Below are 56,002 nucleotides of genomic sequence, written 5' to 3'. Positions count from 1 at the left end.
CTCCCTGTCGACGCCGGCGATCACGGCCTTCAGCCCCTTGCCGCCGCCGCAGTGGCCGGTGATCGTTACCTCCTGGCCCCGCTTGGTGGTGGGGTTGGGGCTGACCTGAACCACCGCCCTGGCGCCCTTCGGCGGCTTCGGCGCGGCCGCCGTGGCGGTGGTCTCGCCCGCGCCGGCCTGGGCTCCAGCCGGTACGCCGGCGAATCCCAGCACACCGGCCGTCAAGCTCAGCCCGGCGATCGCAGTGACGACTTTCTTGCTCATGGCCATTTCTCCCGTTCTCATCGGCTGTCTCGACGAGAAACGTTAGGCCGGGCCGTAGCGGGAGCGCGTCGTCCGTTGATCGTCACTTGACCTTGCACCGTTCGCCGTACGGACTACACCGAATGAAGTACCAGCTCGCGCCGCGCGGCATACTTTCGACATACCGCCGATCTCTAGGGTCTGGCGCATGAGAACCTCGCGAACCGCGGCCATCGTCGGCACCCTGGGCCTGGCCCTCTCGCTCACGGCCACTCCCGCCTCGGCTTCCTCCGTCCTCAGCGCACGCTGCAGCAAGGGCAACTTCAAGCTCGCGGCGGCGATCACGTACGGCAACCCCGGAAACCAGCACATCTTCACGAAGCTCACCTGGAACATCGTCGGTGACGTGGGCAGTAACAACGACGTCTACTTCGAGTTCTGGAAGAAGGGCGGCGGCCGGGACAGCCTGCTCAAGGTCTTCAAGATGAACGACGTCTCGAAGTCCGGCTCCAAGAACATCTTCCTTCGCCGGCCGAAGGGGGACGCGATCTACGTACACGGCGGAACCGTCTTCGACACGAAGTACGCCACCGACCCGGTCTGCAAATACTTCACGCGCACGATCTAACCCCTTTGATCAGGGCTGAAGCCGACCTGAAGCCGCCACGACGCTGTCGCCTGCTTGGCTCGTGAAGCGCATGACAACGCAATCTGAGCGGCGCGGATCGAAGCGCGCTCCTCAACGACTGCCGGCCCGGGTACCTGTGCGTCGCCGCCGGTGAGGGCGATGGCCAGCACCGAACAACCAGGCCGATCTGGTACGTCGACCCCTGCCATTACCGCTGGAGGGAGGTGAGGAACGCTTCCGCCAGGCGGTCGGTGAACTCGCCGTCGGCGGGTTGATCGGTGACCAGCGTCCGATAGTAAAGGGGGCCGACGAGTCGATCTGTCGCCTCGTCGAGGTCGAGGGTCACGGGTAGTTCGCCCCGCCGTACGGCACGCTCCAGGGGAAGGCGGTCGCGGCGGCGTTGCTCGGCCAGGTAGCGCTCGCGGAAGCCGGCGGCGAAGACGGGATCGAACTGGGCCTGCGCGATCAGGGCGCGGAAGACGGTGCCGGAGTCGGTCTCGCTGAGGAATCGGGCGAGCAGGCGGAGGTAGGCGCGCAGGTCGAGGGAGAGGTCTCCGTGGTCGGGCGGGGTCAGTTCCTCGGCCAGGTCCTGCAGGAACGCCTCCACGAGGACTTCGGTCTTGCTCTTCCACCAGCGGTAGACGGTCTGCTTGGCGACGCCCGCCCGCGCGGCGAGTCCCTCGATCGTGACCCCGGCGAATCCCTTCTCGGCCAGCAGGTCGTCGGCCGCCTCCAGAACGGCCTGGCGCGCTGCCTCACTTCGCCCATGGCGGTTGCCGTGATGGGGACGGGACATGACCACTCCTAGACTAGACGCAACGGTTAGTCTACTCTAGCCGCCATGAGAAACACACTGGCGGAACCTCGCGTGGCGGACGCGCTCGACCGGATGTTCGCGGCGGCGGCCGGGGATGACACGATCGCCGCGCGAGTGGACAGTTTCGGGAACACGCCGCAAGAGCACGCGGACGCCGCGGAAGAGATCTACATGCCGATCTCGCCCGAGGCCGGGCGGTTGCTCTACAGCCTGGTGCGGGCCATCCGGCCGGCGACGGTCGTGGAGTTCGGGATGTCGTTCGGCATCTCCACGCTGCATCTGGCGGCGGCCGTGCGCGACAACGGCACCGGCCGCGTGATCACCACGGAGCTGAGTGCGCACAAGATCGCCGCGGCCCGCCGTACCTTCGCGGAAACAGGGTTGGCGGAGGTGATCACCGTGCTGGAGGGAGACGCCCTGCGGACGCTCGCCGACCTGCCGGACAAGCCGGGCTTCGTCCTGCTGGACGGGTGGAAGGACCTCTACCTTCCGGTGCTGCGAATGCTGGAGCCCCGTCTCGACCCGGGCACGCTGGTGGTCGCCGACGACGTGGAGCTGGAGAGTGTGCAGCCTTACCTCGCGTACGTGCGGGAACCGGGCAATGGGTACGCGTGCGTGACGTTCCCGGTCGAGGACGGGCTGGAGATCAGCTGCCGCCTGTAACGCCGCTCACGGCTTCAGCTCGAGCCGCTTCCTCGACGCACCCGGGAACACGATGACCAGGTGCTCCTCTCCTTCATCGCCGATCCGCACGTACACACGGAGCCGGTAGCGGCCTTTGCCGGCGATCGCCAGGTTCGGCATCGGGGCGCCCGCGCCCACGTCTCCGTGCTCGCCCATGTACGGCACGGTGAGCCGGCCGCTACGGCTGACGATCGGCACCTCGTTGACCTGTTCCCACCCGATCGTCCGTTGTGGCGGCGCGGTGCGGAAGGCCTTCACCGTCAGGCACAGATCGCTGACGTCTTCGATGTGCCCGATCAGCGCCGCGCTGCCGGCCACCCCGATGAGGTTCCCGTCGGCGTAGGCCTGGTCCGCCGCCTCTTCGGCCGCTTCGTCGTCGGGGTCGTGGACCAGATAGCCGGGATCGCCGTCGACGTACAGGAAGTACTTGGCCGTGGCCTGGGTGACACCCTTCGTCCGGGGCCACGGGTCGCGGCATTTCGCGTTCGCCTCGGCGATGGAGGCGTCGTACGCCGCCTTCCGCTCCGCGGCCGACCGCAGCAGCTCGGGCCGGGTCGCGCCGATGATCTCCGGGCAGACGTAGACGAGGTCCCCCGGGTCCGCGCCCCCGGCCGGCCGCGCGCTCCCCGCCCGCGTCAGAATCGCCTTCTGCTCCTCATGGTCCTCCGTACGGCACAGCGCCCGCGCGTACCCGAGTACCGCCTGATCGGAAAGGCTGTCCGGGAACATGGGCGGAATTCCGCCCTCTGCGCGCCGCGCCCGGCACAGGAACGCGGCGTCCCGTTCGGCGGGTTTCAGGTCGCCGAAGCTGGGCCGGTCATGGCAGACCATCGACCAGCCGGTGTAGGTGAGGCGGGGAGTCTGCTCCGGGTGGATCAGCGCGATGATCGGCAGTACGGCCACGGCCGACACCGCGACGCGGATCGCGCGCGGGCGCGCGGACGGAGGGCCGGCAGGGCGGCTCTCAACGGGCAGTTCACGGGCGGTCGCCGCCATCCACGCGATGCTGAGCAGTCCCGCCACGTCCATCGCGACCGTGATCATCATATGGCTGCCGAAGAGAACCTTGAGCAGAATCACCAGCGCGTACACACCCACCGACAACCACCCGGCGACCTGCGTGCCGCGGCTCCACCGGCCGTCGCGCCGCTGCCCCACGACCGTGACGGCGGTCGCCGCCACCCCGCTCAGTATCACGCCCATGGTGACGAAGCCGCCTGATGGAAGCTCGGGGAGGTCGAGTTCGTCGAGCAGTTCGTTGGCCGCCTCGACCAGCTCGAGCGCGAAGATCGCTCCTGCCGCCGCGCACAGCGTGCGGGACCGCCAGCGGATGACGAGCAGGTAGAGGACGTCGATCGCGGTCCACAGCGCGAGCTGGAAGGCCGCGGTGACCACGTCGGGAAGCAGCACGATCGGATACCACAGCACGAGGGCGTACGCCACCGCCAGATACAGCAGCCGGCGCAGCGCCTTCTCCCGGAGGTTCAGCGGTCCCGGCACGGGGGCCCGCAGGATCAGCCACAGGAGCGCCGCCTTCACCACGGCGGCCACGAGCAGCGTCACGACCATCGAGGTGTCAAAGCCACCGTAGTACGACGGCAGCGGAGACCATTCGACGGCCAGCCAGAGCCAGGTGTCGCCGAACACCAGGCCCGCGGCCGCGGCCGCGAGAACCAGACTGACTACCCCAACCCTCGCGATCCGCACGAACGTGATCTTCTCACGCGGGCCGGTACCGTACGTTGACCGTCGCGGTGGGGTCGCTCTGGCCGACATGGTGAAGGTAGATCGGCTCGCTGCCGGGATTGTCGTAGAGACGGATGCCCTGCCCGAGCATGACCGGCATGATGTGGATGTCGATCTCGTCGATCAGCCCCAGGTCGAGAAGCTGACGCCCGATGGTGGGCGAGAACACTTCGAGGTTCTTGCCCCCGGCCGCCTCCAGCCCGATCCGCACGGCCTCGGCGACGTCGCAGTTCAGGAACGTGATCCCGGCGGCCGGCGGGGCGTCTTCCGGATGGTGGGTGAGCACGAAGATCGGTCCGTCCCAGGCGCTGGAGTAGGGGCGGGCGTCGGGCATGGCGTCAAACCCGTCCCGTCCGCCCAGGACGGCTCCCGTGGTCCGCTCGTACTCGTCCTCCATGCCCGGCCTGTCCGTCCCGGTCATCCAGCCCATCTCGTGGTTGACCCCGGCCACGAAACCGTCCAGCGACATCGCGAAGTGAAAGAGCACTTTCCCACCGGCGGTCTGCGGCTCGGTGTCGTTCATCTGTCGCCTCCTGTGAACTGTCTGCGGGTCACTCAGCCTGGCAGCAATCGGTACACGCCGATAAGGTCCGTTCCTGTGGCGCGATCGAGGACCAATTCCGGGCCGGCCGAGGACCTGCTCATCGAGCTGGACCGCGACGCCGGGGTGCCGCTGCACCGGCAGATCGGGGCGTCCATCCGGGCGAGCATCCGGGCCGGTCGGCTGCGGACGGGTGCGTCGCTGCCACCCACCCGCACCCTCGCGGCCGGCCTCGGGGTCTCCCGCGGGGTGGTCGTCGAGGCGTACCAGCAGCTCGTGGCCGAGGGCTACCTCGCCAGCCGATCGGGCGGTTACACCCATGTCGCCGCGTCGATACCCCCGGCCGCGGGCTCGGCGCCGCCGACGCCGGCGCGCGGCGCCGGCTTCAGAGTCGACTTCGGGTACGGTCGCACCGACGTGTCCCAGTTCCCGCGCTCGACCTGGCTCCGTTCGGTACGCACCGTGCTCACCACCACGCCCAACGACCGGTTCGCCTACCTCGACGGTCGCGGCGTTCCGGAACTGCACGAGGCCCTGTGCGACTACCTCAACCGGGTGCGCGGCACCTCGGCCGTCCCCGGAAACGTGGTGATCTGCAATGGTTTCGGGCAGGGCATCTCGCTGCTGATCCAAGTACTGGTCCAGCGCGGCGCCAAGCGGATCGCCCTGGAGGACCCGTCGTCCGACGACGACGCCCGGGTGCTGGCCGGCGCCGCCGGTCTGGACGTGGTCGGCATCCCGGTGGGTCCGGGCGGCGTTCAGGTCGACGCGCTTCACCGGGCCGACGCCGACGCGGTCGTGCTCACGCCGTCGCACCAGTGGCCCACCGGGGGAGTGCTGTCGGCTTCGGCAAGGGCCGAGGTGATCGGCTGGGCACAACGCCGCGGCGCGATCGTGATCGAGGACGACTACGACGCCGAGTACCGCTACGACCGCTCGCCCGTGGGCGCCATGCAAGGCCTTGCGCCCGATCACGTCGTCTACTGCGGTACGGCCAGCAAGACGCTCGCCCCGGGACTCCGGCTCGGCTGGATGGTTCTGCCCCCGCACCTGGTCACCGACGTCGCCGCGGCGAAGGTCCTCGCCGACCGCGGTTCGCCGGTCATCGACCAGCTGACGTTCGCCGACTTCCTGGCACGCGGCGAGTTCGACCGCCATCTGCGCCGGATGCGTCCGGTGTACCGCCGACGCCGCGACGCACTGCTGAACGCCCTGCGCACTCACCTGCCCGAACTGGAACCGGCCGGGATCGCCGCCGGGCAGCACGTGGTGGCCTGGCTCCCGCCCGGCCTCGACGAGGCGGAGGTGGTGACGGCCGCCGCCCGGCACGGGCTGGGCATCCACGGCGTCGGCCCGTACCGGATCGCCGGGAACGGACCGGGCGGGCTCATCTTCGGCTACGCCATCCTCGGCGAGAGCGCCATCGCCGAGGGGGTCGCGCTGCTGGCGACGGCCATCCAGGAGATACGTGTCAGGGAGCCGGGCGGATGTTCTGATTCAGGTGGAACACGTTGGCCGGGTCGTAGGCGGTCTTGACCGCGGTCAGCCGGGCCAGCTTCGCGGCGGAGTAGGCCCGCCGTACCCCATGCTGCCCGTCGGCCAGTTCGTCGGCGGTCAACGAGTTGACATACACCCCGCTCGCGTACGGTTCGAGCGAGGCGCCGGCGGCACGCGCGGCACTCATCCTGGCATCGTCCTCGGCCGGTTCGGTCCAGCGGGACCCGGCGCCGAACTCGAACATCGTGCCGCGATGGCTGAACGCCGCGTCCGCCTCCGGGACATCGGCGATCGCGCCGCCGTGCGCCTGCAGGCCGACGCCCGGCAGGTGCGGGCTCGCGCTCAGGTCGGTGCCGCCGCGCAGCAGGAACGCCTCGATCGCCGCGGTGGGAAACCCCCGCAGATAGAGCCCCTTGGAATAACGACGGTAGGCGTGGCCGCCGGTGGAGTCGTCCCGTCGCTGCAGTTCGAGGTACGACGGGGTCGTGACGCGCGACGCGACGGGACGCCCGAGCGCCCGCATCGCGGGCAGCAACCGGCGGCCCTCGTCCGGGTCACCGACCCACACGAACCCCAGCGTGGCGATCGGGCCCGCGGGCCCGCTACCGACATCGGCGGTGAACGTCGCCTGCCGGGGAGCCACGGCGTTCAGATCCCGCCAGCCCTCGATGACCGGGACGGCGTCCTCGGCGCGGAAGTCGAACTCGGCGACCAGCGTCCGGGTGCCGGTCTGATGCAACTCGAACTCGAACTCGGTGACGATGCCGAAATTGCCGCCACCGCCGCGCAGGCCCCAGAACAGATCGGGGTTCTCGGTACGGCTCGCGGTCACCACGTCCCCCTCGGCGGTGACCATGGTGTAGGAGACGACGTTGTCGCAGGCCAGGCCGTACTGGCGGGCCAGCCAGCCCATGCCGCCGCCGAGCGTGAGCCCGCCGACGCCGGTGTGCGAGACGTTGCCGGCGGTGGTGGCCAGGCCGTACGCCTGGGACGCCCGATCCAGCGCGCCGAGCAGCGCGCCGCCCTGAACCCGGGCCCGGCGACGGATCGGGTCGACCCGCACGCCGCCCATGGGCGTCAGGTCGATCATGAGACCACCCTCAGGCACGGCGAAGCCGGCGACGTTGTGGCCGCCACAGCGCACGCCGATCTCCAGGTCCAGGTCCCGGGCCATCCGCACGGCGGCGACCACATCGGCGACGCTCGCCGTACGGACGATCATGCGTGGATGCCGGTCGATCATGGCATTCCAGACGGTACGAGCGGAGTCGTACCCGGCGTCGCCGGAGGTGAGGAGCCGGCCGTCGAAGCGCGTCGCTGTCGTTGTCATGCCACTCAGCCTGACAACAATTGGTACCCGAGTTGAAGTCCGATTCAGCAGGCGGTTAGGGGACCAATTCACTGTCGGGAAGTGGTTCGCAGTGGTCGGCGCGCAGGCCGTCGAGGGAGATGCGCAACAGCCTGTTCCACATCTGTGGCCGGCACTCGTCGGTGATCTGGACGGCGTGCCCCAGTGAGACCAGAAGAAGCAGCAGGTCATCAGTGGTCACACCGGGGCGCAGCACGCCCGTGGCGACGGCGCGGGAGCACAGTTGCTCGATGACGAGGCGAAGCTGGTGGATGCCCTCCAGATCGGGGACCGACCAGGTCAGCGCGAAGTTCTCCATGATCGCGCGGTGGCGGGCGTAGCCGGTCAGGGCCTGCTGGTAGAAGTCGGCCAGTGCCGCCCAGGGATCCTCGGCATCGATCGCCGCCTGGCGTGCCGATTCCGCCCAGTTCAAGAAGTCCCTGCGCAGGACCGTATGAACGAGGTCTTCCTTCTTCGGGAAATGCCGGTAAAGGGTGCCCATGCCCACCCCGCTACGGCGGGCGATCTCGCGTACGTCTACCGCGGCACCCTGCTCGGCCAGCACATCGGCGGCGGCCTCGACGATCGCCTCCCGGTTACGGATCGCGTCCACACGAGGCGCGCGGCGCCGGGTGGTGCCTTCCGATTCAGCCACAACCATACGGCCGAGCATACCCGCTTATACGGAGCGCATGCTCCGCTCTGTGCTACTTTGAGGAGCAAGTGCTCCGGATAGCGAAGGGGATGCCATGTCCGACCCGTCCACGACCACCCCTGCCATCGGCAACTGGAACGATCGGATCATCGCCGAGTTCCGGGCGAACGCCGGGTATGTGCCTTGGAGCAGCGAAGAGGAATTCGCCGCAGGCCGCCCCATCCCGCCCCGGTTCCCCGGATTCGACGAGCAGGGAATGCCGCTCATCCTGGTACACCACACCGGGGCCAAGACCGGGCGCGAACGGATCAGCCCGTTGTTCTACCAGCCGGTCGGTGACGGCTGGGCCATCTTCGGCACCCACGGCGGCAGTCCGCATCATCCGGTCTGGTACCACAACCTCATGGCGAACCCGCGGGCCACCGTCGAAGTGGGCACGCAGATCGTGCCGGTCGTGGCCCGGCTCGCGGAGGGCACGGAACGCGAACGGCTCTGGGCGAAAGAGGTGGCACTCGTCCCGAAGTTCGCCGAATTCGAGGCAACCGCCGGCAGACAGATCCCCGTCGTCGTGCTGGAGCCCGTCCCCGAGCAATGACCATGCGCCTGCCGACACCCGTCCCTGCGGTCCGAGTTCAGCGGCGCGCCACTGTGCGTCAGGACCCGTACTTCGGTTTGACGCGGACGTACAGGAAGAGGTGCCGGTGATCCGAGAAGACGATCTCCAGGGTGCCGACGTAACGTAACGCGTGATCGTCGCGGCGACCGAGCCGGTCGGGATCGTGGTGGATGAACACCAGCTTCCGCACCTCATGGAGGTCCAGCACCAGAGCACGGTGGAACGACAGCAACTTGTGGTGCACCCAGACCTGCAGATCATGCGGGGTGGTGACCAGGTAGGCGTCCCGCCCCCTGATCAGGCCGAGCGCGTGCAGGCGCAGCCCGCCGATGACGCCGTCAGGCTCCCGGTCGATGAGCGAGAGGTCGAAGCGGTCCCGGGGGGTGCCGACACCGGCCAGCCGGATCGGCACCACGCGCCGGTATCCCCAGGCGGACGTCCTGGCCACGAGATACCTGCCCAGCAGAACGGAGCCGCCCTTCCAGCGCCAGAGCGTGAGCGCCGTACCCAGGACCAAAAGGGCAACGGTGACAAAGGGTGCGACCGCAGGGGGCAGGAACGCCGACAGCGCCAGCCAGATCGCCATGTAGAGGCCGACGTAGAGCAGGCCGATCAACATGCAGGCGAAGCCGATCCCCATCAAGAGATTCAGCATGAAGGCGCCTCCCGTCCAGGACCCGGAATCCCTCGCATCCATACTTCACCAGGCTGGCCGGGACCCCTCCCAGCTCCACGACGCCGATGAATCGCCGGCGCATCGCGGATGTATCAACCTCGCCGGAGATCCTCGGGATTGTCAGCGAAGCGGCACTCCGAAGGAGCACAGCGATGACCGCCACCAACACCCTCTCCCATTCCCCAAGCAGGATCCTGACCCTGAACGGCGCCCTGTGGTTCCTGCAGGCGCTGTGGGGCTTCTTCTTCGCCGGCAGCGGCTTCGGCAAGGTCCTGCTGTACGACGCCGCCCTCTACGAGGCCGCTCCTCGGGCCGTGGCCTGGTACGCGGCCGTACCGCAGACCCTGATCGTCTTCATCGGAGTCGTCGAGGTGCTCGGCGGCATCGGCCTCATCCTGCCTGCGATGACCGGCGTCAAGCCGAAGCTCACACCGCTCGCCGCGGCCGGCCTGGCCCTGACGATGGTCCTCGCGACGGCCTTCCACATCATGCGCGGCGAGTACGCCCTGATCCCCGCGAACCTCGTCCTCGGCGGCGTCTCGGCGTTCATCGCGCTCGGACGATGGAACCTCAGGCCCACCACAGCCGCGACCCTGACCACCCCACGCCTGCTCAAGTCGCTCGCGGTCCTCGCCGTGATGGCCCTGCTGGTGTTCGCTCCGACGTGGTACACGATGACCCACGCCCAATTCTGATCGAAATAGTCAACACCACGTAGACTATTCACATCATGGCAAGTACACCCGGTGGGCACGTGGACATCGAGCGGCTGGCGTCCCGGCTGCGCATGCTGGCGCTGCAGCGGCCGGAGGCGTGGCTGGACCTCGATCTCACCATGCCGCAACTGCGCATGTTGTTCACCGTCCGGCGGCGAAGCGGCTGCACGGTGTCGGAACTGGCCGAGACACTCGGACGGCGGCTCGCGGCCACGTCCGCGCTGGTGAACCGGCTGGTCCGCGCCGGGCTGCTGCACCGGACGAGCGATCAGGACGACCGCCGGCGGATCCGGCTGCGGCTCACCGACGAGGCCGAGCAGTTGCTGAGCACGGTGGATCAGCGGTCGGCGGACAGGTTCGCGGCCATCCTGGGCCGCATGAGCGAACCGGGCCGCGCGGCGCTGGCCGAGGCGTTGACGGAGCTCATCGAGCTCGTGTCGTCCGACCTGGCCGAAGGGCCGGTCCGCAGTGCTCCCCACCGTGCGCAGGAAGGACGCCCATGAACCGCAACCCGTACGAGGGCCTGTCCGGAACGATCGACATCAGAGCCGTGCGAGCCGCCGGATTCCGGGAGGTCCAGCTCGATACCGGAACCCTGCGGATCAACTACGTGGTGGGCCCGCACAACGGACCTCCGCTGGTCCTGCTGCCGGCGCAGACCGCCACCTGGGAGAGCTACCAGCGGGTCCTGGTGCCGCTGTCGAAGCGGTTTCTGGTCTACGCACTCGACGTACGCGGACACGGCAAGTCGAGCTGGACCCCGGGCGAATACTCCTGGCGGCACCTGGGCGCGGACATGACCGTTTTCCTCTCCGAGGTCGTCCGATCGCCCGCCGTGGTCTCCGGCAACTCCTCCGGCGGGCTCCTCGCGCTGTGGTGTGCGGCCAACCTGCCTCTGCGGGTCGCCGCGGTGATCCTCGAGGACGCCCCGGTGTTCTCCGCGCAGATGCCCCGCTTCCGCGATCACGATCGTTTTGTGTACGGCGGGCTGAAACACCTGGCCGAAGCCCTCGGCGACCTTCAGCACCGCGACCTCGCCGACTACTTCCGCGGTCTGACCCTCCCGGTCTCCGAAACCCGCGAAAAGCGCGTCCCGGACTGGTTCATCACCTTTCTGTCCCGCCGCATCCAGGCGTTCCAGACACGCCATCCCGGCCGCCCCCTGGACATCGGCTACTTCCCCCTCAAACTCCGCCTGCTGCTCAAGTCGCTGTCCATGTACGACCCGGACTTCGCGCGCGCCTTCGTCGACGGCCGGTTCTACGACGGTCTCGATCACGCCGACGCGCTCACCCGCGTGTCGTGCCCGCTGCTCGTACTGCACGGCGACTGGCGGCGGCTGCCCGGCCACGGCCTGATCGGCGCCATGGATGACCAGGACGCGGCCCGGATCAGGCAGCTCGTACCGCACAGCCGGTACAGGAAGGTTCATGCCAATCACGTGATCCACATGTTCAAACCCCGCTCCTTCGTGCAAGCGGTCGACACCTTCTTCACCCAGGACGTCGCGGCCTGACGTCGCCGGGCGGCCGAGTGGCGTACATCACAACTATGGGTGGTCCCGTGGTCACCGGGGTTGTTCGTCGTGGAGGTGTAGTTGTCCCTACGGCAAGGAGAAAGCACCATGTCTGACAACCTCAAGTCGCGACTGCCCGACCCCAGCCAGTTCATCCCCGAACTGTGGGAGATCGGCGGCGGTATGACCAAGGCCCAGGAGAACGGGTCGATTTCGCCGACCCTCATCGCCCTGGCGCAGCTCCGGCTCGGGCAGCTCTTCGACAGTACGTACCACACCATTGGGCAGACCGGCATCCTCCGCAAGCTCGGCGAACCGGAGGACCGCATCACCGCCGTGGCGACCTGGAAGGACACCCCTCACTACTTCACCGAGGCCGAACAGGTCGTCCTTGAACTCGTGGATGCCACGTTCACCCCGAATCCGAACGGGGAGCGCGTGCCCGGCGAGTTGTTCGCCAGGGCATCCGCCCACTACGACGAACGGGCCCTCGTGACGCTCTGCATGGCGATCGGCCGGAGTTGCTTCTTCATCCCCCTCACCATCATCGGCAAGCCGGTCGCCGGCCGGCCCGCCGGTGAGAACTGGACGAAGACCACGTAGAGATCAGGCCGCGGCGATCTGGTCGGCGAGTGCCGCCGGGTCGTCGAGCTGGACGAAGGTCCGCGCGCCGGGGACCTCGACGAACGTGGCGTCGCGGAACGCCCGCTGCAGCCGCCGGCCGAGCGCGGGCTTGAAGGCACGGTCGGCGGTACCCCAGACGATCCGCACCGGCCCGGGGAAGTCCTTCAGACGGGTGGAGACGTCGAGCAGGTCGGCCGGGTCGACGGCCCGGAGGAACCGCACCGCGTCCCGGCGGATCTCCCTGCTCCCAAGGCTGGGCTCCATCCACGCCTTGGTTTGGGCCGGATCCAGCTTGTTCGCGAGCAGGCCGAGCCCGAGCGGGGAATGGCGGAACGCTCGCAGGCGCATGGGCTGCATGTTGATCCGCATCCGGAGGTCGCCGGAGAGGAGACGGAAGATGACGCTGTAAGGGAAGGGCGGGAAGGTGTCGAACGCGTCGCAGTTCGTGAGCACGAGGCGGCCGACCCGGCCGGGGTCGATGTCGAGGAGGAACTGACACAGCGCGCCCCCGGTGTCGTTGCCGACCAGGGTGACATCGCGCAGGTCAAGCGCGTCGAGGAAGGCCAGGATCTGCCGGGCCACGCCGCGCGGCGACTGGTCGGCGTCGGGCCGTAGAGGTGTGTGATGGGCGCCCAGGGGCCAGTCGGGTGCGTAGGAGCGGATGCCGTGCGCGGCGAGGTGGCCGGACACGCCGGACCAGATCGAGCCGTCGACTAAGAACGCGTGGACGAAGACGACCGGAGGCGCTGTCGCCTCGGCCGGCCCCGCGACCCGGTACCCGACAGTGCCTTGTGGCAGGTCGATGGTGATCATGCGACAATCCCTAAGATTGATACAACCCGCATGTAACTTACGGACAGACTGTATGCAAATTGCCCGCCGTACGCAAGCCGACCGCACCGCCGCCACGCGCGCGGCCCTGATCGCAGCGGGGAGGAAGCTGTTCGCCGAGCACGGGTTCGCCGGTGTCGGCACGGAGACGATCGTGCGCGCCGCGGCCGTGAGCCGAGGTGCGCTCTACCACCAGTTCGGCGACAAGACCGAACTGTTCGCCGCGGTGCTCGCGCATGTCGAAGGTGAGATCTCCGGGCAACTCGCCGCCGCCATGCCCGCCGACACCGACTTCGTCGAGGTGATGATGCTCAGCCTGCGGGCGTGGCTCGACGCCTGCCAGCGGCCGGAGGTACGGCAGATCGTGCTGATCGACGGCCCGTCGGTGCTGGGGTGGGTACGCTGGCGCGACATCTGCCAGGCGCACATTCTCGGGTTGATCGAGGGGGTGCTCGCCCGGGGAATGGACGACGGCATTCTCCTGCGGCTCCCGTCCAAACCTCTCGCGCACGTACTGCTGGCCGTCGCCGACGAGGCGGCACTGTACGTCGGCTCCGCCAAGGACCCGGACGCCGCCCGGAGCGACCTGACGGCGGTCATCCGCCCGCTGATCGAGGCACTGGTGAGATGACCGAGACCCCGGGAAAACTGTGGCGCGCGGCCGGTTCCTCGGGCAGCATCAGGATGTCTGCCATATTGACCCCCTGATCCGGAGCCGCGATGTCCGAGGGGCACGATTTCTCACTGCGGATCACCCCGGCGGGGGCCGGTGTGGATCAGGCGGAGGTCGAAGAGCTGGCCATCCAGCTCCGCGGGGACCTGCTGGCGTCGGGAATCCCCGGGGTCACGCGCGTGGTGGAGGGGCCGGCTCCTGACGGGACCCGGTCGGTCGAGCTGATCGCCGGCGGGATCGGCTTCCTGGTGACCGGACTGTCCGCGGCGGCGTCCGTGGCACAGATCGCGGACTACATCCAGCGATGGCGGGAGGCGCATCCGCGCCGCCGCAGGGTCGTGGTCTCCGTCGAGGCCGGTGCCGCGTCTCGTGCCGCGGGTGTTTCCGGTACGGCCGGCCGGCGCAGCGCCCTCCTCGTGGCCAACGCGGCCTACCAGGATCCCGGGCTGAGCCGGCTGCGCTCGCCCGTCTCCGACATCAGGGCGCTCGCCGAGGTCCTCGGCGAGCCGGGCATCGGCGCCTTCGACGTCGAAACGCTCACCGATGCCGGCGAATCCGTGCTGCGCCGCCGGGTCGCGGCGCTCTTCGCCGACCGGGAGCCTGACGACGTCCTGCTCCTGCACTTCTCCTGCCACGGGCTCAAGGACCAGCGCGGCCGCCTCTACCTGGCGGCGGCCGACACCGAACTCGGCTCGCTCGCGGCGACCGGGCTGCCGGCGTCGTTCGTCTCCGAGCAGATGAGCGAGTCCGCGTCGCGATCGGTGCTGCTCGTCCTGGACTGTTGCTACAGCGGGGCGTTCGCGCGGGACACTCCGGTGCGCGCCGACCGTACCGTCTACCTCGGCGAGGAGTTCCGCGGGGGTGGGTCGGGGCGTACGGTGCTGACCGCGTCGAGCGCCACCGAGTACGCGTTCGAGGGAGGCCGGCTCACCTCCTACGAGGCTCAGCCGTCCGTTTTCACGGAAGCGCTGGTGCACGGGCTGCGTACCGGGGGAGCCGACCTGGATCACGACGGCGAGATAACCGTCGACGAGCTGTTCGACTACGTCGCCCGGCGTGTCCGCGAGGCCGGGGTCGGGCAGGTGCCGCGCAAGTGGAGCTTCGAGACGACTGGCGCGCTGGTGGTCGCGCGCAGCGTCCGCCCGGCCACGCTGCCGGAGGAGATCCGCGCCGATCTCGGCAGCGATCGGCCCGTTCTGCGGCTGGAGGCGGTCCGAGCGCTGGCCGACCTGCTCGCTGGGGGTCGCGAGGGTTATCGGCGGGCCGCTCGCGAGGCGCTTGTCCGGTTACGCGACCATGACGACAGCAGGCAGGTGCGGACTGCCGCCGCGGCCGCCCTGGGTGACGTCGCGGCGCCCTCGCCTGCCGTACCTCCGCCTGCGATTGATCCGCCCGTGGTCGAGACGCGCGTGGTCGATACGCCCGCGATTGAGACGCCCGCGGCGGTCGAGGCGCCTGCGATTGAGGCGCCACCGCCGCCCCGTGGGGCGTGGGTGCCTGTCATGACGCGCCGGCGCGGGCTGGTCGTCGGCGCGGTCGGCCTCGTCGTCGCGATCGCCGTGACGATCGGCATAGTGTCCGGCCAGAGCCGGACCACAGACTCCGGCAGCAGCGGCGGGCCGGCCTTCGGGGAACTGCTGACGTCGGTCACGCTGAGTCACGGCGGCTCGATCGAGTCCGCCGTGCTGAGCCCCGACGGCCGCCGGGCGGTCACGCTCGACGCGCCGAAAGACCAGGCCGCCGCACGGGTCGCGAGGTTGTGGGACGCGTCGACCGGACTGAAGGTGGCGACGTTCGATACGGACCGCGGCGTCATCTTCAGTCCGGACGGCAGCGCCGTCGCCGTCGCCCACTACGAGGGCAGGCGCGAAGTCACCACGGTGGACGGCGAGCCGATGGGCGTCCTCATGGGCGGCACGACGACCGTCACGCTGCGTAACACGAGCAGGGGCGAGGTCATGGCCTCGTTCACCGGCCACAAGGGTTCCGCGGTCATGGCGTTCAGCCCGGACGGCAAGATCGTCGCTACGGCCGGCACGCTCGCCGCCGAAAAGTCCTTCGACTCGCCGATCCGCCTGTGGAACGCCTCGACGGGCACACCGCTGGCCACCTTGGCCGGCCACGAGAACGGCATCCAGAGCATGCGGTTCAGCCAGGACGGGAACGTGCTGGTCACGGGCGCCGCCGGCGGTGTGACGAAGGTGTGGGACGTGGCCGCCGGCAAGGCCACGGCAACACTGGACAACGCCTGGTTCCCGGTGTGGATCAGCCCCGACGGCAAGACCATCGCCGACACGCGGCCGGGTGACAAGGACGGCTTCGAGCTGAGGCGCGTGCCCGACGGGAAACGGCTGGCTCTGGTCACCAAGGACGGAAGCTTCGCCGGCTTCACACCCGACTCCAAGGCGTACGCGACCGAGAACAAGGGCAACGTCCGCCTTTTCGACCTCGCGACCAGGAAAGCCCGCGCGATTCTGACCGCGACGACAGAGGGCGATCCGGTGTTCAGCCCGGACGGCACGCTCATCGCCGCCGTGACCAAAGAGGTCGGACCGGCCTTGTTCGATGGCGCGACCGGTCAGGGCCTCACGCCACTGACCGGCCACGGCAGTACCGTCACCGACCTCACGTTCGCGGCGGACGGACAGACGCTCTTCGCCATCGGAACCGACAAAACAGTACGAAAGTGGAGCGTTAAGCGCTGACCCTGCCCCTGCTTCGCGAGGCGTAAGCGCCCCGTAAGACCCTGGCCCGGGCCGGTGCGGTTACCTGGAGACATGAGCATCTTCAGGAGGCCGGTGGCCTGGCTGGCCGCCGGTCTGGCCGTCGGGGTCGCGTCGGTCGGCCTGTACCTCTTCCAGCCCTGGCGGCTGTTCACCACCGTCACGGTCGACGAGGCACCGCCGTCCGCTGCCGCTCCCAGGTCAGCTCCGGCCGTCATGGAACTGGCCAGTGGTGACTTCCGCAGCCACGAGCACCGGACCAAGGGCACGGTGAAGGTCCTGCGCCTTGCCGACGGCAGCCGGGTTCTGCGGATCGAGAGGCTTGACACCTCCGACGGACCCGACCTGCGCGTGTGGCTCACCGACCGGCCGGTGACCGATGACTGGTACAGCGTCGGCAAGGGGCGGAACGTGGAACTCGGCAATCTCAAGGGCAACAAAGGCAACGCGAACTACGCCATTCCCGCGGACACCGATCTCGACGTCTTCACGAGCGTCACGATCTGGTGCAAGCGGTTCAGCGTCTCGTTCGGCGCCGCCGCGCTGACCTGACCGCGCCCAAGGCCTTGGATGGCAAGATGCCGCTGTCCACGCGCGGTGACGTGGCCGCCGACTCAACCAGACCAGGGGCCGCTGCGCGCTAGGACGACGTACTTCTGCCTGTCGTAGTCCCAGGAGACGTAAGCGGCGTAGAACTCCGTCCTGTGGGAGGTCCGCCAGTTCGTCTCGTAGGCCGAGCCGTTCTTGGCCCACTGGTAGGTCAGGTAGTTGTTCTGGGCGTCGGCGCCGTCCTGTGGGTTGTGGTCGTAGAGAGCGACGTAGTCGTGGTAGCCGACGGCCGTGGGCTTGCTCCACCTGAGGCGGATCCAGTTGTCGTTGAGCCCCCACTTGTACTTCTCCATGGAGACGCCCACCGCAGCGACGTTGATGTCCCGGGCGCTGGACTGTGCGGTGTTCCTGAGCTGTTCCGCCGCCGCTTGGGGGTTGGGGCTGTCGGCGTGCGCCGGCGTACCGACGGTCAGCAGGGCGCTGGTCGCGAGCGCGCCCACCACGGAGATCAAGGTCATCTTCTTCATGCCGTGCATACAAGTCCGCACCGGTTGACATGCCATTGACAAGACATTGACCACTCGGGCGTCCCTGGGAGTTTTTCTGCTCGGCGGAACCATGCAAGCCACCGGATCGCGACGCTGGGCTCATGGTGCACCGCCCGGCACCCGCTGCTGACGACGACCCTCAGATGTGCGAGGTACCCCGCTCGCGTCGATCCCCGCAGTATTTCGCCTAGTCGAAAGGGGAACCATCATGCTTCTGAAACTCGCGGCCGGGGTCACGGCCACGGCGCTCCTGGTCGCTACGCCTCCGCCTACTCGGTCTGCCACGACTGAGGCTGAGGCCCGCGGGAAGCGGAACGTCGGAACCGCCGAATCCGCACCTCCGCGCCCGATCCGCGTCCTGCAGATGAACCTCTGCAACAGCGGGCTCGCCGATCATTGCTGGAACAAGAAGCCTGGCGAGCCCGAGGAACGGGCAGCAAAGATCATGCAGGTGGCCGCCACGGAGATCGCTCGCATCAAGCCCACCGTGGTGACGATCAACGAGATCTGCTCGGGCGATCTGGAGGGGTTCAAGCAGAAGATCGGATTCAAGGGTGATTCGTTCTTCGCCGTGCTCAAAGGCGCGGCCGGATTCAGGACGCCGTTGAAATGTGGCCAGCCGGGAAACCCCAGCAAGGGCGGTGATTACGGGTCGGCGATTCTCACCAGGGAACCGCTGAGCGAGCCCCATAGCGAATTCCGTCTGGAGAAGGCTTTGGATGCCCAGCGAAACGACTCAGAAGTACGCGTCATGGGCTGCCGGAAGATGCCGTGGGCCACGGTGTGCACCGCTCAACTCCACGCCGTCCCCTCAGGAGAGGACCACGTGGACTATCTCCGCTCCGTGCGGGTGACCGCTGAGCAATGCCTCCAGTTTTCGAGGGAGGCCATGCAGTTCGCCGGCGACGGCCCGTTGATCATCGCCGGCGATCTGAACCTGCGGTGGGACAAGCCCCGCGAGCAGGACGCGCTCAACCTCTGCGGCCTGGGCTTCACCCGCAAGGGCGACGGAGGCCGCCAGCACGTGATCAGCGGTAAAGCCTTCGGTGAACCACAGACCGACCCATGGCCCGACACCTCAGAGCCTGACACCGTGTGGACCGATCATCCGCTGTTCTACGTCGACCTCACCTAGCGTCGCGACGTACCAGTGTGATGATCTCGGGGCCGGAGGAGGTCAGCGGACAGCCGTGCCAATCGCCGCACTGCTCCTCGATCTCCAGCCCGGCCCCGGCCAGGAATTCAGCGCTCCATACAGTGCCAGAACAGCGCGTACGGCGCCGCGAGTTTCTACGCACAGCACATCACGACCGTCAGCCGGCTCCCCGTCGACGACATCCACATCAGCCGGAAGGCTGCCCAGACCCCCTTTCGGAACCTCGCCGATCATCGACCGAGATCGGCCACCTCCGTGAACTCGGCGCCAGCCAAAGCCGGCCGCTTTTGCCCTCCAACGCGCGGGCCGGTGCCCCAACTACCAGACCAGCATGGACCCCGTGCAATCACTGATCCCGCCCTGCAGGTCCTGGACCTGCAGGGCGTCTGGGCGCTGGGCGCCCGCGCACGCGTCTCGACCCGGCGGCCGGTTGTCTCCTCGCCGGTCGGCTCACAGTCGGCGATCCACCTGCTGATCCTCCGGATCATCGGTGTCACTTACGCGATCTCCTTCCGCTGTCGCAGCTCCGATGCGGCCTCGGGGATCGGCTGGGCGCCTCCAGCGGCTTCGTGCGGTGTGGTCCAGGGCATCGTGGTGTCCTAGAAAGACGGGGCGGGGGGAGCGATCCGCTCCAGCCGAGTCGCCCCCCAAATGCTCCTCTAGACCTCAATCCAGGCGCGGCCGCTCAGATCGACCGCGCTCGGGGCATCGGGGCGATCTCTCCCGCGAGAAGCTTCAGGCCCACATTTGCGCCCCCGCGTACGGCTGACCAGGCAGATCGCCGCCTGGACGCGGCTTCGCCGGGCGGCCGGAGTGCCGACATAACGTAAATTTTTGGCTGGCCGGTAATCCGAAGGCCCTCTCAAGACAGTTCTAGATGTGGACGATCCAGAAGAACGATTCACCAACCTCTATGACCGGCACTACCGGAACGTGCTGGGCTACGCCCTGCTGCGTGCCGAGCCGGCCATGGCGGAGGACCTGACCAGCGAGACGTTCCTGATCGCATGGCGGCGTCTGGACGATCTGCCCGATCCACCGCTGCCGTGGCTGCTCGGCGTGATGCGCAACCTACTGCGTAACCAGCGTGTCCGCCGGCTGCGCAGCGACGAGCTGATCGCGCGGCTGGCCGGGCTGAGTTCCTTCGTCGAAGGCGACGTGGCCGAGCGGGTCACCGGCCGGCAGGAGGCCTTGGCCGTACTGGCGAGCCTGAGTGAACAGGACGTCGAGGCGGTAGTGCTGGCCAACTGGTACGGCCTCACGCCCGCGCAGGCGGCCCAGGCGGCGGGCTGCTCGCCGCGCACCTACAACGTCCGGCTGCATCGCGCACGCCGTCGCCTGGCAGACGCGCTCAAGCTCCCGCCTCACTTCGTCTTTCAGGGACAGCCATGAACGACAACGACCCCATCAATGAACTGATCACCACACTACGCCCGGACACGCTCACCGAGGACGCCTACCGGCGGCGCCGTTCGGCCGATCTCGCCCGCGCGTTCCAGACCCCCCGGGCCCCTCACCACCTTCGGAGGTTTTCCATGGCCAAGCGCCGCCCCTTGACGCTGTTCGCCGTTGCCGCGGCGGGACTCGCCGCCGCGGCGATCGTCGTTCCGCAGTTCGTCTCCGCGGACCCCGCGACCGCTCCGATCGGCGCGCAGCCCTCCGGCGGGCGAGAGGCTCCGGCGCAGGTCAAGCCGGGCGCCGCCGCGAACACTCGCACGATCCTGCTCGCCGCCGCCAAGGTGGCCGCCGAGGAGCCGATCACCTCGGGCAAGTTCTGGTACTCGCGGGTGCGCACCGTGCAGATGGTTCACGTCGCCCCGCTGGAGTACAAGGCCAAGCTCAAGGAGCTGGACGCCGAACTGAAGGCCAAGGAGGCGCAGTTCAAGGACAAGCTCGCCGAACTGGAGGCCGCCCGCAAGGAGTTCAAGGACAAGGTCGACGCCCTGAAGGTGGCGGAACTGCCCTATACCGCGACCCGCGGCGACACCGCCGAAAGCTGGCGATCGCTCAAGAACGCCACCGGCCGCTCGGTGAAGAACCAGGACGTGAAGATCGAGTTCGCGACTCCCGAGGACCGCGCCAAGTGGCAGCAGGCGGGATCGCCCAGCTTGTCCGAAGATGACCGGCCGAAGACGAAGGAAGGAGCGCCGGAGGGCATCGTCTCGATCGGCAACGACAGCCTCACCTGGTCCAGCATCGCCCAACTCCCGACCGACAAGGCAGCGCTGAAGGCGAAGCTGCACAGCCTGTACGAGCAGGGCGACAAGCAGATCCCGCTCGCCCTGTACATGTGGCAGACGGGCGCCGACCTGCTGTCCGCCCCGATCACCTCAGGCACCAGGGCAGCCCTGTACCAGGTGCTGGCCGATTCCACCTCCAAGCTGACGTCCCAGACGGGCGTGGCCGACGGCAAGGGGCGTACCGGGGTCGCCCTGGAGACGACGGGACCCGATGAGACCGGCGCGGCCGGCCGGATCACCTACCGGTTGATCTTCGACGACAAGACCGCCAAGCTCCTGGAACTCGACGTCATCGAAACAGGGAAGGCGACGCCGCTGCTCCAGCAGACGTACGAGGCCATGGGCTACGTCAACGACCTGGCCGCGACGCCGGGCCAGTAGCCCCAGAGCGTCCCGGCAGACCTCAGGCGGGGGCCGATTTCTGCCGGCACGACCACCCTCATGTCTCTTGCGGCACCCTCACGAGCGGACCCCGGCTCCCCACTTGGGGCCGGGGTCCGCGCGGGCACACGACCGCCGAGACGCGCGACCCTGGCGGCACCACCAGCAGGCCCGACAACGCCCCCGGCAGGCCCGCATCAGTGCGGCGCACCTGCTTGGCCACCACCGCGTACATCCGCGCATCGGCCCGTTCCCGCACACTGCCCACCAGCCGCTCCAGCACGGTCACCGGGCCATGAGGTGGATCATGGCTTCCGAGCGGTGCGGGTGAGTCTCGTAGTCGCGGGCCGGCCGCCGATGCCGCATGAGCCAGCCGCTCGGTCGACCCCACCGCCTGGCTGATGAACGCCCGCCGCAACGTCATCGACTACGAACGCCGGCCGGAGCACAGCCAGGCACACCTGACCTGGGCCACCATCACCCTCATGTCACGAAGGCTGACCAGGAAGTCCGCCAACCGGGCTCTGGGCAGGCCGCTTAGAACCGGGTTTGAGACATCGTGATTCAGCGGCACGTGCCTATGGTGGAGAGATCCGTTCGGGACGATGGTGCGGTTGAACAGCAGAACGCGCCGATGGCCGGGTCAGCGGTCGATGACCGACATTCCGATTTCGTCGTGGCGGTCCCCGGCAGCCGGGGTGAGGTTGTTCAGCCGTTCGAGTTGTTCGCTGGTCAGCTTGATGGTGTCGGCGGCGGTGTTCTCCTCCACGCGGGCGACGCGCTTGGTTCCCGGGATGGGGGCGATGTCGTCGCCTTGGGCGAGGAGCCAGGCCAGGGCGATCTGTGCTGGTGTGGCGTTCGCCTCGGTGGCGACGGCTTCTACCTGGTCGAGGATGCGCAGGTTGCGCTGGAAGTTCTCGCCGGTGAATCGGGGGTTGGTCGTGCGCCAGTCGTCGTCGGCGAGTTCGTCCATGGAGCGGATCTGGCCGGTGAGGAATCCGTGGCCGAGTGGTGAGTAAGGGACGAAGCCGATGCCGAGTTCGCGCAGCAGCGGCAGGATCTCCGCCTCGGGATCGCGGGTCCACAGGGAGTACTCGCTCTGCAGAGCCGCGATGGGGTGTACGGCGTGCGCGCGGCGGATGGTCGCGGGGCCGGCCTCGGACAGGCCGATGCGACGGACCTTGCCGGCTGTCACCAGGTCGGCCAGGGCTCCGACGGTGTCCTCGATGGGTGTGCCGGGGTCGACGCGGTGCTGGTAGTACAGGTCGATGTGGTCGGTTCCCAGCCGCTTCAGCGAGCCCTCGACGGCGATGCGGATGTTGGCTGGGCTGCTGTCCAGCCCGGCCCCTTCGCGTCCGCTGTGGGAGATGCCGCCGCCGAACTTTGTCGCGAGGACGACTTCGTCGCGGCGTCCCTTGACAGCCCGGCCCACGAGTTCCTCGTTGGTGAAGGGACCGTACACTTCCGCGGTGTCGATGTGGGTGACACCCAGATCCAGTGCCCGGTGGATGGCGCGGATGGACTCGGCATCATCACTACCCGCGCCGGTGTAGTAGGCCGACATCGACATGGCTCCCAGGCCGATGCGGGAGACCTCGAGTCCGCCCAGGGAAATGATCTTCATCTGTGTTGGTTCCGTTTCTTCGGGTGTGCTCTTCCGGCGGGTGGCAGAGGTGCCTCAGCCTCGTTCGGTGCTCGGGGCGGCGAGGTTCCGCGTGAAGAACGGCGTGGCCTCCGCGATGGCGCGCTCGACGTACTTCGGCACGTCGTAGAAGTCCATGTGGGCGCCGCCCTCGACGATCACGAGCTGCTTCGGGCTGCGCACCCGGCCGTGCAGAGCGGTGGTGTGCCACAGCGAGCCCGCCTCGCTGCCGGCCACCATCAGGATCGGCTGGGTGAGCAGGTGCTCGACCAGGTGGAAGGCGTCGAAGGCGAAGATTTTGGAGATGCTCTTGGTGAAGAGCTTCGTGTTTTGCGCGTTCGGATGCTGGGCGCGCGGCGTCAGGTAGTAGTCGTGCGCTTCGACCAGGTCGCGCGGGGTGTTCTCATCGGGCGCCGGAGGGACGTACGGGATCATGGCGACGTCGACGCCCTGTGCCTCGGCGGTGCGCTGGCGGGCGGCCGCCTGCAGCGTCGCCACCGCTGCCGAGTCGGGGTCGGCGCCGTACCAGCCGTTGCGGTAGGCGGGGCCGATGTTGAGGGCGCTGACCGTGGTGACCGCCTTGATGCGGTGGTCGGTCATCGTGGCGTTGACGGCGTAGGCGCCACCGGCGCAGATGCCGAGGACGCCGATCCGCTCGGCGTCGACGTAGGCGAGCGACTGCAGGTAGTCCACCGCGGCCCGCACGTCCTCGACCCGTGCCGCCGGGTCCTCGAGGAAGTGCGGCTCGCCACCGCTTTCGCCCTGGTGGGAGGCGTCGAAGGCGAGCGCGACAAAGCCCTGCTCGGCCAGTTTGGCCGCGTACAGGCCGGCGGTCTGCTCCTTCACGCCGCCGCCGGGGTGGACGGTGACGATCGCGGGGTAGCTTTCCCGCGGGTCGAAGCCGGCGGGCAGGTAGAGGTTGCCGGCCATGCTGATGGGGCCGTTGGCGAAGGTGATGGTTTCCACGGGATCGCTTCCGTTGCTGGTCGTAGGGATGGATTCCGGCCGGTGGGCTCGGTCCTCGCCATCCAGACTGGCGGCTCGCCCCGATGTGGGGGAGAGTCTGGCTATCGGGGGGACCACCAGCCCCTGTCTCCTTCTGCGGAGTGGCGCCTAACCTGGGGTTATGCAGGTTGCCAAGGACATCAAAGACTTCTTGATGACCCGCCGTGCGAAGATCACGCCTGATCAGGTGGGGTTGCCGTCGGGCGGGCGCCGCCGGGTGGCCGGGCTGCGGCGGGAGGAGGTCGCGCTCCTGGCCGGGGTGAGCGCCGAGTACTACGTCCAGATCGAGCGCGGGCACGTCGCGGGGGTGTCGGAGGAGGTCCTGCATGCGATCGCCACAGCCTTGCGGCTCGACGAGGCGGAGACCACGCATCTGTTCGACCTGGCGCGAGCGGTCAAACGCGGCAAGATGCCGGAGCGGGACAGGAAAGCCGGGCAGCCGGTCCCGCCAGGGGTTCAGGCGCTCATGGACGCGATGGTCACCGCCCCGGCGATCGTGCAGAACGCACATCTCGACATCGTGGCCGCCAACGCGCTGGGCCGTACCCTCTACGCGGGCGTCTTCGAACGAGCGTCCGGGCAGCCGAACCTGGCCCGATTCGTGTTCCTCGACGACCACGCCGCACAGGTGTTCCCCGACTGGGAGCAGGCCGCCGACGTCGTGGTCGCGCTGCTGCACATCGAAGCGGCCCGCTCGCCCTATTCCAAGGCACTCACTCAGCTCATCGGCGACCTGGCCACCCGCAGCAGGCAGTTCCGCACCCGCTGGGCAGCCCACGACGTGCGCACCCACGAACGCGGCGTCAAACGGTTCCGCCATCCCGCGGTCGGCGATCTGACGCTCAGCTTCGAGGCATTGGAGATCGCCAGTGCCGCCGGCCTCACCCTGATCGGCTACACCGCGCACGCAGGCTCGCCCGACCAGCAGGCCCTGCAGTTACTCGCCAGCTGGATCGCCACCGAGCGGGGCGCGGGCCCGCGCCGCGGCGTCAACGCCGCGGCGCCGTCACCCTCACCCGAGTAGACGCTCGCCCGCCACCCGTGAGCCCCTGCCGGGTATGACAACCTTTGGCCAACCCTGACCCTTTTTCCGGGATCGTGTGCTGCCCCGTGGGCATGGACCATTGGGATCGTGTCAGCAAGGCTCGGGGAGAGATCGTCATGTCTGATGAGCGGCAGGCCCAGGCGGCGTTCGACAACTTCGTGCAGTTGTGGACCACGGGCACGACCGCAGGCCGCCGCGCGCCGATCTTGCGCCGTCCGGACGAGGTCGGCCTCGACTATGAGGACGTCACCTTTGCCTCGATGGACGGTGTGCCTTTGGAGGGCTGGTTCATCCCGGCGGACTCCGACAAGCTCGTCATCCACAACCACTTCCTGCCGGGCAACCGCTACGGCTACCCCGGCCATCTGCCCGAGTTCGGCGGGCTCGGCGGTTTCGAGGTCAACTTCCTGCCCGAGTACCGGGCGCTGCACGAGGTCGGCTTCAACGTCCTCGCCTACGACATCCGCAACCACGGGATGAGCGGCCAGGGCAACGGCGGTATCGCCGGCATCGGCCTGCTGGAGTACCGCGACGTCATCGGCTCCCTGCGCTACGCCGCCGCGCGGCCGGACACCCGGGGCATGCGCAAGGTGCTGCTGTCGGTGTGCCTGGGCGCCGACTCCACGGCCGTCGCCTGGTCGCGTCACCCGGAGGAGTTCTCCGAGATCGAGGCCATGGTCATGCTGCAGCCGGTCTCGGCCAGGCCGATCATCGAGGAGTTCGTCAAAGCCGTCGGTATCCCCGGCGGGTACGAGAAGTTCGACAAGGCGGTGCACGAGCGCACCGGCTTCCACCTGGCCGAGCAGTCACCCATCGAACACGTCAGGGCCGTCACCGTTCCCACACTCGTCGCCCAGGTCCACGACGACACCATGACCCGGCCCGAGGACGTCCAGGCGATCTACGACGCCCTGCCCGTCACGGACAAGGATCTGCACTGGATCCGTGGCACCAACCGCCGCTTCGACGGCTACAACTACTTCGGCCTGCACCCCGAGATCCCGATCGACTGGTTCAACAAGCACCTCAAGTGACGCAGGATCCCTCCCGTACGCCAGATCCGTGAGGAGCATCGGACATGACCAAGGTCGCGGTGCTCGGCGCCGGCGGGCGAATCGCCCGGTGGACGATCGGCATGCTCGCCGGCAAAGACGCCGACCTGACCTTGTTCCTCCGTGACGCGAGCCGCCTCCCCTACACGCCAGTCGCTGCCGGTCTTCGGCCTCGCGGCGCTCCTGGGCTTCGACCTGCTGCCCCGCATCCGCAACTGGCACGACCTGATCTTCTACCGGCCGGACCTGGCGACCCGGTACCAGCACATCGACTCCCTGTTCGGCGAGGAGGCGATCGACTGGGCTCTGATCGAGACCCATTGGAGCGACCTGCTGCGCACCATCACGCTTCTGCGCTATCTGTCCGACCCGGATCTCCGCGAGCAGATCACGGCGATCACCAACCGCAACGAGTCCTTCCACGGCTTCGCCGACTGGCTGATGTTCGGCGGCAAGCTGATCGGCCACAACGACCCGGACTACCACGAGAAGATCATCAAGTTCAACGAGTTGCTGACCAACTGCGCCATCTACTCCACCGCCTACCAGGCACTGACCGCGACACCGCATCACGACAGATCGCGTCCGGAAGGTGCACAGAACGCATGACGATCTTCGCGTGCTCAGGGTGCGATGCCGTACTGACCGCGCCGGTGTCACGGCCTGTGGGTAAGGCTGGCCCCGCCAGCCGCCACCTGTGACATTCCCGCAGGTGGATGGGGTGTGAGGGTTATCTACACAGGAAAACTGATCGATGACTCCGTCGTACGTTTCCTGCTCGGGTCCCGGTGTTCCATCAGTGCCTTGATCGGCCGGATGGCCTACGCCCTATCGACATGTGGGTTGGAATTTGTGAGTCGGGAGATAGGTCCGCCATTCCTGTTCCGACAGGCCGGTTGTGACACGTCGGCAGATGGCTGAGGCGGTGGCGGCAGGAGCGAGGGCGTAGGCCTGGAGCGGGACATACCGGCCGGAGAGGTAGAGGGTGCGGCCATCGGCTGCGAAGGCCAACGCCAGGACGATATCGCCCGGGGTCAGCAGCGGGGCGCCGATCGGTTGCCGCGAGGCTGTGTCCCACAGTTGCACGGTGCCTGCGGCGGATCCTACGGCCAGCACGCGGGAATCGGGGGAGAAGGCGAGTGCCTGAACACCCCTGTACGCAGAGTCGTCCGGCGTCATGGCAGGTGAGACCAGCTCTCCGAGTTGTGTGGTTCGGTCTCCGCTCCACAGAATCGTCCGGCCCGAGTCTTTGCCGACAGCGAGGTATCGGCCCTCTGGGCTGTAGCTCAAGGCCGAGGCACGGCCGGTGTCGCGAGCCTGGGCGTCGTTGGTCCCGGACCGCACATCGAGCGCTTGCCCGCCGGAGGTCGACAGGAGCGGGCGCCGAGGATGGCGAGCGAAGAAATTGCCGTAGGCAGGCGGCAGGGTCTTGACGACGGTACGACGTGCTGGATCCCACAGGCGGGCAGCCGTGTCTCTCCCCATGAGGACCAGGGAGGACGCCTCACCAGCAAAGCCGATGCCGTCCACCTCTGAGAAGGCCAACGTGTCAGTGACCCTCCTGCCGCTGATGTCCCACAGAAAGATCCGCGCCGACCCTCCTGTTTCTCCGGTAGTGCCATAAGCAAGCTTTTGTCCCGCTGAGTCGATGGAAAGCAGCGAGAAGCAGGAAACGAGTGTGTCGCGCGGGCACGGGGTCGCAGGCGCAGCGCTGTCGCGTTGGCCGCTCAGGGGTGACCACGTTTCAACCTGGATCTTGCCGGTGCCGGCCTCGGTGGCGCGGGCCAGTGCCGTGGCCCCGGTGGAGAAGTCTGCTTGCCAGGTGGCCGCTTGCTGCCACCTGGTGTCGGCGATGGCGCCCAGGTAGAGGGTTCGCACAGCCATCGATGGGGTTTCCGGGTCGACCAGATAGCGGATCAACCCCGCGTCGGTGTCGAGGCGCAAGTCGGTGATGCGCTCGCCCAGTAAGGGATGCCATTGAAGTGCAAAGCGAGGCTGGGCCGTACGCCATAGCCGGATCCCCCCGCCATCGGCTGTGGCCACGAAGGCACCGTCGCGGCTGAAGGCGACTTGCTGGATCCCGCGACGGAGGATGGAGGCCCTCTCCTTCCTCGATGATGTGTCCCACATGCGTACTCTGTCCGGCATCGGCACGGCCAACGTCCGGCTGTCGGGGCTGAAGCCCACCCAGGCGCCCCGGCAGATCTCGAGCGTCATCACGGGTGCCGGACTGACCGGCTGCTGCTTGCCGGTCTGCAGGTCCCAGAGCTGGAGGGCCTTACCCGGGATACACAGAGCAAGGAGCCGGCCATCAGGGCTGACCGTGGCATCCGGGACGAGGCCGTCCCCCATGAACCGGCGATTCAGCGTGGCATCGGAGGGGTTGGTACCGAGTTGCCACGGGGCGAGGGCCGCGCGGCGTGCGGCTTTTCCATCACGTGACAGGTATTTCTGCCATACCAACTGTCGTGTGGCGACGTCCCATAGCTGGATGCGGTACCGAGAGCCCTTGGTGCTGTAGCCGAGCAGCAACGTGCCGTTCGCGGTGAACTTCACGCCCTGATCGAAGGTGCCCAGTGCCCTGTCGTCGTGGCGACCGGTCTGGAGATCCCACACGGTCGTCTCGCCGTCATCGTCCCCGATGACGGGCACCAGGAAGGCATCGCTCGGACTTCCCGCCTGCTTCAAGCGGGTTCCCAGCCCGGGCATGCTCGCCTTCTTGGTCCGCGTCACCACATCCCAGCTGTGCGATTGTCCGGCGCCGACGGTCAGCAAGGTAGCGCCATCCGAACTGAGCCGGTGGATCGCCCCTGGCTCAGTGTCGGGAGCCGGGAACACATCTTGCTGGCGCTGGTGGGCCGCGGTCAGCAGCCCGGAGCGGGTCTCAGGAAGGTCGGCGAGCTTCCAAGCGGCCAGGTTGAGCCGCATGGCGGTGGTGGGGTCGGATTCGCGCAGGCTTTCCGCGACGCCCGCCAGACGGCGGGCGTCGCCCTCCCTCTCTCGCTGGCGGACGGCGCCGGTCTGCTGCCAGGCCAGCAGCCCGGCGACGCGCGACAGGACGAGCAGAACCGAGGCGACCGCGGTACGGCGGGCGCGGCGCCGCCGCCCGGCGGCGGCGGCCTCGAACCCGGCGGCCAGGAACTCCTGCTCGGCAGGGGTCAGCGCACGCCGGTCGGCCGGCGTGGGGAAGTGCTGCCGCGCGACCTCCAGCTGGAGCCCCCGATACAGGGCGTGCGGATCGCGGCCGAGTTCCCGCCACACCTCGGCCGAGCGCGTGAGCTGCCGATGAACGCGTAACCGCTCCCGGTCGGCCTCGATCCATTCCCGCAACCTCGGCCAGGCGGTCAGCAGCGCCTCGTGTGCCACTTCCACCCGGTCCCGCTCAATCGTGATCAGGCGCGCCTGCGCCAGGCGCTCCAGGAGGTCCGGGTCGTCCGGCTGGGCGAGGAGCTCGGACTGGCGGGCAGGACGCCGGGTGTCGGGCGTGCCCTGGCCGGGTGTGACCAGCCGCAGCAGCAGGTGGCGCAGCCGTTCCCGCCGGCCGGGGGCCAGCTCGGAGTAGACAACTTCTGCGGTCCTGGTGAGGGCTCCGCGAATGCCGCCGCTGTCCGCATAGGCCGCGACGGTGAGAGTACGGCCTTGGCGCCGCCGCCAGGTTTCCAGCAGCGCGTGCGACATCAGCGGCAGCCCGCCCGCCTCGTCACCGGCCTCCTCCAGGAGCCGGGCGGTCAGCTCGCGCTCCACGATCAGCCCGGCGGCCGCCGCGGGCTTGACGATCGCCGCGCGCAGTTCGGCCTGGTTCATCGGCCCCACCAGCACGGTGGATCCCTCGACCGCTTCGGCCAACCCGCGGTGCGCGGCGCAATGGCCGAGGAAGTCGGCTCGTACCGCCACAACCACGCGGGCGCGCGCCGTCAGCAGCGCATCGACGAACGCCGCACGCTCCCCCTGCTGCTCCCACAGCGTGAAGATCTCCTCGAACTGGTCCACGACCAGCACGTCGGCGTCGGGCGGCGCGCAGGGCTGAGCTCCCGGCGTCATCACGACGACTTCGCCCGAGCGCCGCAACCTTGGCACCAGGCCGGCTCGTACCAGCGACGACTTGCCGCTCCCCGACGGCCCCGAGATCAGCGTCAGCCGGCTCTGCCCGACGACGGCGGTCAACCGCTCCAGCAGCGCCTCCCGGCCGAAGAACAGCCCCTCGTCCTGCTCCTCGAACCTGGCCAGCCCCCGATACGGTGCCTGAGCAGTGGATTTCTCCTCCACATGCTGGCGGCTGACCTCGTTCCAGCGCTGCTCCCACTCCGCCGCGTCGCCGCCGCAGGCCTGCACGTAGGCCAGCGTCAGAGCCAGCGACGGCAGCTTGTAGCCGGCGGCCGCCTGCGCCAGAGCCGCCGCCGAATAGTGCGTCCGGGCCGCCATGACGCGATAGGTCAGGCCCGGGTGCTCCTGCCGGAGCTTGCGTAACTCCCAGGCGAAGGCCGCGATCGGGCCGTCGGCCGGATCCAGCGGTGACTCGCGCCGTCCCACCACATACCCCCCGAAGAAGTTTGTCTACGTCCATGAACGGCACTTATGGACAATTCCGCGGCCCCCAAGGCTAGGCATCGAGTCCGTCGCCCCACGGAAGGATTCCCCCATCGAAGGAGAAACTCACGATGCGGCACGTCGCGCGCTGCGCCATGACCGCCGTCCCCCTGATCGTTCTCACGGCCTGTTCTGCCCCTGACAAGCTCCCGACGCCTGCACCTGCCGCCGGCCTCACCGCCGATCAGGTCCAGACGGTCGAGCGGGCACGTGAGGAACTCATCCGCCGCTGTCTGACGAGGCAAGGGTTCACCTACGTGCTGACGCCATGGGCGGATCCGCGCGAGTCCCGGGTCATCGACGGTGTCCTCGATGACATCACCTGGGCGCAGACCTACGGCTATGGCGGGCGGATCCGGGCGAAAGCCATGGCGTACAAGCGCGACAACCCCAACAGCCGCTACCTGAAGACCCTGACCGCCAAACAGCGCGAACGCTTCGCAACCGTCCTGTACGGCACGCCGGGCGCGACCCTGTCGGTCAGGATCCCCAGCGGCCCCGTCATCTCCACCAGCAGCGACGGCTGCCTGGCGGAAGCCGACAGCTCCCTTTACGGAGACTTCAGGACGTGGTTCCGGGTCAAGACGATCACGGACAACCTCGCCCCGCGCTACCTCCCCCAGGTCTACGGCGACGCCCGCTTCCACCAGGCAGTCGCCTCCTGGGCGACATGCATGCGCGAAGCCGGCTTCGGCTACACCTCGCCCAGCGCCATCCGGGCCCGTCTGGCCTCGCTCAAGCCGGCTGAGGAGATCCGCCTGGCCACCGCCGAAGCCCGGTGCGCCCTGGCCACCCCGCTCGCGGGCACGATCCGCGATCTCAAACGGCATTACGGCGGCATCGTGCGCCGCCCATACGAAAAGGAGATCACTACCAGGAAGCAGATGGAAAGCACCGCACTGATGCAGGCACAGAAGATCGTGACGACCTCGAAAGGTGTACAACAATGAGAATGGTCCGAGTGCTCCTGGGTGTTCTCGCCCTGACGACGCTGCTGGGGCTGATCGCGCCGGCCTACGCGCAAGACAGGCCGGACAGGCCGGCCGACGTCAGCCTCACCCCGACGGACTCACCTACCAGCGAAGCGGTCGACGACCCCGAGCCGGCCGTCTCAGCCGCGGCCGCGTGCTCTGTGGGGTCGCCCAACGGGTACGTCTACATCTATCGCTACGCGAACTGCGGAGAACAGTTGTGCAGGGCGGAGGGCGATGACCTGGACTACTCCAACGACAAGGGCTGCGCGGGCAGCGACAACGACAAAGCCTCCTCGGTGGTGAACCGCGGGTTCGCCAACGGCTGGGGCGTCGTCAGGCTCTACCGCCACGCGGGCGCCAGCGGAGGGGAGTACATCTGCGTCAACGTCGGCTCGGCGGCCTCCGAGCTCTCTGACGAGAAATTCCTCGGAACCAATGTGGTGGCCGACAACCGCATCTCCTCCCACGCCTGGGTGCAGATCTGCCCGGGCTACGCCGACTGAGGACTGAGGACCTTCCGGTGCGTCCGGAAGGTCCTCATCTCACGACTACGTAGTGGGCGGGTGGAAACGCGCAGCTGGGCTCGTCGGCCGGGCGGGGCATGCTGAGCGTCCCACGCCGCCTTGACCGTGTAACAGGCCGGGTCGGCGGTGCCGTCCACATTGATGCGTGTGACGACGGAGGCCGTGCGGGCGTGGAGGCGGCGCCAGCCGGACGTCTTGCGCAGCAGTGAGAGCATGAACACGCGCCCCGCGGCATGCCCTCCAGCACCTTGACCGAGACGCCTCGCTGGAACAGGTCGTTCAGGACGATCGGAACTTCCGGCAGATTACCGGCGAGCCGATCGACCTCCTGGCCCGCGACGCCACCGGAGTGCGGTAAGGAATCCACGCTCTGCGTTGTCTGCGACCGATGGGTTTCGTCTGAACGTATGCCTGATCCGGATTCGGCGGAATGGGTTGCCCTGGGGTGGCGGGCTTGGCCATCGTGGCGGTTGTGAGTGTCCACGACGATGCCGCTTCTCCCCGTGAGCCCGTAGGTACGCGGGTGGAGGCGAGCGGGCCGCGATCGGCCGCGGTGCGGGGCAACTCGGGCACCATCGTCACCGGTGACCTGCACGCGGCGCGGCGGCCGCCCCTGCCTGCGCCGGCTCAGATCGAGGCGCCCGCCGGGCTGCTGGGATTGCCGCGCCGTCCCGCACCGTGGTTCGTCGGCCGCGATGAGGCTCGGGCCATGCTGGCGGCCACGCTTGAGGCCGGAGCCGGTGCGGGGGTGATCAGTCAGGCGGTGGTCGGGCTCGGCGGGATCGGCAAGAGCGAGCTGGCCTTGCAGTACGGCTTCGCCCGCCGTCTGGACTACGGACTGGTGTGGTGGATCGACGCCGACAGCCCGGCCCAGATCCAGATCGGCCTGGCCGGGCTGGCGCGGGCGCTGGTGGCGGGCAGCGATTCGGTGGCGGCCGGGCAGGCGTCGCCCGAGGAAGCAGCCGCCTGGGCGATCACCTGGCTGGCCGGCCGTACCGGCTGGCTGCTGATATTCGACAACGTCGAAGAACCCACCCACGTCGAGCCGTACCTGGCCAGGCTGACCAGCGGGCATGTGCTGATCACCACCCGGCGTGATGTCGGCTGGCGGCAGCTGGGCGCCACCCCGCTGCGCCTGGACACGCTGCCTCGCCCGGCCTCGATCCGGCTGCTGGGCGATCTGATCGGCCCGCCGCACGCCGCCGACGCGGCCGTGCTGGGCGAGCTGGCCGAGGAGCTGGGTGACCTGCCGCTGGCGCTGACCCAGGCCGGCGCCTACATCACCGTGACTCCGCGCTGTACACCGGCCGGCTACCTGCGCCTGTTGCGCCGGGTGCCCGAGCGCATGCTCGCCACCGCCGCCGTCGGCGGGGACGCCGAGCGGGTGGTGGCCAAGGCATGGGAGGTCAGCCGCGCCCGCGTCGCAGAGCAGAACCCGCTGGCCGAACGCCTGCTGCAGTTGCTGGCCTGCTACGCCCCCGATCACCTGCCCGCGAGCGTCCTGGCCGGCGCGGACGATGATGAGCAGGCGGTCAACGAGGCCCTGGCTCTGCTGGCCTCCTACAGCCTCATCACCTTGACCACCCACCCCGCCGATCCGATCACCTCGGGCGGCGACCACGACGTCGACGACGGGGAGAGCGTGAGCATCCACCGGCTCACCCAAGCGGTCATCTGGCACCAGCTCACCACCACCCAGCGCGACCAGACCCGCACCCGCGCCGCCACCCTGCTGGACCTGGCACTGCCCGCCGATCCCGAGGCCCGCGCGAACTGGCCCCGCTACCTCCGGCTGCTCCCCCACACCAGCACCATTACCCCACCCGGCTCGCACACGATGAACAAGGTCATCGACTTCGCGGGCGCCAGCGGCGACTACACCACCGCCAAGACCCTGCAACAGGCCCGCTACACCGCCCAAGCCGAAACTCTCGGTCCTGAGCACCCCGGCACGCTGACTGCCCGCGCCAACCTCGCCCACTGGACGGGCCGGGCGGGGAACGTGGCGGCCGCGCGCGCCCTGTTGGCCGAACTCCTGCCCATCAGCGAACGCGTCTTCGGGCCCGAGCACCCCGACACGCTGACCGACCGCGCCAACCTCGCCCGCTGGACGGGCCAGGTGGGCGAGGCCGCAGTCGGCCGCGCCCTGTACGCCGAGCTGCTGCCCATCCGCGAACGCGTCTCCGGTCCTGAGCACCCCGAGACGCTGATCGCCCGCGCCCACCTCGCCTACTGGACGGGGGAGGCCGGCGACGCCGCGGCCGCGCGCGCCCTGTTGGCCGACCTGCTGCCCATCCGCGAACGCGTCCTCGGTCCCGAACACCCCGAGACGCTGACCGCCCGCGCCCACCTCGCCTACTGGAGTGATCAGGCGGAGGCTCGGAGGCTTCATTAAACGATCGATCAGTGACGATGATCACGCCGGAACGCCGACCTGGGGCGGAGATCTTCAAAAACTCGCTTCAACAACCGGCTTGCGGTGTCGTCGTGATCTTGCCGAGCCTTCCGAGGGCCCACTATGGTCAGCAACACCCATGAATGTACTTTGGAGTCCGTTTGACCTCACGCCTTTCCTTGCTCGTCTCGGTGGTTCTGCTGCTACCCGCCGTCTCCTCCTGCTCAAAGGGCTGGACCAACTCCGAGGTCGGAACGTGCTTCACGACGAGGGGCTACGACGTCGTCGACTGCTCCTCACCTGATGCGGGCCGCAAACTGCTGGGGATCCTGGAAGGTCCATCGCTCAGCGTCGGCGACTGCCCCAACGGCACCTCCGTCATACGGGAATACGACGGCAAGGGCTTCTGTATCGGGTCGCCGTGACGGCCTGCGTTCGCTTGGCGTGCGAACGGGCTCGGCTCGGGCCGGGGCGGGGATCTGTATGATCCTCCCGCTTTGAGACTGGAAGGTTTTCACGGGAAGGGACAGGGCGTCATGCGCGCAACAGGGCTGTCTGGGCCGTCGTACATAGGCCCGTTCCTGACGGTGGCCGAGCTCGGGCGTGGCGGCATGGGGCGCGTTCTTCTCGCCGTCGCCCCCGACGGTCGTCTCGTCGCGGTCAAGCAGGTGCACCCAGAACTGGCCGAGGACGCCGGGTTCCGGGCGCGGTTCCGACGCGAGGTGGCGGCTTCGCGCAAGGTGTCCGGTGCGTACACCGCCGCCGTGCTTGACGCTGACACGGAGGCGCAAGCACCCTGGCTGGCCTCGGTGTTCGTGCCCGGCCTCGCGCTGAGCCAGGCCCTCGACGCCGCGGGCCCGTTGCCCGAGGAAGCGGTAAGGCTGCTCGCGGCGGGTCTCGCGCAGGCGCTGATCGACGTGCACCGGGTGGGTCTGGTCCACGGCGACCTCAAGCCGTCCAACGTGGTGCTCACCAAGGACGGGGTTTGCGTCATCGACTTCGGTATCGCGCGGGCAGCCGAGGGACACACGAAGCTCGCCCACACCGGCGCCATGGTGGGCTCGCCGCCCTTCATGGCGCCGGAGCAGGTGCAGGGTCTGCCGTTGACCGGCGCCGCCGACGTGTTCTCGCTCGGCTCGACCCTCGTGATGGCGTGCACAGGCAAGCCGCCGTTCGCGGGTACATCGGTGCCGAACGTGCTCTACAACGTCGCGCACTGCGCACCGGACCTGGACGCGGTGCCGCGGGCGCTGCGGTCGTTCATTGAGTCATGCCTGGCCAAGGACCCGGCGGAGCGTCCGTCGCCGCTGGAACTCCTCACCGCGATCGGCACGGTGACGCCCACCTCCTGGCCGTGGCCCGAGGCGGTGCACCGGCTTGCGGCCGAACAGCAGGCGGGGATCGATCAGTTGGCCGCCGGCCCCGCTGCGGCCGGTGCCCCTGCCCTCACCGCGCCCCGTCGCAAGCGTGCGTGGTGGCTGGCGGGGGCCGTCGCGGCCGCGGCGGTGGTCATGGTGGTGTCCACGGTGGCCGCCTTGAACGTCCTGCCCCTGTACGGCGACGGCGGCCAGACGAGCGCGCTTCAGAGGAAACCGGACGCCAAGGAGCCGAGCGAGAGCGAGACCATCCCGACCCCCGGTACGACGCCCCTGTCGAAGGTCGGCGACAAGTACACGCAGCGGGTGCCGTCGTGCAAGGAGGCCACGGGCAAGGTGGAGGTGCCCGCAGACTACGGAAGTCCGAGCGGCAACCTCGAGGCTGTCGGTGAGACACCGAAGGAGTCCAACCGGTGCTTCTGGAAGAACCAGCACGGAGACAAGATCATCGTCTCCTGGGATCGCCACCTCTCACAAGACGGCAAGACCGGAGCGGAGCTGGCGAAGGAGCACTACGAGAGCGGTTACGCCTCCGCCCGCCAGTCGTACGAGCGCGCTGACGCCGGTGTCGGTGAGGAGGCGTACTGGCAGCGGGGTATGGCCAATCTGTACGCCCGGGACATCAACCTGGAGCTCAACGTCATCGTGGACAACAGCCGATACTCCGACGAGGAGGCCAGGAACATCGCCAAGGCCGCAGGGAAGTCGGCCCTGAAGCTGGCGGAGTCCCGGCGATGAGAACGCCGCAACCGACGCGGACGCCGAAATACCGCGGTTGGCGCTGCGCCGCCGCTGGACGTGGAAGTGCGGGCCCTCGTGCCAGCAGCCCACAACGACAAGGACAACGCGATCCGGCCCGCGCAGGTCTTCTCGGTGTTGAACGCCCGGCCCGCCGCGCGTAACCCCGCCAGATACGCCGACGCCTCGACATGCAGAGCGAAGTCCTCATCGACCCACCACACCGCCCCGTCGGCGGCCGACGCCCGCTCAGCCCTGTACGGCTGGACGTGCACACCAGGCATGACCAACATGCCTTACTACCCCCGGATATCGGTTTGGCAAGGACACCCCACGCTACTTATCGAGCAGGCCTAACCGCAGAGAGTCACCCAAGATAAGCCCGCGCTCGGGTAGAGCTGCGTACCGCTGGTCGGTCGTGCAGGTGATCAAAGCGGGGGCCGTCGCGACTGGTCCGTGAGCCACAGTGAGGGTCCGCGGGCGGATTTACCTCCGCCCGCGTTCAGCAGGTGGTGACCGCCTGCCCATCGGGGAGAAGGGACACCATCGCCCCGTGATAGTACTCGAGCGCCTCATCGCCGATCAATGATGTGCCTCCTCTGCAAGCCACCGAGATCGACTAGATCATCCTACGCCGGTGTAGTGCGGCGAGCCGGTGTTGATATTGCCCGGCCAGGGTCGTGGCTGCCCTGGAGTTCGCCGGTGAGGAACTGCAGGCCGATGTCGGCGGCCTTGAGCTGTTCGGCCGGCGCCGCCAGTTCCAGGCCGCGGCCCAGCCGTTTGTGCTCGTGCACCACGAGGGTGACCGCGACGCCGGTGGCGCGCAGCTCGCGCGCGAGGGCGACGGCCTTGTCGAGCTCGGGCCGGGTGGTGGCGCGGGTGGAGATCTTCTCGGCGAAGACGCGCGTGACGCCGGCGGCCGCAAGGGAGTCGAGCTGGGTGTCGAGCGACTGGCGCACGGTGGAGGCGCGGGCGTAGCCGACGCGCGCGTGCCCGGACGTCTCGGCGCCGGCGACAGGGCGGGGCAGCTCGCCCAGACGGTGCCCGGCTTGCGCACCGGCGGCACGGCGACGCTCAACGCCTTGGCCAGATGAAGCACCAGCCGGAAGCGGGCGGTGTGGTAGCCGATGGCCGCCTTCCCCTTGCCGGTCCGGCACGGGGAGCCGGGCCGGGGCGGCGCAGGCCGACATCGGGCAATCACGGGCCTCGACCCGGAGGAAGTGTCGATTTCCGTAGTCCTCTGCACTGATTCCCGAAGTGCTCTGCACAAGCGGTAGAAGGCCCTCGTCGGACTTCCCACCCGGACGCAACACCGCAACCCTTACGTTGTGCCATTCACTGGCACGGGCGGGACGGATACGGGAAACTGTCCCAATGCCTGCTGAGTACACCCAAAGTGACCAGTTCCGTGGTGCCCGCATTCACCAGTGCGACCTCTCCGGCCTCGAGATTCGCGATTGCGACGTCACCGGCCTGAAGATCGTGGACTGCTATGGGGGCAACGTCTCCCTCAGTGGCGGCTTCGAGCGTGTCGTTGTCAACGACGTCGACGTGACCGCCTACGTCGAGGCCGAGCTCGACCGGCTGCATCCCAACCGGGTGCTGGCCCGTGAGGCCACGTCCGCCGCCGAATACCGAGCCGCTTGGGATGCCATCGAGATGCAATGGGAGGAGACGCTCGACCGCGCCAGGCGCCTACCCGAGGCGAAGCTGCACGAGCAGGTCGACGGCGAGTGGTCGTTCGTCGAGACGCAGCGGCATCTGCTGATGGCCAGCGATGCCTGGATCGGCAACGCCGTGCTTGAGGAGGACGCGCCGTACCACCCGCTGGGCTTCCCCTACAGCGGGATGCCGGCCGAAGCATCGGCGAAGCTCGGGCTCACCCTCGATGCCACCCCGACGCTCGACGAGGTACTCGCGCCGCGGCTGGCCCGCATGGCCACGATGCGCCGAGCCGTCGACGAGCTCACCGAGGCCGAGCTCGACCGGGTATGTGGTCGCAAGCCGGCCGACCCCTACCCGGACAAGGACTACGTCGTACGCCGCTGTCTCAGCGTCGTGCTCAAGGAAGAGGCCGAGCATCACCGGTACGCGGTCCGCGACCTCACCGTGCTCGAGGCCGGTGCCCGAACCGAGTGAAGGCGCGTCCCGGCAAGGGACGGCGATCTCGCGATCCTGCGCTTGACCAGCCCATCTTGCTGTCGGAGCCCTCATCTCACCCGCACTGACCAGCCAGGGCGCGGTGCCGACCGGCGTGGTAGTCACGACCGGCGACGGAAAGACCAGCAATGCGGGCTTCCCCAACGAACGACGCGAGGTCTTCCTCGGTGTCACGCCGCGGTGGACCTGCGCGGGCATCTACCAGTTCGTGAAGCCGATCACGCCCGGAATGAACTGCACCCGCAAATCCGGCCAGACGGCCGGAGCCTGCGGCACTGGGTGATGTCGTCATCGGAATCGTCTCCTGAAATATCTCTGGCCAGTACGGCAACCCGACCTATCCCACCGTGAATAGGAAGGTTTCTCAGCACCGAACCTGGATATGCGGCAACGTGGGGAGGTAGCCGGCGGTTCATCCACCTGCCTTCAGCCGGAACGCGAGGCGGCGGGGCGCCTGCACGCGATAGCTGTCCGTCACCAGCTCGGCAACCTCGACCCAGTCAGTCTCGTCGTCCAGCACCATTCCCACGACATTCACCCCCCAGTCGGCCCGGAAGAACGGAGGGCCGGCATGCGCCAGCGCGGCCAACTCCCCGGGCGGCGCCCGGAAGGTCATCAGGATGGCTGGATCGTCCGTATCGATGTACGCCGACCCCCTCTCGTCGGTGGTGTAGACGTGCAGGAATGTCCGCCGGCGAATCCGCCACCGCAGGCCGATCCACGCCGGCTCCTCGTACGCCTCGGGCAGCTCCCGGCAGATCACCCGGAGCCGGCCCACAACGGCGGGTGGAACGTCCGCGATGTCGCTCATCTGTACCTCCCGCGCCCATCCTGCCCGCCGGGTAGGACATCAGCACATCAGAGTCTCCGGGGTTGGCGGGGCCGCGCCGACGTCATAGGACTATCGGCAGAGGTGATGGTCGCTATTGCGAGCGTCACGGAGTTTCTCAAGAACCCTCGAGCCGGAGCGTGATCAGGATGCGAGGTAGCGGTGCAGCGAGGTTTTGGGGATGCCGGTCTTGGTGGCGATCTTTCCGAGGGAGTCGCCTTGGGCATTGAGGAGCCGGGCGTATTCGATCTTGTCTGCGGGGTGAGCGACGGGACGGCCGATCTGGCGGCCAGCGGTTTCGGCGACCGTGCGGGCGTGGGCGGCGCGTTCGGCGGTGAAGGTGCATTCCATCTCGGCGAACAGCGCCAGCAGGAGGAACGCGATGCGGGCCATGCCTTCGTCGGCAGTGTTGATCGGCAGCGGGTCGGCCAGGCGAGATTGTTCCGGGTGGTCAGCGTGTGGGGGTGTTCAGGGCCAAGGACTCGTTCGCGGATGGGCAGCAGGGCGATGAACTGTTCACGAGCGCTCGCCGCGTCCCCGGCCATCCCCGTCCAGCGAGCGAGGTTATGCCGGGTGGCGAGGGTATCGGGGTGTTCGGCGCCGAGAACCTGTTCGCGCAGCGGCAAGATGGCGGCGAAGGCGTCACGAGCCCCGACAGCATCTCCCGCCTGCCCGATCCAGCGGGCGAGATTGTGCCAGGTGGCGAGCGTGTCGGGATGTTCGGGGCCGTTGAGGGTCAGCAGGCGTTCGTAGATGTCGTGGGTATGGGCTTTGGCGGTGCGATAGTCACCGCTGGCGCCGAGGAAAAGGGCCAAGGTACGCAGGCAGGGTGAGGCCAGCGGGAAGACGGCGCGCGCGTGCGGTAGGAGAGCCCGATAGGTCGGCCAGTGCGCCACCGCTTCCGGGTCGTCCGGCAGTGCGTTCTCCCGGCTACCTGCCGCCGCCCTTGCTGCTGGTCGGGGGTGAGCTGATCCAGGGTGACGGCCTGGACCAGACGGTGCACCGACACCAGCCCGTCGGCGGGGCGGCTGATGAGGCTGTAGCGGCGCAGCGCGCTGATCGCGGTGTTGACCGCCAGCTCCCCTGACGGCAGCTCCCCGAAGGCGTGCTCGGACAGCAGCATCCGGTAGGGGATGTTCTCCGGCGCGTAGCAGGCCAGCAGCCGTAACAGGGCGATGGCAGACGGGTCGGCGTCGGCCAGCTGGTCGAAGGACAGTTGCCAGGTGGAGGCCACCCGCTGCCGGTAGCCCCACGGCTGACCGTGAGCGAGCAACTCGGCGCGCCGCTCGCGCAGCAGGGCGAGATAGCCGGCCATGGTGGTGCCGGTGTCGGCCATGTACGCGCCGGCCTGCTCCAGAGCCAGCGGCAGCGCCCCCAGCTCGGCCACGACCTCGGCGGCGGCCGCACCGTCGTCGTGGCCGGAGCACTCCAGCAGAAAGCCGGCCGCGACCTCGGCGTCCAGAACGGGAAGCTCGAGACCATGCACGGGAGGCCAACTGCCGGCACGGCTCGTGACAAGCACGTGGCCGGGACCTGCCACCGGCAGCAGCCCCTGCAGCGCCTCGGCGCCGGGCGCGTTGTCGACGATCAGTAGCCACGGCTCGGTGCGGGCGGCCAGCAGCGCGTGCACCTGGTCGATCGGGTCGGCCACGTCCACCAGCTCGCGGGCCCCCAGCAGGGCGGCCAGCCCGGCCATGGCGGTGGACGCGTCCTCCGCCGGGACCTGCCAGACCAGGCCGTAGTCGTGCAGGTGACGATGGGCGTACTCCACGACGAGGCTGGTCTTGCCGACCCCGCCCAGCCCGTGCACCACCACCACACACGGCAGACGAGGCGAGCCGGTCAGCCGCGCACGCAGCCCGGCCAGCACCTCGTCCCGGCCGGCCAATCGCGGCGGTCGCGCCGCCAGCCGCACCCGCCGCACCGCCGGGGCCGCCCTCGACGGCAGATGCACGGGGCCGGTGGCAACCACCCCCAGATTGTCCCCGCCGACCGCCACCGACCGCCCACCGGTGGCCTGCACCCGCCCGCCATCCGAGCCACGGGCTTCGTCGGGAACGGTCATGCCGCCACTGTGCAGCCCCGCACGCCCGTCGACAACCACAACACCCGAGGTGACCACGACCCGGGTGAAGCCGTACAGCACCAGTGCACTGTCCGGTGCCGGGCTACGACAGATTGCGCCAGGACGTGATATCGACGAGCCGGACGAGGCCGCGGTGAGTAACCCTCATGGACCAGCCAGAACGAGCCCTGTCCGCGCGCATGCAGGAACTCCTCGACCGGGCATGCCGGTACGTCCTGGAGAACGGGCTGACGGGGTTTTCCCTGCGTCCCATGGCCGCGGCCATCGGCTCGAGCCCTCGGGTGCTGTTGTTACTGGTCAGGTCGAAGGAGGGGCTGGCCCGGGCACTGGCTCAGGCTCGTGACGCGGGCGACGCGGCCGCCACCATCCGCGCCACCTGGCGCTGGCCGAGCTCGGACCCCACGAGCACACGCTGTCCCCGGCCGTCCTGCGCGGGGCCATGCTCGACCTCCTGGCCACCGGGGACCTCGACAGCGTCACGGCCGCCGTTGAGCACTACGTGCGCCTCATCGAGAACCCGTCTGGCCGATCGGCACGTGCCGACATACAGTGAAGCTCCGCCTTGGTGATCATCCGGAGGCGCGATGCGGTCAGTGGTCTGGTTTCACGCTGGGGACAGCCGGGTGGTCGTGGGCGCCGAGCCACGTCCGTCCGGACCCCGGGAAACGGTCGTCGACATCCACGTCAGCGTGCTGAGCCCTGGCACAGAACGCGCCCGGCTGCTCGGTCTGCCCACGGCGGCCGTCGCCTTCCCGCACGTGCCCGGCTATCTGGCGGCCGGGCGAGTGCGCGGGGGTGGCACGCGGGTCGCGTTACGCGGCGCGGGGCACCAGAGCGTCGCCATCGGGCGGCCGGGTGAGGTGCACGAGGTGCCGGACGGCGTCTCGCTGACCGACGCGGCGGTGTGGCAGTTGGCCATCACCGCGCTGTACGGCCTGGAGGTCGGCGGGCAGCGTGCCGGCGAACCGGTCGGCGTGGTGGGCGCCGGTCTGCTGGGCATAATCGTGCGCCGGCTGGCGGCGATACGTGGCGCCGGGGTCGTCCTGGCGACGGCACGGTCGGCGGCCAAGGCGTGGGCGTGCCGAGCGGAGCCCGCGACCGTTTTCAGCGTGGATCGGTGGGACATCGGGCCGCCTCTCGTCCTCGACGTCACCGGCACCCCAGAAGGGCTCGGCATCGCCCTGGCGGCCGTGGCGGCGGGCGGCACGGTCGTGGTCCTGGGCTCGCCGCGGGCGGCGTCGGCGCAGGTGCCGTTGCGGTCGGCCTACGACCGCGGCGTCCAGGTGGTGGGCGCGCACACGGTCAACCTCGACGCCGACCGCACCGCGGCTCTGAGCCGGTCGTTCTTCGAGGGTGCGGGCGCGTTCACGATCTCCGATGTGCTGGAGGAACACCCGGCAGAGAACGCTCCGCTGGTCTACCGAAGGCTCGTCGGCGACCGCGCGTTCATCGGCGCCGCCCTTCTCTGGCGGCAGGCAAGGAGCACATCATGCGCTTCGGCGTGATCGGTTGTGGCGACATCGGTGTCAAGGACGCCGAGACGGTGGCCGCGGCGGACGACCTCGAACTGGTCGCCTGCCTGGATCCGGTGAAGGCACTGGCCGACGACGTCGCCACCCGGTTCGGCGCGCGGGCCGAGCGCACGCCGGCGGAGATGATGTCCAGGACCGACCTGGACGCCGTGATCATCGCCACCCCGCACGACACCCACGAGCAGATCGCCGTCGCCGCGCTCGCGGCCGGCAAGCATGTCCTGCTGGAGAAGCCGCTCGCGCACGACCTCGGGTCCGCGCAGCGGATCGCCGCCGCCGCGGACGAAGCGGGCACCACGGTGAGCGTGCTGTTCCACCTGCGAGCCGACGCGCGGTTCGAGGAAGCGTGTACGGCGGTGCGGCAGGGACGGATCGGGTCGCCCCTGGGCGTCACCGCCTCCTACCTTGTGAACAAGCCCGCCTACTACTTCACCGGCGGCTTCAGCCGGCGGGCCCTTTCGTCGTGGCGGCAGTCCAAGGCCAGGGCGGGCGGCGGGTTCCTGATCATGAACGTGATCCATCACATCGACGCCGTCCGCTGGCTCCTCGACGCCGAATGCGACAGCGTGTACGCGGAACTGACGCCCTCTGCCCTCGCGCCCGGGGTCGAGGACACGGTCAGCGTCGTCCTGAGGTTCGGGCAGGTCGTCGTCACCCTGATCGGCGGAGCCAGCGTGCCGGAAGGCGACGGCCAGCGCCTCATGCTGTGGGGCGAGACCGGTCAGCTCCGTGTACAACCAGGGCAGGCCGATTCCCGGTTGACGGCGATCTCCCGTTTCGCGGCGGCGGCGCGCGACGGCACGCCACCTGACGTGACCGTGCGCGACGCGCTGGCCGTCCAGGCGATCGTGACGGCGGCCTACGAATCGGCCGCCCTCGGGCATGTCGTACGGCCGGCCGTACGGTGATCACACAGATGACCACGCGGCGCGCGGCCGGGACGGTCTGGTACGTCGAAGGCACCCGAGGACCCGCGACCTGGGCCCGGGGCTACGAGTGCGCCAACACCGACCGGATCGCCGCCAGGGAATGGGCGGGCACCGCGTGCGCCGCCGCCGCGATGGCCGGCCTGGAGACCGTGGTGCTGGGCGACGGCGCGCTGGCGTCGCTCGTGCGCCTGGCGGTCGCGTCCACGCCGGGCGGCGGCGAGACGGTCGTCGAAACCACGGGCACGGAGGAGGGGATCGCGGCCGCCCTGGCGACGGCGCCGGACCTGGGCCGCGTGCTGCTGGCCGCCCGCCCCCTGGAAAGCGCCGTCACGCTCGACACCTACCGCGACCTGCACAGAAGGGGTGTACGGCTCACGCCGGTGCCGTGGGCCGGCGAGGTGGCCCCTCCAGAACGGCTCGTGACCTGGGCGCTGGAACATCTGGCGCAGCGGAACCGGGCCGGAAACGCACCGTTCGCGCCGTGGTACCGCCTCGATCCTGGGATGAGACATGACGACCTACATCCACCCCGCCGAGATCACCGTCCGCCGGCCGTACGACGTGGAGGGTGACTGGATCCTCTTCAGCACCTGCAACTACCGCTGCGGCTACTGCTTCTGGGACGCGGACGCGCTGGGTGCCAAGATCGAGCCGATCGCGCCCGTGGGGCGGCTGGCCGAGTTCTTCGACCGGACCGGGCTGGCCTGGCTGCTCCATCTCACGGGCGGCGAGCCGTTCATCTACCCGGACTTCGTCCGCCTCTGCTCGTTGCTGACCCGGCGCCACCTGATCAGCGTGAACACCAACGCCGACTCCCCGCACATCCGCGCCTTCGTCGACGAGGTGGATCCGCGGCGGGTCGACTTCATCAACTGCGGGGTGCACGAACGTGAGCGCCAGGTACGACGGGGAACCCGGCGGTTCGTGACGAACGTCCTGGCCATGCGGGAGGCGGGCTTCGACGTGTTCGCCTCGTGCGTCATGTATCCGGACCTGTTCGCGACGTTCCCCGAGCTGTGGCGGCGCTATGCGGACGAGGGCGTCGTCGTCATCCCCAAGGCGCTGCGCGGCACCCATCTGGGCCGTCGCTACCCTGGCGGGTACACGGAGGCGGAGCGCGCGCTGTTCCACGAGTACACCGCCAAGGCCGCCGCCTTCTACGCCGGGCAGTTCGGCCGCCGCGACGAGCCGCCCACGGTCAACCCGTTCATGGACGAGCACCTGTTCCTGGACCGGCTCCCCGACTACCGGGGCGACCTGTGCGAGGCGGGCCGGCTGTTCGCGCGCATCGTGCCCAATGGTGAGGTACGGCGGTGCGGTCCGGACGACGTGATCGGGAACGTGGCCGAGCAGTGGTTCGCCCGGCGCGACGAGGCGTCCGTCTGCACGGTCCTGGAGTGTCCCTACTTCTGCGAGAAGTACCGCCTGCCCTCCTGAGGTCACGCCATCGCGAGCAGGATGCGGCGCGGGCCGGAGTAGGGTTCCCGCCCGTGCGCCACCCGGACGTTGTCGATCATGAGGACGTCACCGGGGACCCAGTCGAAGCGGACCGCGCACTCCCGGCCCACGCGCCTGATGTCGGAGAGATCCTCCAGCGCCAGTGGCGTGCCGTCACCGTGCCGGCACGAGGTCGGCAGGTCGTCCTCGCCGAACAGTTCGAGCAGTTCCTCACCCATGTCGGGCCCGGCTCCCGTCCAGTGCCACTGGTCGGCCTGGTTGAACCAGACCTCCTCGCCCAGCACGGGGTGGACCGCGGTGGCCGGGCGGAACTGCGAGGTCCGCAGGCCGCCGTCGGGGCACCAGGAGAACTCGGCGCCGAGCTCGCGCAGGTGGCGCTCGACCAGCGCGCGGTCGCCGGTCTCGTAGGTCTGCTGCCACGAGCGGCCGAGGCCGACGCCGCTGTGCAGGCGCTGGCGGTAGATCACGCCGCGTTCGGTGAAACGCCGGCGCACGCCGGTCGGGAGGCGGCGCAGGATCTCGCGGCTGTCGGCGATGGGCGTCTGACCACCTCGCTCCGGCGCGGTCACGCAGTGGAAGAACAACACGCTGGGCCAGCGCGCGGCGTAGGACAGCTCGTTGTGGAGCGGAATGGCGAACTCCGCCGGGTACTCGGTCGAGGTGTAGACCTCGGCGGCCGAGACCTTGGTACGCGGGGAGTTGCCGTGCACATAGGGGAGCAAACGGTCGGCCAGCGCGGAGACCGCTGTGGCGAAGGCGTCGAGGCCGCCGTCGAAGCCGCGCAGCAGTACGGCGCCGTGCTCGGCGAGACGTTCGCGCAGCAGGTGACGATGCTCGCGCACGAAGCCGACCAGGTCCTGCCGGCCGTCGGGCTCCAGGCACACCGGGAAGCGGCGGCCCGGGTCGAGCACGGTCGTTCTCATGAGGCTGACTCCTCGTTCGCTCGGGCGCAGAACTCGCGGACGGACTTGCCGGCGGGCAGCGCCATCAGCGGGTGCCCGCGCAGCCGCCGGCACGCCTCGCTCACCCAGTCCCGCCAGCCGCCCAGCGACCAGGTGCGGAGCATGCCCTCGGCGCCGGCGCTGACCGCGTGGCGGCCGTCGGGGGTGACCACCACGGAGGTGGCCCATGGAGCGTGCCCTTCGAGCGGGTCGCCGAGCTGGGTTCCGTCGAGCGCCCACAGGCGTACCGTCCCGTCGCGGGCCGCGCTCAGCAGCATCGTCCCGTCCGGCGTGAACGTCACGTCGAGCACGTCGCCGTCGTGCCCGATGAACGGCTGGCCCACGGGCCGCCCCTCGTCGTCCCAGAGCCGGATCACGTGGTCGTCGCCGCCGGTGGCGAGCAGGCGGCCGTCGGCCGACAGCGCCATCGCGCGGATGGGACCGTCGTGCCCGGCCAGCGGGGGCGCCGCCGGTTGTCCGTCGCTCGTCCAGCGCCGGATCAGGCCGTCGTCGCCCGCGCTGTAGAGCAGAGCGCCGAAGGCCAGCGCGTGCACCGGCGCCTCGTGCCCGGCCACGGCCAGCGGCGTCAGGGTGACGGCGTCCAGGACGGTGACGGCGCCGGTGGCGTCCCCGGCGGCGATCCTGGCGCCGTCCCGGTCGTAGGCGATGGCGTGCACCGGCGCCGCCCGGGTCAGCGGCACGCCCAGGTCGGCACCCCTCCGGTCCCACAGCCGCACGGTCCCGTCGCCGTCGGCGCTCGCGACCACGCGCCCGTCCGGGCTGAACGTCACCGCCCGGACGCCGGCGCCATGACCGGTCAGCGGTTCGGCGGCGAACATGCCCTCGACGTCGGAAAGGCGCACGGTCCGGTCGTCGCTCGCGGTGGCCAGCCACTGGCCGTCCCGGCTGATCGCCAGCCGGTAGATGTGCTCGCGGTGCCGCGGCTCGGCGGCCCGCGTCTGAAGGCCGTGCGGATCCCACCGCCCGACACCGAACATGAGCCCGCCGGGGGCGGCCGGCGCACCGGCGTTCCGCTCGCCGCGCCACTGCCACACCCGCACCGTGCGATCGGCGGAGCCGGACACGATCCTGGTGCAGTCACGGCTGAGCGCCACCGCGGTGACCGGCCCGTCGTGCCCGAGCAGCGGATCGGCGGCGGGCCTGCGCGAGCGCACGTCCCACAGCCGGACGACGGCGTCGGCCGACCCGCTGGCCAGCACGTCCCCGTCGGCGCTGAAGGCCAGCGTGTGCACGGCGTCGTCGTGCGCCTGCCACGGCATGCCGAACGGTTCCAGCCCCGCCTCATCGCTCCAGGACCACAGCCGCACCGCACCGCCGGCGCCACCGCTGGCCAGCAAAGAACCATCAGGGTGTACGGCGAGGGCCGCCACGAACCCGTCGTGCGCGGCCCTGACGGACATGCCGGGCGCCGCCGGGTCGCCCGGCACCACGTGCAGCGTCCCCTGAAGGGTGCCGACCACGAACGCCGACGTGGCCGGGGAGCAGGCGAGCGCGGTGAGCGGGTCCCCCGGATCGAACCCGCTCCGATCATCGTCCGGCGGCGTGCCGTCCGCCGTCAGCCGCCCCGCCTCGTCGATCCAGGCGAGGTTCCCGGCGGGCGTCCAGGCCAGCGCGTGCACGGCGGCGCCGGTCTCGTGCAGGTGCAGCAGCCTCCCCTCGCGGCTCCACCGCAGCACGAGGCCGTCCTCGCCGCCGCTGGCCAGGACGCGGCCGTCCGGGCTGTACGCCAGGACGTTGACGCTGTCGGCGTGGCCGGTCAGCGGATCGCCCACCGGGCTGCCGTCCCGGCGCCAGAGCCGGATGAGGCGGTCGTCGCCTCCGGTGGCGTAGATCAGATCGTCGGGGGAGTAGGCGACGGCCCGCACCGCCGCCGTGCCCGGCACAACGGCCAGTTCCCTCGACCGCTGCAGCGCCAGCCGGAGCGCGGCGCGGACTGCGCCGAGCGGTTCGGCTCCCGGCAGCGCGGCCAGGTTCGCCGAGACGGCCGACATGGCGTGGACGAGCCCTTGAGCCGGCTCGATGCCGGCCAGCTTGGCCGCGTCGGCCGCGTCGGCGCGCAACCGGTTCTCCAGGGTGACCTGACGATGGTCGGCCAGCGCCTGCTCGATCTCGGCCCGTTCACGCAGCGCCTTCTCCCGCTCCTCGACGCTCTTCTCGATGTAGGCGCGGGTGTCGGCGTCGAGGTCGGCCGGGCGCTCGGCGAGGTATGCCTCGGCGGTGGCCAGGTCGCCACCGCGCAGCAGCCGGTCCGTCAGCTCCGGTTCGGCGCGCCAGGCGGCCACCCACGGTTCGAGCCACTGCCGCCAGGTGAGGAACCTCCTGTCGTGCTCCAGCCAGCCGGCCAGTTCCGCCCACTCGCGCAGGAGCACGTCGTGGATCAGCTCCACGGTCTCGTCGCCCGCCGTCACCAGCAGCCGCCTGGCGGTCATCACGGCGAGCACGGCGTCCAGCCGCTGGTGCTGGTCGATGGTGCGGTAGAGGTCGGCGATGCGCCGCTTGCGCCGGGTGTCCGGCACGCCGGCACGCTCGTCTCCCAGGTGGACCAGGCTAGTGAACAGTGCGCGGGTCACGTCGAGCAGGTGGGGCGGCATGGCCCGGATCGCGTCGTCCGCCCAGGCGGTCAGCGCGCCGGCGACCCGGTTGCCGTCGAGGTACGGCCGCCAGAGCAGCATCCCGTCCGAGCGCGCCCGCCACACCTGCGTGAGCGTGAACTCCACCAGGGGAAGCACGGTGCTCTGCGCGGCCCCGGCGCGGGTGGCCGGGGACCCGGGGCGGCCCGCTGCCGAGGCGCGCACCGCGTCGTCCACGATCGCCTCCGCCAGGCCGTCCTCGAACCGCAGACGCACGGCGCGGGCGGGCTCGCGCACGATGTCCATGAGGTCGTCCGGGTCGAGCTGGGCGGGAATGTTGGCCAGGCCGCGCTCCAGCCATCTGATCAGCTCCGGCGACTCGGCGGCGAGCCGGCTGTAGAAGTCGTCGCGCATGACCAGCACGACCGTGGCCCGGGCCGCGGAGTCGAGCAGGCGGCACAGCTCGGCGAGGTAGCGTTCCCGCGCGTCGGGTGGTTCGAGGAACACCTCCTCGAACTGGTCCAGCACGAGCACCACACCACGCTCGTGCCCGGTGACGGCGGCGACCAGGTCCGTGGCCGCGCCCGGGAGCCGGCGCTCCAGCGCGTCGCGCTCGGCCGGACGGGTGACGATCCGCTCGTGGTCGGCCAGGTCGGGCACCCGTCCTTCGGCGACGGCGGGCAGCAGCCCCGCCCGGACCACGGAGGACTTGCCGCTGCCGGACGGGCCGAGCACCGCGAGGAAGCGCGGCCTGCGGCGGAGGTCGTCCAGCATCTGCCGGATGAACACGTCGCGGCCGAACAGGAAGCGGGCGTGCTCCTCGTCGAACACCTCCAGCGACCGGTAGGGGCAGATCTCGACAAGGCGCAGATCAGGGCAGGCCGCGCGCAGCGCCTCGGCCGGGGTGGCGAGGGCGATCTCGCTCTGCCTGCCGTACTGGTCCTCCGTCGTGATCGAGTGGATCATCGCGATGACGTGGCCCGTGGTGAGGTCCACCACCGGGCCGCCGCTGTAGCCGGTCGTCACGCTGCCGCTGCGCTCGAGCTGAAGGACCGGCTGGCCGGTGTCGGGCTCGCGGATGGGGCCGGTGACCACGCCTCTGGCACGCAGTCCGTGGACCGGCGAGGCGTCGGGAAAGCCCCACGTCTCGTACGCCGCTCCGGCCGCGCCCTCCGTGGAGGTCAGCGACAGCGGGGTCAAGCCGTCCGGCCAGGAATCCACCCGGAGGACGGCGATGTCGTCGCCGTCCGGCGGGCGCCAGTGGTCGGCCACGACCAGGCCGCGGAAGGCGTGCCCGCCGAAGCTCAGCTCCACCTCCTCGCCGGGGCCCGCCTGCGCGTCCGCCACGACATGGGCACAGGTCAGGACGAGCCCTTCCACCACGGCGGCGAACCCGGTTCCGGCCGTCCGGCCACGCCGGTCGAGAACGCGGACCACCGAGCGGCCCAGATCGCCCCGCATCCGCGATCACCCGATCCGCAGCAGGTAGCAGGGGACGCGCGCCGTCGGCAGGTCGATCCAGCCGGCGATCACGTTCTTCGGCCGGGAGAACAGGGATCCCGTGAGCGTCGCGGGCCCGGCAGGGGTGGACAGCGCCAGCCGTACCAGAAGGGGGTCGTCCTGGTCCGTCTCGCCGTCGATCTGGTACGGGTCGCCGCCGGGGGGCCGCCAGTGGCCGGTCAGCCGCCGGTCGCCGACGTGCAGGAGCTCGAGGCGCGCCGGGCCGCCGTCGCAGCGCAGGGTGTAGACGCCGGTGAAGTCGGCGGGCTCCGGTTCGCCGGAGCGGCACGCGGCGACGGGGCGGGGCAGGTCGCGCCGCGCGTAGAAGCCGTAGCGCTCCTCCCGCCACTGCGTGTACCCGGCGATCAGGCCGCGGCCCTCGGTGGCCAGGTAGCCGGTGAAGCGCTGCGCCGCGAGGCCGTTGAAGTCGTGGATGTCGAGGACGAGCCCCTGGTCGTCGGCCACGTGCGCGGACACGCGGTGGGTGGTGCCGAAACGGTAGCTGAGGTATCGACCGGACAAATCCGCTTTGAGGCGCATGCTGCCGGTCCAGCCGTCGTCACACCAGGTGTATTGACCTGCGTACATATCGGCTCGCAAGGTGGAGGGTGTGAATCCGGGCTCGAACACGCGCGTCGACACGGAAACAGAAAAGCACGCCGGAGCCCGGACGTCGACAATCGTCGTGTCACCGCACCCCGACGACGCCGTCCTGTCGTGCTGGGGGGTGTTGTGCGAGCCGGACGTGCGGCGTGTCGTGACCGTCTTCGCCGGGTTGCCGGAACCAGGGACGCCCCTGTCGGCGTGGGACCGGCTGACCCGCGCCGCCGATCCGCGGCAACGGGCCGCCGAGCGGCACGAAGAGGACCGACGGGCGCTGGCCCGGGCGGACTGCGTCGTGATGCATCTGCCGTTCGTCGGCGCGGTGCACCGGCGGGAGCCCCTGGACCGGCGGGTCCTGGAGACGACGCTGAAGGCGGCCGTGGGCGATGCCGGCACGGTGTACGGCCCGGCTGCCGTCGGCGGACATCCCGACCACGTGGCGACCAGGGACGCGGTCCTCGCGGTGAGCGCGGGGCGGCGGGTGCTGCTGTATGCCGACCAGCCGTACGCGGTCAGGTTCGGCTGGCCGTCCTGGGTGACCGCGCGGCCCCCTCGTCTGGACCTGGACGTGGACGGCTGGTTCGGCGCGCAACTGGAGGCGATGCCCTGGACCCTCTCAAGCGCCCGGGTGTCCCGGCTGTCCCGGCACGCCGCGGCGGCCAAGGGGGAAGCCGTACGGGAGTATCGCAGTCAGTTCGCCGCGCTGGCCGCGAGCGCGGGGCTCGGGTTTCCGGACGGTCCCGAATGGGAGTACGAGGTGTTCTGGGCCGCTTCGGCCGTCTAGACCGCCCCTATTCTCGGTCTGAGATGGGTGTTACGTTCCTCACATGTCGAGCTCGCCGGCGTTCACCTTCTCTCCGGTCAGGCGATGAGCACCGCCGACGCCCGGCACAACCTTCCTCCCGAGATCGAGCAGGCGCTGCTCGCTCGCCTCTCCGCGCCTGCTCCCCTGGAACGGCCGCGCCGCGACCCCACCGGTCCTCGGCGGCTGCCGGCCGTACAGCATCGGATCTGGGTCACGGACCGGCTCGACGAGGGGGAGCCGATCAACACCGTCGGCCTCGCCGTACGGCTGCGCGGGCGGCTCGACCGGCGGGCGCTGACCCGGGCGGTCGACGCCGTGGTCGCGGCGCACGAGGAGCTGCGCACGGTCGTCACCGAGCGGGACGGCGTGCCCTCGGCCCGCACGCTGGCGTCCGTGGTGGTGCCGGTGGAGGAGGCCGGCCTGGGCACGTCCCTGGAGTCGCTGGCGGACCTGGCCGGTCGGCGTCTGGATCCGGGCAGCGGATCCAACGTCCGTTGCCTGTTGATTCCGGTGGGGCCGGACGAGCATGTCGTCCTGCTGCTGGTTCACCATCTGGTCTGCGACGCCGCCTCCCTGGGCATCCTGCTGCGCGATCTCGGCCGCGCGTACTCCGGTCGGCCGCCGGCGCCGCCCGCGTCGCCGTACGCCGAGCTGGCGGAACTGAGCGAACGGCGGGCGGCGCGGACACGGGAGCACGACCTGGCGTACTGGCGGGAGACCCTGACCGGTGCGCCGGCCACGCTCGACCTCGACTGCGCCCGGACGCCGCTCTCCCGCACGGGGCGCGGCGCGGTGGACGTCCTGCCCCTGGCCGAAGGGCTAATCGACGCCGCCGCCGGGCTCGGCCTGGCGCGTGGGGCGCCGCTGTCGTCGGTCCTGCTGGCCGCCTGGGTCTCGGTCCTGCGCCGGCACAGCGCTCAGGACGACCTCGTGGTCGGGACCGCGGTGGACGAACGGAACATCCCGGGGGCGGAGCACGTTGTCGGCCCGTTCGTCAACCTGGTTCCCCTGCGGGTACGGCTGAGCCCGGCGGCCTCCCGCGACGAGCTGCTGACCGCTTCCCGCGACGCGCTGCTCGGCGCGCTGGACCACGCGGCGCTGCCGTTCGAGCGGCTGGTGGCGGCCGTGCGTCCGCCGCGGCGGCCGGGACGGCATCCGATCTTCCAGACCACGTTCGACCTCCGGCGCGAGCTGCCGCGGCCGTGTCGGTTCGGCGACCTTCATGCCGAGCCGATCCCCCTGGGCATCGCGCCGGCTCGCGTGGATCTGGGACTGTCGATCGACCGGACCGCCGATGGCTGGCAGGCGCGGCTCGTCTCCTCCACCGGCCTGTTCGCCCCCGGCACCGGACGCAGGCTCCTGGACGACCTGGCCGAGGCCCTACACAGCTTGATCGAGCCGCCGCCTGGGCCGGTTTTCGTTGAGGCGCCGGCTCGGCCGGTTGTCAGGGTAACTTCGCCCTTGTCCGGGTCCGTTCTGGAGGCGGTTGACCGGTGGGCGGCGCGCCTGCCGTACGCCGTGGCGGTCGAGGACGGACGGCGGGCGCTGACCTACCGGGAGCTGACCGGACGCTCCCGCTCCCTGGCCGGGCGCCTGGCGGCTCTGGGCGCCGGACCCGGCGTGCCCGTCGGCGTGCTCCTGAACCGCGACTGCGAGCTGGTGACCGGGCTGCTCGGTGTGCTGCGGTCCGGCAGCCCGTACGTGCCGCTCGACCCGGACCACCCGCGGGCGCGCATCCGGGCGCTGCTCGCCGACGCCGGCGCCGAGATCCTCCTGACGACGCCAGAGTTCGCTGAGTATGCCCCGGCCGGGGTCCGGGCCGTGACACCGGGCGACGCCGCGACTCCCGCGGTGGCCCGGCTGGACGACCTGGCCTACGTGATCTACACCTCCGGCTCCACCGGCCCGCCCAAAGGCGTCGAGATCACCCACCGGGCGCTGGCCGCCGTCTTGGCCGCGATGGGGGAGCTGATCGAGGCGGGTCCGGGCGACGCGCTCCTCGCGATCACCACGGTCGCCTTCGACATCGCGGCCCTGGAGCTGTTCCTCCCGCTCACCCGGGGCGCGCGCGTGGTCGTCGCCCCTTCCGGCACCGCGGCGGACCCCGGCCTCATCCGCGCCCTCGTCGCGGCGCACGGCGTCACCGTCCTCCAGGCGACGCCGGTGACGTGGCGCCTCCTCGGCCCCGGAACGCTCCCGGGCCTGCGGGCCGCGCTCTGCGGCGGCGAATGGCTGCCCGCCGATCTGGCCCCCTGGATCGCGGGTACGGCAGAGCGCGCCTGGAACGTCTACGGACCGACCGAGGCGACCATCTGGGCCACCACCCACCGGCTCGATCACTCCGGCCGGCCGGTGCCCATCGGCCGGCCGCTGCCCGGCACGCGGGCCTATGTCCTGGACCACGAGCTGCTGCCGGTCCTGCCCGGCAACCCCGGTGAGCTGTGCCTGGCCGGAGCGGGCGTGGCCCGGGGGTACCGGGGGCGGCCCGGCCTGACCGCCGACCGGTTCCCGCCCGACCCGTACGCCGACGGCGCGCGGTTGTACCGCACCGGCGACCGAGTGCGCCTGCGCGACGACGGCACGCTGGACTACCTCGGCAGGCTGGACGACCAGCTCAAGGTCCGCGGCCTGCGCGTCGAGCCGGGTGAGATCGAGGGCGCGGTGCGCGCGCTGCCCGGGATCCGGGACGCCGCCGTCACCGCCGTGCCCGGGCCGTCCGGCGAGCCGGTGCTGACCTGCTACGTCGTGGGCGAGTCCGTCCCGGCGCAGCTGCGGTCCGCGCTTCGCGAGCGGCTGCCCGGTCACCTGGTCCCCGACGCGTTCGTGACGCTCGACGCCCTGCCGCTGACGCCGAACGGCAAACTGGACCGCCGCGCGCTGCCCGCACCCGCCCCGCCTCCGCAGGGGATCGTCGCCACCGGTCCGCGCGGCGAGGTGGAACACGTGATCCGCGAGGTGTGGCAGGACGTTCTCGGCAGGTCGCCGGTCCACGCGCACGAGGATTTCTTCGACCTCGGCGGCCACTCGCTGCTCGCCGCCCGCGTCGCGGCCCGGCTGCGCACCCGCCTGGACCTGGATGTGCCCCTGCGGTTGCTGCTCGACCACCCGACCGTCGCCGCGACCGCGCGCGCCCTGCACGGCCTCGGACCAGCGGGCCTGCCACCTGTAGGCCCGGCTCCCCACGATCACGACGAGGCCGCGCCGCTCACCGTCGCCCAATACCAGGTCTGGCTCCTCTGCCAGGACCCTCGGGCCGGCCTGGCCTACCACGTGCACACCGTCCTGCCGGTGCCGGAGCACGTCACCGTGGACCGGCTCCGCGCCGCGCTGGACGAGCTGACCAGGAGGCACTGTGTGCTGCGGACCCGCTACCCCGTCGTCGACGGCGAACCCCGCCAGGTAGCCGACGGACCGCCGGTCGCCGACCTGGTCACCTCGTCCCCATCGCAGGCGTTTCTGGCCGCCGCGGTGCGTGAGCCGTTCGTGCCGGCCGAGGTGCCGCCGGTCCGGTGGCGGCTGGTCCGCGACGGGAACGGGCCGGCGAGGCTGGCGCTCGTCGCCCACCACATCGCGCTCGACGGATGGTCGCTCGCCCTCCTGGAACGCGAACTCGCCGCGCTCCTCGACGGGGCCGACCTGCCGCCGGCGCCGTGCTTCGGGGCGATCGCCCGCTGGCAGCGGGACTGCCTGACCTCCGCCGAGCTCGACCGTCAGCGCGGCTACTGGCGCACCCGGCTGGCGGCGCCCCGGCCGGTGACCGCGCCGCCGTACGACCGGGTCCCGCCGCCGCGGCCCGACTTCCGCGGCGACGTGGTGCGGGCC

General features: G+C 69.9%; 50 protein-coding genes and 2 pseudogenes (1 of these 52 cut by a window edge). 31 read left to right on the top strand and 21 right to left on the bottom strand.

The window, feature by feature from the left end:
- On the bottom strand, positions 1-264 hold the 5' portion of the coding sequence (locus ACFWYW_RS51170; RefSeq protein ID WP_379624950.1) for a hypothetical protein. It extends 156 nt beyond the left edge of the window; the window shows 264 of its 420 coding nt (coding positions 1-264); it begins with the start codon at positions 262-264; its stop codon lies off the left edge, out of view.
- 187 nt (positions 265-451) lie between these two features.
- Between ACFWYW_RS51170 and ACFWYW_RS51165 the strand changes: the two genes are divergently transcribed.
- Positions 452-871 carry a hypothetical protein gene (locus tag ACFWYW_RS51165; RefSeq protein ID WP_379624952.1) on the top strand — a complete coding sequence of 140 codons (420 nt, stop codon included), beginning with the start codon at positions 452-454 and terminating at the stop codon, positions 869-871.
- Between the two features lie 208 nt (positions 872-1,079).
- Here the strand turns inward: ACFWYW_RS51165 and ACFWYW_RS51160 are convergent, their stop codons facing one another.
- Complete coding sequence (locus ACFWYW_RS51160) at positions 1,080-1,667, bottom strand: TetR/AcrR family transcriptional regulator (protein ID WP_379624954.1); 588 nt, start codon at positions 1,665-1,667, stop codon at positions 1,080-1,082.
- Positions 1,668-1,712: 45 nt separating this feature from the next.
- Here ACFWYW_RS51160 and ACFWYW_RS51155 point away from each other — a divergent pair, with 45 nt between their 5' ends.
- A complete protein-coding gene (locus ACFWYW_RS51155; protein WP_379624956.1) occupies positions 1,713-2,351 on the top strand; it encodes an O-methyltransferase in 639 nt (212 codons plus the stop codon).
- 6 nt (positions 2,352-2,357) lie between these two features.
- Here ACFWYW_RS51155 and ACFWYW_RS51150 read toward each other — a convergent pair whose 3' ends face one another.
- Complete coding sequence (locus ACFWYW_RS51150; RefSeq protein WP_379624958.1) at positions 2,358-4,079, bottom strand: hypothetical protein; 1,722 nt, start codon at positions 4,077-4,079, stop codon at positions 2,358-2,360.
- Positions 4,080-4,092: 13 nt separating this feature from the next.
- Entirely contained in the window at positions 4,093-4,641 is a 549-nt protein-coding gene (locus tag ACFWYW_RS51145; RefSeq protein ID WP_379624960.1) for a dihydrofolate reductase family protein, read from the bottom strand.
- 75 nt (positions 4,642-4,716) lie between these two features.
- On the opposite strand from ACFWYW_RS51145, the gene ACFWYW_RS51140 reads away from it, so the two are divergent.
- Positions 4,717-6,195, top strand: a complete 1,479-nt coding sequence (locus ACFWYW_RS51140) for a PLP-dependent aminotransferase family protein (protein WP_379624962.1) — start codon at positions 4,717-4,719, stop codon at positions 6,193-6,195.
- Here the strand turns inward: ACFWYW_RS51140 and ACFWYW_RS51135 are convergent.
- Positions 6,131-7,486: an FAD-binding oxidoreductase gene (locus tag ACFWYW_RS51135; protein ID WP_379624964.1), complete on the bottom strand. Its 1,356-nt coding sequence runs from the start codon at positions 7,484-7,486 to the stop codon at positions 6,131-6,133. The two genes, ACFWYW_RS51140 and ACFWYW_RS51135, sit on opposite strands and share 65 nt — an antisense overlap.
- 55 nt (positions 7,487-7,541) lie before the next feature.
- Complete coding sequence (locus ACFWYW_RS51130) at positions 7,542-8,165, bottom strand: TetR/AcrR family transcriptional regulator (RefSeq protein WP_379624966.1); 624 nt, start codon at positions 8,163-8,165, stop codon at positions 7,542-7,544.
- Between the two features lie 88 nt (positions 8,166-8,253).
- On the opposite strand from ACFWYW_RS51130, the gene ACFWYW_RS51125 reads away from it, so the two are divergent.
- Positions 8,254-8,754 (top strand): nitroreductase/quinone reductase family protein, encoded by a 501-nt coding sequence (locus tag ACFWYW_RS51125; RefSeq protein WP_379624968.1) that lies wholly within the window; start codon positions 8,254-8,256, stop codon positions 8,752-8,754.
- 58 nt (positions 8,755-8,812) lie between these two features.
- Here the strand turns inward: ACFWYW_RS51125 and ACFWYW_RS51120 are convergent, their stop codons facing one another.
- The gene (locus ACFWYW_RS51120; RefSeq protein WP_379624970.1) at positions 8,813-9,430 is read right to left on the bottom strand and encodes a hypothetical protein; all 618 of its coding nucleotides are present in this window, start codon (positions 9,428-9,430) and stop codon (positions 8,813-8,815) included.
- A gap of 173 nt (positions 9,431-9,603) precedes the next feature.
- Here ACFWYW_RS51120 and ACFWYW_RS51115 point away from each other — a divergent pair, with 173 nt between their 5' ends.
- The 4 genes from ACFWYW_RS51115 to ACFWYW_RS51100 all read left to right on the top strand — a co-directional run bounded on the left by ACFWYW_RS51115 (position 9,604) and on the right by ACFWYW_RS51100 (position 12,286).
- On the top strand, positions 9,604-10,146 hold the full coding sequence (locus tag ACFWYW_RS51115) for a DoxX family protein (protein ID WP_379624972.1): 543 nt from the start codon (positions 9,604-9,606) through the stop codon (positions 10,144-10,146).
- A 35-nt stretch (positions 10,147-10,181) separates the two neighbouring features.
- Positions 10,182-10,670: a MarR family winged helix-turn-helix transcriptional regulator gene (locus tag ACFWYW_RS51110; protein ID WP_379624974.1), complete on the top strand. Its 489-nt coding sequence runs from the start codon at positions 10,182-10,184 to the stop codon at positions 10,668-10,670.
- Positions 10,667-11,683, top strand: coding sequence for an alpha/beta fold hydrolase (locus ACFWYW_RS51105; RefSeq protein ID WP_379624976.1), 1,017 nt, complete (start codon positions 10,667-10,669; stop codon positions 11,681-11,683). Before ACFWYW_RS51110 ends, ACFWYW_RS51105 begins: the two co-directional genes overlap by 4 nt.
- 108 nt (positions 11,684-11,791) lie before the next feature.
- Entirely contained in the window at positions 11,792-12,286 is a 495-nt protein-coding gene (locus ACFWYW_RS51100) for a carboxymuconolactone decarboxylase family protein (RefSeq protein ID WP_379624978.1), read from the top strand.
- Between the two features lie 3 nt (positions 12,287-12,289).
- Here ACFWYW_RS51100 and ACFWYW_RS51095 read toward each other — a convergent pair whose 3' ends face one another.
- Positions 12,290-13,120: an alpha/beta fold hydrolase gene (locus tag ACFWYW_RS51095; RefSeq protein WP_379624980.1), complete on the bottom strand. Its 831-nt coding sequence runs from the start codon at positions 13,118-13,120 to the stop codon at positions 12,290-12,292.
- A 52-nt stretch (positions 13,121-13,172) separates the two neighbouring features.
- Here ACFWYW_RS51095 and ACFWYW_RS51090 point away from each other — a divergent pair, with 52 nt between their 5' ends.
- The 3 genes from ACFWYW_RS51090 (at position 13,173) to ACFWYW_RS51080 (ending at position 17,086) form a co-directional block, all read left to right on the top strand.
- Entirely contained in the window at positions 13,173-13,769 is a 597-nt protein-coding gene (locus ACFWYW_RS51090) for a TetR/AcrR family transcriptional regulator (protein WP_379624982.1), read from the top strand.
- A gap of 89 nt (positions 13,770-13,858) precedes the next feature.
- Complete coding sequence (locus ACFWYW_RS51085; protein ID WP_379624984.1) at positions 13,859-16,516, top strand: caspase family protein; 2,658 nt, start codon at positions 13,859-13,861, stop codon at positions 16,514-16,516.
- Between the two features lie 72 nt (positions 16,517-16,588).
- Positions 16,589-17,086, top strand: coding sequence for a DM13 domain-containing protein (locus ACFWYW_RS51080; RefSeq protein ID WP_379624986.1), 498 nt, complete (start codon positions 16,589-16,591; stop codon positions 17,084-17,086).
- Between the two features lie 62 nt (positions 17,087-17,148).
- On the opposite strand, the gene ACFWYW_RS51075 is transcribed toward ACFWYW_RS51080, so the two are convergent.
- Entirely contained in the window at positions 17,149-17,610 is a 462-nt protein-coding gene (locus ACFWYW_RS51075) for a hypothetical protein (protein WP_379624988.1), read from the bottom strand.
- A 229-nt stretch (positions 17,611-17,839) separates the two neighbouring features.
- On the opposite strand from ACFWYW_RS51075, the gene ACFWYW_RS51070 reads away from it, so the two are divergent.
- The 3 genes from ACFWYW_RS51070 to ACFWYW_RS51060 all read left to right on the top strand — a co-directional run bounded on the left by ACFWYW_RS51070 (position 17,840) and on the right by ACFWYW_RS51060 (position 21,408).
- Positions 17,840-18,766 (top strand): endonuclease/exonuclease/phosphatase family protein, encoded by a 927-nt coding sequence (locus tag ACFWYW_RS51070; RefSeq protein WP_379641335.1) that lies wholly within the window; start codon positions 17,840-17,842, stop codon positions 18,764-18,766.
- A 900-nt stretch (positions 18,767-19,666) separates the two neighbouring features.
- Positions 19,667-20,179: an RNA polymerase sigma factor gene (locus tag ACFWYW_RS51065; protein WP_379624992.1), complete on the top strand. Its 513-nt coding sequence runs from the start codon at positions 19,667-19,669 to the stop codon at positions 20,177-20,179.
- Complete coding sequence (locus ACFWYW_RS51060) at positions 20,176-21,408, top strand: hypothetical protein (RefSeq protein WP_379624994.1); 1,233 nt, start codon at positions 20,176-20,178, stop codon at positions 21,406-21,408. The genes ACFWYW_RS51065 and ACFWYW_RS51060 overlap by 4 nt, the downstream gene beginning before the upstream one ends.
- 58 nt (positions 21,409-21,466) lie before the next feature.
- On the opposite strand, the gene ACFWYW_RS51055 is transcribed toward ACFWYW_RS51060, so the two are convergent.
- Positions 21,467-21,697: a hypothetical protein gene (locus ACFWYW_RS51055; RefSeq protein WP_379624996.1), complete on the bottom strand. Its 231-nt coding sequence runs from the start codon at positions 21,695-21,697 to the stop codon at positions 21,467-21,469.
- 103 nt (positions 21,698-21,800) lie between these two features.
- Here ACFWYW_RS51055 and ACFWYW_RS51050 point away from each other — a divergent pair.
- Positions 21,801-21,914, top strand: a pseudogene (locus tag ACFWYW_RS51050) (IS5/IS1182 family transposase); the annotation flags it as partial.
- Positions 21,915-22,051: 137 nt separating this feature from the next.
- On the opposite strand, the gene ACFWYW_RS51045 reads toward ACFWYW_RS51050, so the two are convergent.
- The gene (locus tag ACFWYW_RS51045; protein ID WP_379624998.1) at positions 22,052-23,032 is read right to left on the bottom strand and encodes an aldo/keto reductase; all 981 of its coding nucleotides are present in this window, start codon (positions 23,030-23,032) and stop codon (positions 22,052-22,054) included.
- A gap of 54 nt (positions 23,033-23,086) precedes the next feature.
- Positions 23,087-24,016, bottom strand: coding sequence for an alpha/beta hydrolase (locus ACFWYW_RS51040; RefSeq protein WP_379625000.1), 930 nt, complete (start codon positions 24,014-24,016; stop codon positions 23,087-23,089).
- Between the two features lie 160 nt (positions 24,017-24,176).
- On the opposite strand from ACFWYW_RS51040, the gene ACFWYW_RS51035 reads away from it, so the two are divergent.
- From ACFWYW_RS51035 to ACFWYW_RS51025, 3 genes are all read left to right on the top strand, one after another.
- Positions 24,177-25,079: a helix-turn-helix domain-containing protein gene (locus tag ACFWYW_RS51035; protein ID WP_379625002.1), complete on the top strand. Its 903-nt coding sequence runs from the start codon at positions 24,177-24,179 to the stop codon at positions 25,077-25,079.
- Positions 25,080-25,216: 137 nt separating this feature from the next.
- The gene (locus ACFWYW_RS51030) at positions 25,217-26,134 is read left to right on the top strand and encodes an alpha/beta hydrolase family protein (RefSeq protein WP_379625004.1); all 918 of its coding nucleotides are present in this window, start codon (positions 25,217-25,219) and stop codon (positions 26,132-26,134) included.
- Positions 26,135-26,275: 141 nt separating this feature from the next.
- A complete protein-coding gene (locus ACFWYW_RS51025; protein WP_379625006.1) occupies positions 26,276-26,761 on the top strand; it encodes a Tn3 family transposase in 486 nt (161 codons plus the stop codon).
- A gap of 219 nt (positions 26,762-26,980) precedes the next feature.
- Here the strand turns inward: ACFWYW_RS51025 and ACFWYW_RS51020 are convergent, their stop codons facing one another.
- Positions 26,981-30,682, bottom strand: a complete 3,702-nt coding sequence (locus tag ACFWYW_RS51020; protein ID WP_379641333.1) for a WD40 repeat domain-containing protein — start codon at positions 30,680-30,682, stop codon at positions 26,981-26,983.
- A 128-nt stretch (positions 30,683-30,810) separates the two neighbouring features.
- On the opposite strand from ACFWYW_RS51020, the gene ACFWYW_RS51015 reads away from it, so the two are divergent.
- The 5 genes from ACFWYW_RS51015 (at position 30,811) to ACFWYW_RS50995 (ending at position 36,746) form a co-directional block, all read left to right on the top strand.
- Positions 30,811-31,689 (top strand): hypothetical protein, encoded by an 879-nt coding sequence (locus ACFWYW_RS51015; protein ID WP_379625010.1) that lies wholly within the window; start codon positions 30,811-30,813, stop codon positions 31,687-31,689.
- A complete protein-coding gene (locus ACFWYW_RS51010; protein ID WP_379625012.1) occupies positions 31,686-32,216 on the top strand; it encodes a hypothetical protein in 531 nt (176 codons plus the stop codon). The genes ACFWYW_RS51015 and ACFWYW_RS51010 overlap by 4 nt, the downstream gene beginning before the upstream one ends.
- A gap of 493 nt (positions 32,217-32,709) precedes the next feature.
- Entirely contained in the window at positions 32,710-34,632 is a 1,923-nt protein-coding gene (locus ACFWYW_RS51005; protein WP_379641332.1) for a tetratricopeptide repeat protein, read from the top strand.
- A gap of 161 nt (positions 34,633-34,793) precedes the next feature.
- Positions 34,794-35,057, top strand: coding sequence for a hypothetical protein (locus ACFWYW_RS51000; RefSeq protein ID WP_379625527.1), 264 nt, complete (start codon positions 34,794-34,796; stop codon positions 35,055-35,057).
- A 111-nt stretch (positions 35,058-35,168) separates the two neighbouring features.
- A complete protein-coding gene (locus tag ACFWYW_RS50995) occupies positions 35,169-36,746 on the top strand; it encodes a serine/threonine-protein kinase (RefSeq protein ID WP_379625525.1) in 1,578 nt (525 codons plus the stop codon).
- Between the two features lie 629 nt (positions 36,747-37,375).
- Here the strand turns inward: ACFWYW_RS50995 and ACFWYW_RS50990 are convergent.
- Entirely contained in the window at positions 37,376-37,774 is a 399-nt protein-coding gene (locus ACFWYW_RS50990; RefSeq protein ID WP_379625531.1) for a recombinase family protein, read from the bottom strand.
- Between the two features lie 346 nt (positions 37,775-38,120).
- Between ACFWYW_RS50990 and ACFWYW_RS50985 the strand changes: the two genes are divergently transcribed.
- Entirely contained in the window at positions 38,121-38,885 is a 765-nt protein-coding gene (locus ACFWYW_RS50985; RefSeq protein ID WP_379625523.1) for a DinB family protein, read from the top strand.
- A 103-nt stretch (positions 38,886-38,988) separates the two neighbouring features.
- Positions 38,989-39,189: a hypothetical protein gene (locus ACFWYW_RS50980; RefSeq protein WP_379625521.1), complete on the top strand. Its 201-nt coding sequence runs from the start codon at positions 38,989-38,991 to the stop codon at positions 39,187-39,189.
- A 129-nt stretch (positions 39,190-39,318) separates the two neighbouring features.
- Here the strand turns inward: ACFWYW_RS50980 and ACFWYW_RS50975 are convergent, their stop codons facing one another.
- The 4 genes and pseudogenes from ACFWYW_RS50975 to ACFWYW_RS50960 all read right to left on the bottom strand — a co-directional run bounded on the left by ACFWYW_RS50975 (position 39,319) and on the right by ACFWYW_RS50960 (position 41,800).
- A complete protein-coding gene (locus ACFWYW_RS50975) occupies positions 39,319-39,717 on the bottom strand; it encodes an MmcQ/YjbR family DNA-binding protein (RefSeq protein WP_379625519.1) in 399 nt (132 codons plus the stop codon).
- A gap of 162 nt (positions 39,718-39,879) precedes the next feature.
- Positions 39,880-40,128 (bottom strand): hypothetical protein, encoded by a 249-nt coding sequence (locus ACFWYW_RS50970; protein ID WP_379625533.1) that lies wholly within the window; start codon positions 40,126-40,128, stop codon positions 39,880-39,882.
- Positions 40,129-40,205: 77 nt separating this feature from the next.
- A pseudogene (locus tag ACFWYW_RS50965) lies at positions 40,206-40,550 on the bottom strand (tetratricopeptide repeat protein); the annotation flags it as partial.
- The gene (locus ACFWYW_RS50960; RefSeq protein ID WP_379625517.1) at positions 40,472-41,800 is read right to left on the bottom strand and encodes an AAA family ATPase; all 1,329 of its coding nucleotides are present in this window, start codon (positions 41,798-41,800) and stop codon (positions 40,472-40,474) included. The gene ACFWYW_RS50960 and the pseudogene ACFWYW_RS50965, both read right to left, overlap by 79 nt.
- 605 nt (positions 41,801-42,405) lie before the next feature.
- Here ACFWYW_RS50960 and ACFWYW_RS50955 point away from each other — a divergent pair.
- From ACFWYW_RS50955 to ACFWYW_RS50940, 4 genes are read left to right on the top strand one after another with little or no spacing between them, the layout of a single operon-like run.
- Positions 42,406-43,326 carry a hypothetical protein gene (locus ACFWYW_RS50955; RefSeq protein WP_379625515.1) on the top strand — a complete coding sequence of 307 codons (921 nt, stop codon included), beginning with the start codon at positions 42,406-42,408 and terminating at the stop codon, positions 43,324-43,326.
- A complete protein-coding gene (locus tag ACFWYW_RS50950; protein ID WP_379625514.1) occupies positions 43,311-44,261 on the top strand; it encodes a Gfo/Idh/MocA family protein in 951 nt (316 codons plus the stop codon). The genes ACFWYW_RS50955 and ACFWYW_RS50950 overlap by 16 nt, the downstream gene beginning before the upstream one ends.
- Positions 44,262-44,269: 8 nt before the next feature.
- Positions 44,270-44,854: a hypothetical protein gene (locus ACFWYW_RS50945; RefSeq protein ID WP_379625513.1), complete on the top strand. Its 585-nt coding sequence runs from the start codon at positions 44,270-44,272 to the stop codon at positions 44,852-44,854.
- On the top strand, positions 44,793-45,719 hold the full coding sequence (locus ACFWYW_RS50940; RefSeq protein WP_379625512.1) for a radical SAM protein: 927 nt from the start codon (positions 44,793-44,795) through the stop codon (positions 45,717-45,719). Before ACFWYW_RS50945 ends, ACFWYW_RS50940 begins: the two co-directional genes overlap by 62 nt.
- A gap of 2 nt (positions 45,720-45,721) precedes the next feature.
- Here the strand turns inward: ACFWYW_RS50940 and ACFWYW_RS50935 are convergent, their stop codons facing one another.
- Genes ACFWYW_RS50935 through ACFWYW_RS50925 form a run of 3 tightly spaced genes read right to left on the bottom strand, consistent with a single transcriptional unit; the run spans position 45,722 to position 51,360 of the window.
- Complete coding sequence (locus ACFWYW_RS50935; RefSeq protein ID WP_379625511.1) at positions 45,722-46,663, bottom strand: TauD/TfdA family dioxygenase; 942 nt, start codon at positions 46,661-46,663, stop codon at positions 45,722-45,724.
- Entirely contained in the window at positions 46,660-50,733 is a 4,074-nt protein-coding gene (locus ACFWYW_RS50930) for a trypsin-like peptidase domain-containing protein (protein ID WP_379625510.1), read from the bottom strand. Before ACFWYW_RS50930 ends, ACFWYW_RS50935 begins: the two co-directional genes overlap by 4 nt.
- Positions 50,734-50,739: 6 nt before the next feature.
- A complete protein-coding gene (locus tag ACFWYW_RS50925; RefSeq protein ID WP_379625509.1) occupies positions 50,740-51,360 on the bottom strand; it encodes a hypothetical protein in 621 nt (206 codons plus the stop codon).
- 22 nt (positions 51,361-51,382) lie between these two features.
- Between ACFWYW_RS50925 and ACFWYW_RS50920 the strand changes: the two genes are divergently transcribed.
- Both ACFWYW_RS50920 and ACFWYW_RS50915 read left to right on the top strand, forming a co-directional pair.
- Complete coding sequence (locus ACFWYW_RS50920) at positions 51,383-52,159, top strand: PIG-L deacetylase family protein (protein WP_379625507.1); 777 nt, start codon at positions 51,383-51,385, stop codon at positions 52,157-52,159.
- Positions 52,160-52,243: 84 nt separating this feature from the next.
- A partial coding sequence (locus tag ACFWYW_RS50915) for an amino acid adenylation domain-containing protein (RefSeq protein ID WP_379641330.1) occupies positions 52,244-56,002 on the top strand: 3,759 nt, incomplete at its 3' end.

This window comes from Nonomuraea sp. NPDC059023 (assembly GCF_042740095.1).
GTDB lineage: Bacteria > Actinomycetota > Actinomycetes > Streptosporangiales > Streptosporangiaceae > Nonomuraea.
Note: the sequence above shows the minus strand (reverse complement) of the source record. Positions and strands in the feature narration are given on the sequence as shown.

What these genes read in the sequence shown, in the direction of transcription:
- ACFWYW_RS50960 (WP_379625517.1), bottom strand. Translation starts at nt 41,800, where the DNA reads ATGACCGTTCCCGACGAAGCCCGTGGCTCGGATGGCGGGCGGGTGCAG.
- ACFWYW_RS51080 (WP_379624986.1), top strand. Translation starts at nt 16,589, where the DNA reads ATGAGCATCTTCAGGAGGCCGGTGGCCTGGCTGGCCGCCGGTCTGGCC.
- ACFWYW_RS51045 (WP_379624998.1), bottom strand. Translation starts at nt 23,032, where the DNA reads ATGAAGATCATTTCCCTGGGCGGACTCGAGGTCTCCCGCATCGGCCTG.
- ACFWYW_RS51125 (WP_379624968.1), top strand. Translation starts at nt 8,254, where the DNA reads ATGTCCGACCCGTCCACGACCACCCCTGCCATCGGCAACTGGAACGAT.
- ACFWYW_RS51155 (WP_379624956.1), top strand. Translation starts at nt 1,713, where the DNA reads ATGAGAAACACACTGGCGGAACCTCGCGTGGCGGACGCGCTCGACCGG.
- ACFWYW_RS50930 (WP_379625510.1), bottom strand. Translation starts at nt 50,733, where the DNA reads ATGCGGGGCGATCTGGGCCGCTCGGTGGTCCGCGTTCTCGACCGGCGT.
- ACFWYW_RS50975 (WP_379625519.1), bottom strand. Translation starts at nt 39,717, where the DNA reads ATGAGCGACATCGCGGACGTTCCACCCGCCGTTGTGGGCCGGCTCCGG.
- ACFWYW_RS51095 (WP_379624980.1), bottom strand. Translation starts at nt 13,120, where the DNA reads ATGATCACCATCGACCTGCCACAAGGCACTGTCGGGTACCGGGTCGCG.
- ACFWYW_RS50995 (WP_379625525.1), top strand. Translation starts at nt 35,169, where the DNA reads ATGCGCGCAACAGGGCTGTCTGGGCCGTCGTACATAGGCCCGTTCCTG.
- ACFWYW_RS51145 (WP_379624960.1), bottom strand. Translation starts at nt 4,641, where the DNA reads ATGAACGACACCGAGCCGCAGACCGCCGGTGGGAAAGTGCTCTTTCAC.
- ACFWYW_RS50985 (WP_379625523.1), top strand. Translation starts at nt 38,121, where the DNA reads ATGCCTGCTGAGTACACCCAAAGTGACCAGTTCCGTGGTGCCCGCATT.
- ACFWYW_RS50950 (WP_379625514.1), top strand. Translation starts at nt 43,311, where the DNA reads ATGCGCTTCGGCGTGATCGGTTGTGGCGACATCGGTGTCAAGGACGCC.
- ACFWYW_RS50935 (WP_379625511.1), bottom strand. Translation starts at nt 46,663, where the DNA reads ATGAGAACGACCGTGCTCGACCCGGGCCGCCGCTTCCCGGTGTGCCTG.
- ACFWYW_RS51105 (WP_379624976.1), top strand. Translation starts at nt 10,667, where the DNA reads ATGAACCGCAACCCGTACGAGGGCCTGTCCGGAACGATCGACATCAGA.
- ACFWYW_RS51115 (WP_379624972.1), top strand. Translation starts at nt 9,604, where the DNA reads ATGACCGCCACCAACACCCTCTCCCATTCCCCAAGCAGGATCCTGACC.
- ACFWYW_RS51075 (WP_379624988.1), bottom strand. Translation starts at nt 17,610, where the DNA reads ATGAAGAAGATGACCTTGATCTCCGTGGTGGGCGCGCTCGCGACCAGC.
- ACFWYW_RS51110 (WP_379624974.1), top strand. Translation starts at nt 10,182, where the DNA reads ATGGCAAGTACACCCGGTGGGCACGTGGACATCGAGCGGCTGGCGTCC.
- ACFWYW_RS50970 (WP_379625533.1), bottom strand. Translation starts at nt 40,128, where the DNA reads ATGGCCCGCATCGCGTTCCTCCTGCTGGCGCTGTTCGCCGAGATGGAA.
- ACFWYW_RS51060 (WP_379624994.1), top strand. Translation starts at nt 20,176, where the DNA reads ATGAACGACAACGACCCCATCAATGAACTGATCACCACACTACGCCCG.
- ACFWYW_RS51015 (WP_379625010.1), top strand. Translation starts at nt 30,811, where the DNA reads ATGCGGCACGTCGCGCGCTGCGCCATGACCGCCGTCCCCCTGATCGTT.
- ACFWYW_RS51090 (WP_379624982.1), top strand. Translation starts at nt 13,173, where the DNA reads ATGCAAATTGCCCGCCGTACGCAAGCCGACCGCACCGCCGCCACGCGC.
- ACFWYW_RS51030 (WP_379625004.1), top strand. Translation starts at nt 25,217, where the DNA reads ATGTCTGATGAGCGGCAGGCCCAGGCGGCGTTCGACAACTTCGTGCAG.
- ACFWYW_RS51120 (WP_379624970.1), bottom strand. Translation starts at nt 9,430, where the DNA reads ATGCTGAATCTCTTGATGGGGATCGGCTTCGCCTGCATGTTGATCGGC.
- ACFWYW_RS51165 (WP_379624952.1), top strand. Translation starts at nt 452, where the DNA reads ATGAGAACCTCGCGAACCGCGGCCATCGTCGGCACCCTGGGCCTGGCC.
- ACFWYW_RS50955 (WP_379625515.1), top strand. Translation starts at nt 42,406, where the DNA reads ATGCGGTCAGTGGTCTGGTTTCACGCTGGGGACAGCCGGGTGGTCGTG.
- ACFWYW_RS50940 (WP_379625512.1), top strand. Translation starts at nt 44,793, where the DNA reads ATGACGACCTACATCCACCCCGCCGAGATCACCGTCCGCCGGCCGTAC.
- ACFWYW_RS51085 (WP_379624984.1), top strand. Translation starts at nt 13,859, where the DNA reads ATGTCCGAGGGGCACGATTTCTCACTGCGGATCACCCCGGCGGGGGCC.
- ACFWYW_RS51010 (WP_379625012.1), top strand. Translation starts at nt 31,686, where the DNA reads ATGAGAATGGTCCGAGTGCTCCTGGGTGTTCTCGCCCTGACGACGCTG.
- ACFWYW_RS51160 (WP_379624954.1), bottom strand. Translation starts at nt 1,667, where the DNA reads ATGTCCCGTCCCCATCACGGCAACCGCCATGGGCGAAGTGAGGCAGCG.
- ACFWYW_RS50925 (WP_379625509.1), bottom strand. Translation starts at nt 51,360, where the DNA reads ATGTACGCAGGTCAATACACCTGGTGTGACGACGGCTGGACCGGCAGC.
- ACFWYW_RS51035 (WP_379625002.1), top strand. Translation starts at nt 24,177, where the DNA reads ATGCAGGTTGCCAAGGACATCAAAGACTTCTTGATGACCCGCCGTGCG.
- ACFWYW_RS51130 (WP_379624966.1), bottom strand. Translation starts at nt 8,165, where the DNA reads ATGGTTGTGGCTGAATCGGAAGGCACCACCCGGCGCCGCGCGCCTCGT.
- ACFWYW_RS51135 (WP_379624964.1), bottom strand. Translation starts at nt 7,486, where the DNA reads ATGACAACGACAGCGACGCGCTTCGACGGCCGGCTCCTCACCTCCGGC.
- ACFWYW_RS51100 (WP_379624978.1), top strand. Translation starts at nt 11,792, where the DNA reads ATGTCTGACAACCTCAAGTCGCGACTGCCCGACCCCAGCCAGTTCATC.
- ACFWYW_RS50945 (WP_379625513.1), top strand. Translation starts at nt 44,270, where the DNA reads ATGACCACGCGGCGCGCGGCCGGGACGGTCTGGTACGTCGAAGGCACC.
- ACFWYW_RS51070 (WP_379641335.1), top strand. Translation starts at nt 17,840, where the DNA reads ATGCTTCTGAAACTCGCGGCCGGGGTCACGGCCACGGCGCTCCTGGTC.